Here is a 57,671-nt window from a genome sequence, read left to right as displayed (position 1 = left end):
CGCACAGGCTGTCGCGTACCAGAGCCCGGCGGGGCCGTCTCGCAGCGAACCGGTCTCGGCCGCCTCGAAGACTGCGGCGACCGTCCGGTCGATACCGGCCCGAGCGCCGTGGTATCGGCCGTCCATCGCCGCGCGTGCGGCCGCCGGGTCCCGGCAGGTCGCGAAGAACGCCTCGGCGTGGGACCGGAAGCTCAAGAAGCCCAGCGGCACGCCGTTGAGGGCGAGATTCTCGGCGCCTGGAGCGGCCGACGGACCCTGCGCCTTGAGCTGCGCCGCCATCACGGGCAGGGCGGCCTCCAGCATCGACCGGCGCTGGCCCCGGCCCTCCTGCGCCAGTTGCACCAGCGCCGGGCCGACCCGGTGCAGGAAGGTGCGGGTGAGCGCGGGCAGGGCGGGGCCGCCGAAGACCGGCCCGGCGAGCGGGACCAGTCGGGCGGGCCGCACCACGGCGGTGTCGAGGGACGCCACCGGGGAGTCGGGCGGGCCGGTGGGCCCGCCCGGGAGCCGGGAATCGACCGTGACGGCCCCGGCGACCGCCGGCTCGGGCGACGCCGGCAGCACCGTCCGGTAGGCGTCCGCCAGCTCCGAACCGCTCGCCGCCAGCGCCTGCACGTAGATCGCCGGCACCCCCTGAGCGGTGACGTCGCGGACCAGCAGCGCGCCACCGATCCCGGAACCGGTGCTCGCGCACCTGTCCAGCAACGGCCCCGCCACGTCGGCGACGAAGGCGCACCACCGGTCGGCGGGTACGACGATCTCCAGCTCCCACCAGCGGCGAGTGGTATCAGTCATTCAAGCTCCGGCTGGGACATCGCCATCTCGAACGCCAGCTCGATGAGGGTCACCCCGACGTTGCGTACCGGCAGTCGGATGCCCCGCTCGTCGGAGACGAGCCCTCGTCCCCGCAGAAACTCGGCCAGCGGCGCGATGGTCGGACGGGTGAGCACCTCGTCGAGCTCGGTGCCGGTGGCGATGCGCCACTCGTCGCGCAGGACTCCGTCGAACATCGCGAGACCGGCCTGGAGGAACGAGACCAGCACCCGGTCCTGGCTGGCGGGTACGGCGATGTCGAAGCTGGTCGGCGCCTGGACGTAGCTGTGCAGCAGACCCTTGCGGTGGGACTGGAACTGCTGGTTCACCAGCGAGATCGCCCCGGAGCCGAAGCCGACGGTGTCGGCGCGCAGCTGGAAGTACATGGCGGCGAACGGCGAGACCTTGCCGAAGTAGCCGGAGGCGTACTCGTTCATTCCGGCCGCGTTGATCAGTCGGCGCGCTTCGGTGAACAGGTGTTTCTGGTTGCGCACGTAGCCGCGCTTCTCGTCGGGATCCATCTTGCGGCGCATGAACGTGCCGGGCGTGGGCCGGAACGAGTAGAGCGACAGGTGGTTGATCGGCAGCTCCAACGCCCTGTCCACCGTGTGCCGTAGCTCGTCCAGGCTCTGGTCCGGGAAGCCGGACATGATGTCGATCGACACGTCCTCGAACCCCACGGCACGGGCCGCGTGGGTGAGCCGGCTGGCCTGGGTGGCGTTGTGCCGACGACCGAGCCGCTTGAGCCGCTCGTCGTCGAAGGACTGGACGCCGCTGGAGACCCGGTTGAAGCCGAGGTCACGGAAGAAGGCGAGCTTCTCCTCGTCCACGGTGTCCGGGCTGCATTCGATGGTGGCCTCGGCGACGGTGCTCAGGTCGAACGAGTTCCGCAGGGCGGCCATGACCTGGGTGGCCTCGTCGTTGTCGAGGCTGCTCGCCGTGCCGCCGCCCCAATAGACGACGTACGGCAGGGTGTCGAGACCGGCCAGCTCGGCGCCGCGGTGCTCGATCTCCTGGCACAACGCCCGGATGTAGTTCATTCGGACGGAATCGCCGGGCTTACGCAGGAGGTCCCTGTTGGGGATCGCCTGGACCCAGTCGCAGAAGGTGCAGCGGGAGTGACAGAACGGCACATGCACGTACAGCATGAGGACGCGTTGTTCCGCGCTGCTGCTCGGCAGGTGGAGCTCGGTGTCGGCGATGGGTGCGGTAGTCATGAGCCGTTCCTTTCGGGCGCCGCGTTGCTGCACATCCGGAACGTGCCCCGCGGCGGCGGGGGCCCTTGGCCGCGGGGCACGTTCCGGCGTGATGGGCTATCTCGATGTCGGGTTACCGGCGGTCGCCGAGCGGACCCGCGGGATCGAGCGCCAGCGTCGTCAGGAGGAGCAGCTGCAGCTGCACTCGCACGTGGTGCAGGACGCCGACATGACCTTCGCGACGACGTCGCTGTCCTCGAGCCGGCTCTCGTCCAGGAACTCCGAGATCTCCAGGTCGTCGATGTCGAGCGTAAGCAGCTCGTTCTCCATAATCGCCACCCTCTTTCTGATTCGGTACCTCGTGGCCCCCGACACCGAAGAAGTTATGGAGCATCCAGTGGTGTTGTCAAGGCTATCCGAGCAATCCTCGATGGAATAAATGTTCGCTATAAAACCCCTACAGGAAGGCTATTCTCGGAACATAGAAACGAAATCGTCACACTGTAGAAACAACACGGGCGAGACACATTCTCGCAGCTCGGCGGGGGCGACCGCAGACTCGCCGACGGCTTCTAGCATCACAATTGTGAACCGTCAAGGGCACCTTTCGGCATTGATCGAAGTGCGGTAGCGTCGCCGCAGACACGACGGGGGTGCGACCGTGATCGCACTCCTGACAGCAAGCATTAACGGCGATTTAGTCGCCCAACTGCTGGAAGGGAATGTCGTGGGGGAAGAGGCCATCACCGCTTCGACAGATTTTGTCAAGCCGGACTTCGCAACGGTTCAAAAGGAGGCCGAAACGGTCGACACGAGGGCGGTCCTGACGCTGCCCGTCGGCCAGGAGCCGACCGAAAGTCGGCCCGCAGTCGCGCTCGCGCTGTGGCAGGACAGGACCGTCTCGACGGCGGAGCTGATCGCCGCGGCCGAGGCGCGCTGCGCGGTCCGGCAGCCCCGCCTGCACACGTTCGTGCCGCTCTACACCACCAACCACTGCGACTCCGAGTGCAAGATGTGCTCGATGCGCAAGGGCAACAGCCGCATGGAACGCAAGTTCTCCGGCCGGAACGAGCTCCTTGAGCAGCTCAACATCCTCTTCACTCACGAAGGCGTCCGGGGCGTCGGCTTCCTGACGGGCGAGTACCAGGACAAGTACACGAGGTTGAGCACGGCTTTCCGCATCGGCTGGGCCATGCGTGCCGCCTTGGACATGGGCTTCGAACGGATCTACTTCAACATCGGCAGCATGGAACCGGACGAGATCGACGTCCTCGCCGAGTGGATCCGGCCCACCGAGCCGGTGACCATGTGCGTGTTCCAGGAGTCCTACGACCGGGAGACCTACCGGCGCTTCATGGGAAAGACGCCGCTGGAGGTGCCCAAGGCCAACTTCGACCGCCGCGTCGTCTCCTTCGACCGTTGGCTCGACGCCGGATTCCGGTATGTCAACCCGGGCGTCCTCGTGGGCCTGCACGACGACGTCTCCGCAGAACTCGTCGACCTGGTCGCCCACGGCACTCACCTGCGCGACCGCGGGGCGATCGTGGATCTGTCGCTGCCCCGGATGCGTCCGGCCAACGCCTCCCGTGACACCACCCGCATCAACGACGACGACTACCTGCGGATGATGGCGGCGATCGCGTTCGCCTGCCCCGAGCAGCGGCTCGTACTCACCACCCGGGAACCGCAGGAGTTCCAGGACCGGGCGGTCGGCCTCGCCGGCGTGTTCAGCCCCGGCAGCCCCGACGTGGCCCCCTACCGGTCGGACAGGCAGGCGCAGAACGACGCGAACACCTCCCAGTTCCTCGTTGCCGACCTGCGCCGGCCCCGTCACATCCTGAGCCGGCTGGAAGCCAGCGGACTACAGGTCGACCACTTCGTCGACCCCGCCGGCGTGGCGACCGTCGCGATCGGTTGAGCAGGCAGGACGACCAGCAGCCCGTGTACCTGTTGCACGGGCTGCTGGGTACCGCGTACGGACACTTCAGCGGCCAGATCCGTACCTGGAGCGGCCGGTACCAGGTCATCCCCATCGACCTGCCCGGGCACGGCCGCTGCCGCCTCGACGCGGGGCCCGACTACCTCGACACCGCGCTGCGCTACGTGGTCGCGCTCGTCGAACGCTTCGGGCCCGGACGGCTCGTCGCCGCCTCCTACCTGGGCGGTCCGCTCGCCACCCGCACCGCCGCCGCCCGGCCCGACCTGGTGCGATCGCTGGTCCTCACCGGCTTCGCGCCGGGACTGGACCGCGACGTCTTCCTCACCCTGCTGGCCGGCTTCGGCACGCTCGTCGACGCGGACGCCGCCCTGATGGCGGAGTACGACCGGCTGCACGGCGCGCGATGGCGCGCCACCCTGGCCGCCTTCACTCAGCACGTCGAGCGTGCGTTCGAGACGACGGCGCTGGTGCGACCGCAGGACCTGGCCGCGCTCGACGTCGACACGCTGCTGGTCAACGGCACGCTCAAGTCGGTCGAGCGGGTCGCCGCAACCGACGCGCGCCGGTACGGCCCCCGCGTGTGGGGGCACGTCCTCGACGGCGCGGGACACATCGCCAGCCACGACGCCCCGGAACAGTTCAACGAGGCCGTCGAGGCCTTCTGGCGAAAGGAGACAGCACGGTGAGCAGTGACCTGCGGGCGCAGCTTTCCCACCTGGTCCAGGAGGAAGACCCGCACCGCACGCTCGACTCGCTGGAGGCGGTGGTCGTGCGGGCGTACCTCACCAACCAGGGCTACGGCGCGCCCGCCGAGGACGGGCCCCGGACGATCGAGGGGTGGGTGGCATGGGTCGGCCAGCATTCCAGCGCTTCCTGACCACACCGGCGACCACTACCGGAGCTCGCTGGGGCGGACAGTACGCCACCTGGGCCGAGCTGTCCGCCTCCCGCTGTGACCAGGTGCGCCCCGGCGGCGCGTACGTGGTCGACCCGACCTCCGGGCTGGCCTCCCTCGCCGCGCTGTTCGCGGTGGCCAGCGTGCCGGACACCACGCTGCTGTGGGCCACCGTCGACGCCGTCGCTGGTGGCCGCCGCGAACTCATGCCGGGTCTGCACGAGATCGACCCGCCCCTCGTCGGCATCACCGACCGGCCCCTGTGGGGGGTGGCCACCTCCGGCAGCACCGGTCTGGCGAAGCTCGCCATCGGCCACGCGGACTCCTGGGAACTGGTCGCCCTGCACTACGAACAGGCGATGCTGCGACCGGCGTTCTCCGGGCGCACCCCGACGACACTCGCCACCTGCCTGCCACTGCAGTTCTCGGCCGCGTTCTTCATGACCGTGCTGCCCAGCCTCTTCCTCCAACGGGATCTGGTGGTCTTCCCGCCACACGACTGGTCGGCGGTGTCGCAGGCGCGCGGAGACACGTTCGTACTCAGCGTCCCGGCAGTCGCCGCCGCCGCCTGCGTCGGCACCCCGACGCCGCTGGAAATGGGGCACGTCGCCCTGTTCCTCGGCGGCGGGCACGTCACCAAGACCCGGGTCGACCTAATCCGGGACCGGTTCCGAGGTGTGTCACCGGCCAACCTGTACGGCACCGCCGAGACCGGGGCCATCGCCGTGGACCCCGACCCGGGCCACAACCAGCACGTCGGAGCGCCGATCCCGGGCAAGGCCGTGTGGATCCAGAACCCGGACGCCCGGGGCATCGGCCGGGTCGCGGTCTCCGGAGTGGACTGCTGTCACCACCTGTGGCGCCCCGGCGAGCCGCCCCGCCCGACGGGTGACCACGTCGCCAGCACCGACTACGGGCGATTCGACGCGGCCGGAAACCTGTGCCTGGAGGGCCGGGTGGACGGCGGCGAGAAGCTGCGCGGCGTCCTCGTCTACCCCCGGGCGATCGAACGGCACCTGCTGCTCCTGCCCGGCGTGGCGGACGCGCGGGTCCTCATCGAGCGCACCGACTCCGGGTTGGAGCGCCTCGTCGCCCGGATCGTCGGCGAGGTCGACCCGGCCGCCGTCCGCGAGCACTGCCAGGACCTGGCGGAGAACGAACGGCCCGGGGTCGTCGACGTCGTCTCCGAGCTGGCTGCCGGTGCCGTCTACAACGCCAACGGAAAGCTGCGATGACCATGCCCGACACCAGACGGTTCACCGTCCGGCCGGACGCGTTCTACGTCCGGCGTGCCGACGGCGTACGGCTCAGCAACAACTCCGGGTCGTTCACGATCCGGGGCGCCGGCGCGTACCAACTGGTCGCCGCCGTCTTCGGCAACCTGGACGGCGAGCGCACCCTTGACGACCTGGTGTCGGGGCTGTCCGAGACGGCCCGGCGCTCGGTACTGGAGCTCATCGCCACGCTGGCCCGCAACGGCCTGGTCGCCGAGGCACGGCACCCGGCTGAGCCGGTGCCGGACTGGCTGCGGCAGCTCTACCCGGCCCAGCTCGACTTCCTCGATCTGCACGCCGACCGACCCGTCACGCGGTTCCACCGGGCCCGGTCGGCACCCCTGCTGGTCGCCGGCGGTGGTGTCGCGCTGACCGCGTTGCTCGGCGCGCTGACCGACTTCGGACTGGCCCGCCTCCACGTCCTGACCACAAAGGCGGCCGACGAGCAGGTGACCGCGGTACTCGCCGCAGCCGTCCGGCGGGACAGCCAACTGCGCTACGAGATCCACCACCTCGACGAGATCCACCCGACGGATCTGGTCGACCGGGCGGGCCAGCTGGACGCCCCGATGGTGCTGATCGCCGACGAGACACTCGGCGACGACCCGGACGCGGTGGCCCGCGTCGGCGCGGCCCAGCGCCGGCTCCGCGACTCCGGTCGCGGACTGGGGGTCCTCGGCCGGTGCGGCGACTTCACCGTGGCCCTGCCGGGCGGGCCCGACAGCTGCTGGGGTTGCCTCCACCGATGGCTGGCGGCCCACGCCGTCGCGGTCACCGGCCAGCCGCTTCCGCTGGCGGCGGCTCCGGCCGCGGTCGCGGCTCTGCACCTGGCCCAACACGCCTTCACCACCCTGGCCGGTGTGCCGCGCGCCGGCTTCGGGCGCATCGCCACCGTGGAACCGATCGCTCCGATCGTGCGCACCCACAAGCCACGCCGCCACCCGAGCTGCCCCCTGCACGGGTCGAGCTCGCCGCCGACTCCGCGCGGATCCTCACCGGCCACGCCGAGCCACGAGGACGACCTGGTCCGTCCGGACATCCCCGCGGCCGAGGACAGCGCGGCCCTGGTCGCTGTCGCGGACCGCATCGTCACCGTGACCTCGGGCTGGACCGACCACCTCTTCGGGCCGATCCACCACCTGGCTGAGGGCGACGCCGACCAGCTTCCGCTGGCGGTGAGCATCTGCCGGGTCGCCGAGCCCGACAGCACCGCCGCCGCACAGCTGACCACCAGAATCGCCTGCCGCTCGGTGTCGCCGCGTGAGGCGCGCAACCAGGTGGTCCTGGTGACGCTGGAGCACCTGGGCCGGCAGCTGGCCGTCGCTGCCGGGGTGCTCCCACCCGGCTGGTACGTCGGCGCCGGCTGGTCCCGCGCGGAGGCCGGCTACCGGGCCCGCCTCGCAGCCTCCGCCGCCGTGGCAGCCGACGCCGCGGCACCCGCCGGTGCGGAGACCGATGCCGCTACGGACGCGGTGACGAGCCCGATCGGCGCGTTCCTCGTCGACGAGCTCACCGCCGGCGGTCGAGAGTGGCGACTCGACAGTGTGCAGACGATGCCCACCGGGTTCGTCCGCGTCCTGCTGAGCACTGGCGGCGGTACCGTCGCCGGCTTCGGCGTGGACACCGCGCACGCCCGCGACAACGCCCTGCTCCGCGCCGTCGCGGACGGTCTGGCCGACGAGTCCGGGACAACCGCCGACCGGTACGTGCTCGGGCACCTGGCGCCGCCGGTTCGGACCTGGTCCGACGCCCTCGCCCGGCTCGGCGGGCAGGCCCGGCGGGACCCCGGCCGGGACCTCGGTCACCTGCTCGGCTTCCTCGACGGCGAGGCGTACGTGATCGCCATTCCGGGGGAGCTTCCGTGACCGCGGCGCTCACGTCGACGGTGGACGTGGTCGGAGTGGGCTTCCTGGCGAGGCAGCTCGCCGCGCGGCTGGTGCGGCCCGCCGGGAGCGACCCCGGAGGTGTCTGCGTCCTGGTCGCCGAGCTCACCGAGGTGGACGCCTACCACGACACCATGGTGGAGTGCGTCGGGCTCGGGCGCTCGCTGCTCTTCGTCGGCACGTGGCGGGGCCTGGTGTACATCGGCCCGGTGTGGGCGCCCGGCCGGGCGGGGTGCGTCCGCTGCCTGGTCACCCGGGTCGCGAACACACCGTTCGGTCCCGATCTCGACGGCGATGCGGCACCGGACTCCTCGCACCGCGACGTCGACGTGTGGACCCTCCGCCCGGCCGCGCTGGCCATGGTGGAGCGGTACACGCAGGCATCCCTCGCCGGGACCCTGGTGCCACCCGGGTCGGTCCTGGTCGTGGACGCGGAAGCCGGCACGGCTGAGCCGCAGGTCCTGCTGCCGGACTCCACCTGCGTCGGCTGCGGCCGGCCGGGAGCCGATACCGTGCCGACGTTCACCCCCGTGGACGTCGCCCTGCAGAAGCTGGCCCCGGCGACGCTGCGCACCGCACAGTTGGACGCCAGGACCGTCACCGCCGACTACCTGTTCCCGGGGTTGGGCCTGTTCAAGGAGCTCAAGCAGGACCTGCAGAACCCCTACGGCGCCTGCTCAGTGGAGCTCTCCACCCGGTGGGGCCGGCGGGAGCCGGCCATCGGTCGGGCGCGCAGCTACGCCGACAGCCGCACCATCGCGGTCCTCGAGGGCCTGGAGCGCTACGCCGGAATGCACCGGGGCGGTCGGCGGGCGCCGGTCCGGGCCGCGTACGCCGATATCGCCGACCACGCCCTGTACCCGCCCCGGCTGGGTACGCACCCGACCAGCTCGTACGCCATGGACGGCTTCCGTTACCGGGCCTTCGACCCGGAGACCGTCGTCGACTGGGTGTGGGCGTACTCGTTCCGCGACGGTGAGCGGGTGCTGATCCCCGAACGGGCCGCGTTCTGGGGCCCTCGGCACGACGATGAGGTGTCGTTCTGCTACGACACCTCGAACGGATGCGCCCTCGGCAACTCGGTGGAAGAGGCGATCCTGCACGGCCTGCGCGAGGTGGCCGAGCGGGACTCGTTCCTGCTCACCTGGTATCGACGCCTGGCCCTGCCGGAGGTGGAGCTGCCCGACGACGGCGAGCTCGGCACCCTGCTACGGAAGGCACGCCTGTTCACCGGATTCGACTTCCGGTGCTTCCAGTCCACCATGGAGTACCACCTGCCGACGTTCTGGCTCGTCGCGGAGGGTGCGGGCGGGCGGGGGCGGGCGGTCGACGCTCCGGCGGTCTTCGCCGGGTCCGGCGCGCACCCCGACCCGAGGCAGGCGGTCCTCGGCGGACTGCACGAGCTGATCGGCAGCATCCTGGCCACCCGGCACAGCTATCCGAGCCGTCGAGCCGACGGGCTGCGGATGCTCGCCGATCCGACCCTCATCCGGCGGATGGAGGATCACTCACTGGTCGGCGCCCTACCCGAGGCCCGGGGCCGCTACGCCTTCCTCCTCGACGGGCGGCGTCCGACCGTGCCGCTGGCCGAGATCCCGGGGACGGTCGTCGAGCACGACCTGGACATCCGCGCCGATCTGCGCCGGGCGGTCGGCGATCTGCTCGCCGCCGGCCTCGACGTACTGGTCGTGGACCAGAGCATGCCGGAGCTGACCCGCAACGGGCTGCACTGCGTCCGGGTCATCGTGCCCGGCCTGGTGCCGATGACGTTCGGGCACGTCAACCGGCGTACCGAGGGGCTGCCGCGACTCACGGACGGAACCGGGGTCCCGTACGGCAGCCAACTGCTCCCCGGCGAGGAGGTGGGCAGTGTCCCGCACCCCTTCCCCTGATCGGGTCGCCGAGCACCTACGACTGCTCCGCGAGGATCCGCAGTCGGCGAACCCGCCCGGCTGGCGGGCTGATTTCAGCGACGGCCCCTGGCCGGTGAAGGTACACCAGGGCGGTGAGCGGGCACCGGCGACCGGTGCGCTGGCCCGGGTGCTGCGGGGCACGGTGGCGGTGACCGCGGTCCGCGGGCCGACCGCGACGCTGCGGCGGGCCGTTCCGTCGGGGGGCGCAATGCATCCCACCGAGGCGTACGTCGTGCTCACCGGGAGCGATCGGCTCTGCCACGTCGACCCGTACCGGTTGGAGTTGCTGGCGCTGCCCGCTGACAGCCCGACCCGGCGCCTGCGGGAGGGCCTGTGTCTCGCCGCCGACGCGCCGCTCCCGGCCCTCGTGGTGCTGCTGACCAGCCGGTTCTGGAAGAACTTCTACAAGTACGGCGACTTCTCCTACCGCCTGGGGGCGGTCGATGCCGGAGTCGTGCTCGGGCGGCTGCTGCGCCTGGCCGGGAGCGAGTTCGGCGCCACGTGGTTGCGGACCGACTTCGCCGACGACTCGTTGAACGACTGCCTGGGCGTGGACAGCCGCGACGAGAGCGTGTACGCCGTCGTCGGCTGCGGCCCGAACGTGGCGACCCGCGGTGCCGACGTGACCGGCCGACCCGCCTCGCCACCCGTCGCGACGCCCCGCCTGGTGGAGCGGTCACGCCGGGTCAAACGATCACCGGTCTTCGACATGGTGCACGCGTCCGCCCGCTCTGCCCCGTCAGCTCGGGCGGTGGCCGCCGGGGCGCCCCCCGCCGCTCCGGTCGCGGCGTCCGGTGCCGTCCGGGCGGGGACGGTGGAGTTGCCCCCGCCCCTCGCGGTCGATCTCACCGACGAGGACGTGATCGTCCGCCGGCGGTCCGGGGGTCGACAGTTCACGGGCCGGCCGGCGAGCCCGGCACAGCTGGCCACCGTGCTGCGGCAGGCGACCACAGCGGTCACCACCCTGCGTCGCCGCGGTGGCCCGACGCTGCCGGAGATCACCTTCTGCACGGCCGTGCACCGGGTGCCGGGCGTCCCGGCGGGCTGGTACGCCCACCACGACGGCCGGCTCATCCCGGTCGGTCGCGGCCCGGACCCCGACCTCGGCCCGTACCTACAGGGCGCGCTCTTCGGCACTTCGGTCAACGCCGAACTCGCCGCCTTCACCGTGCACGCCGTCGCCTCGCCCCGGCAGGCGGGCCGGTCGGCCCGCAACTACCGCACGCAGCAACTGGCCGTGGGCGTGGCGATGGAGGCGGTGGTCCTGGCGGCGACGGCGGTCGGGCTGGGCAACCACCCGTTCCTCGGTTTCGACGCGCCGGCCGTCGACGCCGCGTACGGCCTGGACGGCCAGGGCTCCGGCGCGCAAGCGCAGATCTGTGTCGGTGTCGTGCGCGCCGGCTCCGAGTGGGAGGTGACGGTGAGGCCCCGATGACCGGAGAATTCAGTCCGTACGCGCTCTTCCGGCGCGGCACGATCGGCCTGGCCGCCCTGGACGACCTGGTCCCCCGGCGGTTCTGGGCGTTGCTGGACGAGGTCGACGCCACGACGCGGCGACGGCAGCCCCTGGCGGAGAAACTGGGTGACGCGCTGCACGCCCTGGTGCCGCAGGCGTCACCCGAGGACCGTCGCGACCTGTTGGCGCTCCGCCGCGTCGTGCACAACGACCGGGTGGCCCGACCGCCGTACCGGCGGGACCTGCTGCCCGAGCCGGTGCGGCACCTGCTGGACGAGTGGTGCCGGGAACGCGATGCGGCCGACGCCCTGGCCGCGGAGGTCCGGGAGGCGCTGTCCGCGGAGTTGACCGCCGGGCGTCGAACGCTGGCGGCCGTGGCCCAGGGTGAGGAGTTCCAGCGTGGGGTGCAGCTCTCCGGCGAGGACGTCTACCGCGAGGTGATGGCGTACGCGGCGGACCCGTTCGACCAGGGCCGCAAACCGAGCCGGGCCCGGCGGGCCGAGAGCACGATCACGAGCTTCGCCTACCGGGTGGCGCTCAAACCCTCCCCGTTCGGCGCCTTCACCGAGATCGGTGCCGGGCCGTGGGAGTGGCGGGGGACGCCGGGAACCCGTCGCACCCAGGTCCGGCTCAGCGTCGGCCTGCTCATGTGGATGGTGCACCAGCTCCACCGCATCGACGGCGCCGACGACCTGCTGCGGATACGACTAAACAACTCGCTGGCGGTGCGGGACGGTCGCGCGGTCTTCGTCCGCCGCCCCATCGAGGGCGCCGACGACGGGTTCGATCCGGACCGGGTCATCGTCGCGCGCCACACCGACCTGGTCCGCATCCTGACGTCCGCGCTGGGCGAGGGCGACCTGACGGTACGACAGCTCCGCGAGCGGCTCGTGGCGGCGGGGCTGGCGCCCACCGCGGTCGGGGAGACCATCGACAAGCTGGTCAAGGTCGGCCTGTGCCATCGGGGTATCGGCCTACCGGACCAGACCACCGACCTGGCCAGGCGGACCGCGGCGCTGCTGCGGAAGGTCGACACTCCGGCGGCGGCGAGCTGCGCGGAGATCTTCGAACGGCTCAGCGTCATCGAACGTTCCTACGGGGTCGCCAGCGCCCGGCGGCGCACCGGTCTGCTCGCCGAGTTGCGGAAGCTGGTACACCGGTTCGCCGAGGTGTGCGGCGGGCCGCCCCCGGCGCGGGAGGCGATGCGCGCGGCCATGTACGAGGACCTCGGCACCAACGCCCGGCCGGGCTCGTGGCGGCCGGAGCTGCTGACCGCGAACCGCGAGTCCTTCGACCTGTTGCAGCGGCTGGTACCGGTACTCGACGACGCCACCATCGAGAAGCTGGGGCTGTACCGCTTCTTCACCCGACGGTTCGGCGCGACCGCCGAGGTGCCGCTCGTGGAGCTGTACCGGCAGTTCTCCGAGCTGCCGCCGGCGGAGGCGAGCGCGGTGATGTGTGGCGTGGACGATCCGGCCAGCGAGGGTGTCCGGGCGATGCGTGGCGAGTTCTTCGACCTGCTACGGGCGCGCCTGGGCGCCGCCCCGGAGGCGGAGCAGCTCACGCTGGACCCCGACGACCTACGTGCCGTCACCGACCGGCTCCCCGCGTCGGTGCAGCCGTGGCGGTCGGCGGCGTACCGGGTGCAGTTCGACCAGGCGGGCAGCAGAGCGGTGGTCAACGGCATGACCACCGGGCACGGGGTGTTCTTCTCCCGGTTCTGCGATCTGCTGGAGCCGGAGGACGGTGACGGCTGGGACCTCGCCACGGCACTGCGTCGGCACGTCGCCCGCACCGCTCCCCGGCAGACCGACCTCACGCTGGTGCTGGGGCTGAATTTCAACCTGCATCCCCGGCTGAGCCCGCTGGAGCTGGTGTACCCGGGCTCGGTGGCCGCGCCCGGTGGCCGGGCGGCGATGGCGCTCGCCGACCTCACGGTGCGGGCCGATCCGGAGCGGCACCGGCTCGTGCTGGTCTCCGGCCGCGACGGCGAGCCCATCGACCTGGTGCCGCTGAACTTCCTCTATCCCGCGGCGGCGCCCATGTTGTACCGGTTCCTGTGCGTGTTCGCGCCCACCCGCACCTATCGGGGTGGCCTGTGGGACCAGCTGGACCGCGCCGACGGCCCGCGGACCGGCCCCCGTCCCCGGCTGGTCCTCGGCGACCTGGTGCTGGATCGGCGGTCCTGGCGCTTCGGCGTCGACCAGCTCCCCGTGTTGGCCGAGCTGGAGCGCTACGAGGTCAGCGGGTTGGCCGCCTTCGACAGCTGGTGCCGCTCCGTCGGCCTGCCACGGGAGCTGTTCTTCCGGATGATGGCGCCACCGGTGGTGCCCACCGGCACGCGGGACCTGCTGGCCGAGACCCGCCAGTGGGCGCTGGAGGCGCGCAGCGCCCGGCTACACAAACCGCACTACCTGGACGTACGCAACCCCTTCCTGTGTCACGTCTTCGCCAAGCAGGCGCGGGCGATGACGGGTGGATCGGTGCTGCTCCACGAGTGCCTGCCAATACCCGAGCGCCAGAACGAGCCCGCTGCGGCCGAGGAGTTCTTCGTGGAGTTCAACCGGGCGGTGACCGATGTCGGATGACGTCTGGCGCAGTCTGCACGTGCACCGTTTCGGCCGTCAGGACGCGTTCCTCGTCGATGGGCTGGCACCTGTGCTGGCCCGGCTACGCGCCGAGGGCGCGGTGCGGCGCTCGTTCTTCCTGCGCTACTGGGAGGGTGGACACCACATCCGGGTGCGGGTGCGCACCGACCCGGCCGCCGCGGACGCCGTCGTGGCGCAGCTGGCGGAGGCGGCGACCCGGTACCTGCGCGAGAACCCGGACGACGTCGAGTTCGACCAGGACGAGTTCATGCGGGAAGCGCAGCCCACGATGGCCGCTCTGGAGGCCGTGCCCCTCGGGCGGATGTACCCACCGGACACCGTCCGGGTGGCGGCCTACACCCCCGAGTACGACAAGTACGGCGGCCCGGGCGGGGTGGCCATCGCCGAGGAGTTCTTCGACCGCAGCTCCAGGCTCGTGCTGGCCGCCCTGCCACGGCTGGCCGCGCAGCCGGAACGCCGGCTCGGCCTGGGCTTCACGATGATGCTGCGCGGGCTCTGCGCGGCCGGGCTCTCCCCGGCCGAGGTGGCGGTCTTCTTCCGCGACTACTGCCTGCTGTGGTCGCCGTGGGTGTTCGACGAGTTCCTGGAGACCTGGCCGACGCTGCTTGCGGATTGCGACGGCCCGGTGACCGGGCAGGCCCGACGGACGCTCGCCACGCTCCCACTGGCCGACGGCTACAGCACCGCGGTACGGGCGGCGGTCGCCGCAGAGCACGCCGATCCGACGGTGCTGCCCGCGGTGGCGTTGGCCGGGGCGGACGCGGACGACGCGCGTCGCCGGCGGGTGCTGCTGGTCGGCTATCTGCACACCCACAACAACCGGCTCGGTCTGACCCCCGAGCGGGAGGCGTTCCTGGGCTTCCTCGGCCACCACGTGCTCAGCGGGTGCGCCGACGTGGCCCCGGACCCCGACCTGATCGACCGCGTCCGCGCCTACCGGGCGCACCGTCTCGGCACCCTGACCACGACCGCACCGTAACCGGAGGACACAGATGGATGTAACCGCTCGAACCTATCCTTTCACCCGCAACCGGCCGTTCGAGGAGCCGCCGGAGTGGGCCTGGCTGCGCGAGCACGCCCCCGTCTCCACGGTCAAGCTGGCCAGCGGCGACCCGGCCTGGGTGGTCACCCGCTACGAGGACGTCCGCGCCGCCATGACGGAACAGAGCTTCAGCCGCACCATCAACCGGGCCGGCGCCGCACGGGTCTCCACCGGATACCAGGCGGACCGGTCGAGCCCCGTCTTCAACTTCGGTGGTTCCATCTCCGAACCGCCCGGCCACACCCGCTGGCGCCGCATCGTCGCCAAGGCGTTCACCCAGCGCCAGGCAGACGTGATGCGGCCACGGATCGCCGCACACACCGAAGACATCCTCGACGAGATCACGGCGAGGGGCGATCGCTTCGACCTGATGACCGACTTCGCCTACCAGCTGCCGATCCGAGTGATCTGCGACCTGCTCGGTATCGAGATCGAGAACCGCCCCGAATTCACCGAGCTGGCCGCCAAGCTCACCCGCCGGGACATGCAGTCGTCGTTCGCCGAGTTCGGCGAGGCGCTCGGCGGCATCGGCCGGTACGCCGCCATGCTGATCGCCCGCAAGCGGCGTGCCCTCGGCGACGACCTGCTCAGCAAGCTGATCGCGTTGAAGGACGAAGACGAGTCGCAGCTCTCCAACGAGGAACTCGTCTCGACCGTGATCCTCCTGCTCATGGCCGGCTACGAGAGCACCGCCGTCCAGCTGGGCAACGCATTCTTCGCGCTGTTCCTCAACCCGTCGCAACTGACCGTGCTGCGTGAACGCCCCGAGCTGATCGGCAACGCGGTGGAGGAGCTGATGCGCTGGGGGCAGATGGGCACCGGTTTCGCCGTCGCGAAGTCCGCCACCGCCGACATTGAGCTGGGCGGCGTCATGATTCCCGCCGGCGCGACGGTGTTCATCTCGCTCGGCTCGGGCAACCGGGACACGTCCGTCTTCGGGGTGGACGCCGACGTACTTGACCTGACCCGCCCGTCGGCCACCAGCCAGATCGCGTTCAGCTACGGGCCACACTACTGCCTGGGCGCGGCGCTGGCGCGGGCCGAGATGCAGGAGGCGATCTCCCGTATCCTGGCCCGCTTCCCCGACCTGCGCCCCGACGGCGAGCTGTCCGATGTGGTCCTGGCGAGCAACCTGTTCACGTACTACCCACGCGAGCTGCCGGTCACGACCGCCGGTAGGGCGCGATGACCACATCGCCGCTCGCCACCGCGAACCTTCCCGCCGGGCTGCGGTGGGACGCCGACCGCAGCCGGTTGAAGGTCCGCGACCCGCGCCTGGCGGAGATCGTCCTGCGCGACCCGCACATCATCACCGGGGTCGACCACGGCAAGTCGGACCGGGCGGGTGCCCTGCCGCCACCCGGTCAGGCGCCCACGATCACCCAGTTCTTCGAGCTCTGGTACACCGTCGGCGAGCACTACCAGGTCTTCAACACCGAGCTGCGCCGGGCGTTCACGGCCCGGACGGTCGGCGGCTTCGAAGCGGCCTTCCTCGATCAGGCCGAGCGGTGTGTGACGGCGATGCCGCCCCGGGGCGACCTGGCCCGCGACTACCTCTCGCCGTACTTCATGAACAGCACCTTCCTCGTCATCGGAGTGCCCGAGGCGGAGTGGCCCCGGCTGACCAAGGTCGCCCGGTTGGTGATCCACCTGTTCAAGCAGCAGCTGCTGGGGGTCACCGAGTACGGCCCGCGGGAGGCTGCCGCCTTCGCGACGTCGATGCGCTACCTGAAGCAACTGACCGACCAGCTGCTCGCCGGTCCGGGCGAGGAGCCGTTCCTGCTGGCCGCCCGTCAACTGACGCGGATCGACCCCAGCACCTGGCCGATCGCCGCCCTGGTCGGGCAACTGCTCATGGCCGGCATCGAACCGATGATCGTCGGGTCGAGCATCGCCTGCCGGGACATCTGGTCCGCGCCGCACCTGCGCGACGCGATCCTGCGCGAGACCGTCGACGTGACCGACCTGGCCGAGGAGGTGCTGCGCCAGAACCCGCCGTTCGGCAACATCTTCCGCTTCGTCAACGAACCGTGCGACTGCCTGGGGCTGCCGCTGCCCGCCGGCACGATCGTGGCGATCGACGTGGCCGCGGTGAACCTGCAGCGGACCGCCGCCGCCGACCCGGCCCATGGCTGCCCCGTCCGCCCGAGCGAGGTGCTCACCTTCGGCAAAGGCACGCACTACTGCCTGGGTGCGCACAGCGCGCGGATCCAGATCGCGGCGGGGGTACGCCAGCTGGTCCACGGCCGACCCGAGCTTCGGATCGACGTCGCCGGCACACGGATCGACACCCACAACAACCTCAAAGAGGTACGCAGTATCCCGTACCGGATCGGGGACGAGGATGTCGACTGAGCCGGGCGCGGTCACCGCCCTTCCCGGCGAACCGCTGGTGGCCGCCGGACGGGGGCCGACCGGCGAGCCGCTCCCGCCGGGTCTGCACTGGCGCCCCGACACCCGCCAGTGGGTGGTGCGCAGCCATGACCTCGCCGACACCGTCCTGCGCGACCCGCACATCGGCACGACGCTGGAACCCGATCGGGCCGGGATCCCGCTGCCCGGGGTGGCCGACGTCCCGTCCGTGGCCCAGTTCTTCGAGCTGTGGTACCACCGCGGCGCCAACCACCCGACGTTCAGTCGGGCGCTGCGTCGAGCGTACGCACCGTCCTCGGTAGGCGAGTTCGTCGACGCGTTCGCCGACCTGGCCACCGCCCGAGCGGCGGCCCTGCAGCCGGCGGGGGACCTGGTCGCGGAGTTCATCGAGCCGTTCTGCCTGGACGGCACGTTCCGGCTGATGGGCTTCCCGCCATCCCGATGGCCTGCGCTGGCCAAGATCTACAAGATCGTCATGTACGTCATCCGCGCCCGCTTCCGCGGCGTGCTCGACCTGCCGGAGCGGTCCACAGCGGCGTTCGCCGCCGCGATGCGCTACCTGCGGCAAGCCGTGGAGGAGTTGACCGCCGGGCCGGCGGCCACCCCGCTGGCGGCCTGCCTGCGGGCGTACGCCGAGGCGGAGGGCCCGGACCCGTGGGCGGACGTGGCGACGGTCGCCCAACTGCTGGCGGCCGGAGTCCCCCAGGTCTCCACCGGGATCGGCGTGGCCTGTCACGCGCTCTACGGCGACCGGGCGCTGCTGGCCTCGGCCAGGGCAGGCGGGGTCGAGCTGACGGATGTCGCCGAGGAGGCCATGCGGTTGTCGCCGCCGTTCCTCGGCGTCTATGGCTGGGTGACGACGGACTGCGACTGCCTGGGCGTACGGCTGCGACCACGCGACGCGGTCGTCGTCGACATAGCCGCGGTCAATCTCGACCCCGACCGGGTGCCGGAGCCGACCAGCTTCTGCCCCGGTCGCAGCCGTAGCGTCAACATCACCTTCGGCAAGGGCGCGCACTACTGCCTCGGCGCCGCCAGCGCACGCATACAGGTCGTGGCTGGCCTGGCCGGGCTGGTCGGCCGCTGGGACGTGCACCCGGACGTCTCCGGCTTCCGGGTGACCGACGACGGCTTCGCCCGGACGGTGCACGCCCTGCCCTACCGGGTGGACGTCGCCGGCCCGGCCGCCCGCTGAGTGGGCAGCGGGCGGCTAGGACGGTAGCGGGCGGCTAGGACGGTAGCGACGCCGACCACGGCATCGCCGCCACGTCAGCGGGGATCCTCGGCTGCGGCACTGCCCGCCGCGCCACCGCGTGCGTCGCCTGCCACGTCTCGGTCAGATCCGTCGTCGCCTCGTCGGAGCTGAGCATGGAGCGGTGCAGGCGACGTAGGGCCGGTGCCGGCTCGAGACCGCGCTTCTCGGTGAGTCCCGTCCGGAGCCGTTGGTACGCCTCCAGTGCCTCGCACCGTCGTCCCGACCGATAGAGCGCAAGCATGAGATGAGCCACCAGGCCCTCGTGGGTGGGGTGCTGCGCGGTCACCGCGGAGAGCTCACCGAGCAGTTCGTGGTGGCGACCGAGGCGCAGGTCGGCCTCGATCCGACAGTCGAGGGCGTTGAGCCGGACCTCGCCGAGGCGCTGGGCGTATATCCGCAGTCGTCGGCCCGCCTGGACGTCCACCAGGGCCGGGCCCCGCCACCAGCTCAGCGCCTCGGCGAACGCGCGGGCCGCCGCGGCGTAGTCTTGCCGCTCCCGGGCACGGTGTCCCACGTTGGCGAGTCGCTCGAAGTGGCTGGCGTCGACGGAGTCAGCCGGCACCCGCAGCTGGTAGCCGGCGGACGTGGTCACGAGGACCTTCTTGGCGTCGTCCGCCACACCCGTCTGCCGCGCGGCGGCGTCGATCAGCTTGCGAAGGCTGAGGATGTAGGTCTGGGTCGTGGTGCGGGCGTTGCGGGGCGGTGACTCCTGCCATAACTCGGAGATGAGCACATTTATGGGGACCACATCATTGGTGTGGGCGGCCAATACGGCGAGCACTGTGCGGGGTTTGGCCGCTGTCGGAGCGATGGGTCGGTTGTGATGAGTGGCGGCGAGCGGGCCAAGGATGGCGATACGCAACGTTCGTCCCCTCCATTAATTGCACGGCCGATCAGCACGTTCTGCACAGCACTGAGACTGGCAGCCCGTAGCCCGACCAACCCAGAGCATAACGGATCTTGACGCTCCACATTGCCTCGTAGATTGACGGCAGCCGTCACCGTCCGCAATGTCCGCGCGGTCCGGGCGCATGTCGGCGGCCCGTTGGTGGCCGACCCGGAAGAAGCGCCCAGACCCCGGACCGGGACTCTTCCCTGGCCGCACCCGTCCGGCGAGGACCGGCACCGAGCCGCCCATGACTCACCAGCCAACCAGGTCGACCAACCGCCCCCGCCCCCTGGCCGGCCATCGCGAAGCCCTGTCCCCGTCCACAGGACGGGGGCCGCCGCATCGAGGTGTCCGGTAACTGACTCTCTCGTGCTCCTCCTAGTCGGCGCAACCGCGGTCGAGCGTGCTCGGGCGACAGCGGAGGGTATCTGCGCGGGCACCCGTCGCGGCACGCCCGTCGGCCGTCGGGCGCCGGGCGCCGACCCGGGGCCCCCGCCCCTTCGACAGCGCTGAGCCGTTGTTCCCCCGTGCTAAAGTCTGCGCGTGCTCGACATAATCACCACGAGGTCCGATCCCGCCGTTCAGCGAATCATCGACGTCACGAAGCACTCGAGGTCCATTGTTCGGACGGCGCTGATTGAGGATGCGGAGCCCCTCGTGCAGTGCATTCGCGCGGACGTGGAGTTTGTCGAGGTCTACGGGATCGACACCAATCCCGTGCCGGATGCGCTTCTCACCGCTTGTCGGCAGCGAAACATTCCGATCCGGCTGATCGAATCGTCGATCGTGAAGCAGATTTTCAAGACCGACAAGATTCCCAAGACGTTCGGCATCGCCCGGGTGCCGAGGCCGTGGGGCTTGAAGGATCTGGCCAGCTCGACCGGCGATGTCATCGTCCTCGATGGCGTGAAGATCGTCGGCAACATCGGGGCCATCGTGCGGACGTCGTTCGCGCTTGGCTCCGCGGGCATCGTGCTCGTGGACAGTGATCTTGTCAGCATCGCGGATCGCCGTCTGGTCAGGGCGAGCCGGGGATACGTCTTCTCGCTGCCCGTCATTCTCACGTCGCGGGCGGAGGCAGTCGACTACTTCCGGCGCACGGAAATGCGACTGATGGCCTTCGACGCTGACGGGAAGTTCGCCGTCAGCGATCTCCGCAACGTCGACGAGCGGTTGGCACTCCTGTTCGGCAGCGAGAAGACCGGCACGTCGAGCGACTTCGAGGGAATCTCGGCCGGCTCGGTCTCGATTCCCATCAATCCCGCCGCCGAGTCGCTCAACGTCTCCGTCTCCGCCGGTATCGCGCTGTACGAGAGGGTCGCCCGCAACCTCTCCCGATGAGCCGAGCGGTAGCCGACCGCGCTACCGCGCCGACACCGGCGGCCCGGCCGCTACGCGAGGCCCTTGAGTAGCTGACGGGCCATCACGATCCGTTGCACCTGGTTCGTGCCCTCGTAGATCTGGGTGATCTTGGCATCCCGCATCATCCGCTCGACCGGGTAGTCCCGGGTGTAGCCGTAGCCGCCGAGCAACTGCACCGCGTCGGTGGTGATCTCCATGGCCGCGTCCGAGGCGAAGCACTTGGCCGCCGCGCCGAAGTAGGTCAGGTCGGCGTCGCCCCGCTCGGACTTACCGGCGGCCGTGTACGTGAGCTGCCGGGCCGCCTCCAGCTTCATGCCCATGTCGGCGAGCATGAACTGGATGCCCTGGAACTCGGCGACCGGCTTGCCGAACTGCTTGCGCTCGAGCACGTACCCCTTGGCGTAGTCGAGCGCTCCCTGGGCGATGCCGACGGCCTGCGCGGCGATGGTGACCCGGGTGTGGTCCAGGGTCCTCATCGCGGTGCCGAAGCCGGTGCCCTCGGCGCCGATCATCCGGTCGGCCGGGATGCGGACGTTGTCGAGGTAGACCTCGCGGGTCGGCGAGCCCTTGATGCCGAGCTTCTTCTCCGGGGCACCGAAGCTGACCCCCGGGTCGGACTTCTCGACGACGAACGCCGAGATGCCCCTCGACCGGGCTGTGGGATCCGTCACGGCGAAAACCGTGTAGTACTCCGAGACGCCCGCGTTGGTGATCCACCGCTTCACGCCGTTGAGCACCCAGTGGTCGCCGTCGCGGACCGCCCGGGTGGTCATCGAGGCCGCGTCGCTGCCGGCCTCCGGCTCGGAGAGGCAGTACGAGAACATCGCGTCGCCGGCGGCGACCGGGGTGAGGTACCTGCGCTTGAGCTCCTCGGAGCCGGCCAGGATCAGCGGCAGGGTGCCCAGCTTGTTCACCGCCGGGATCAGCGAGGACGAGGCACAGGCCCGGGCCACCTCCTCGATCACGATGGCCGTGGCCAGGGCGTCCGCGCCGGCCCCGCCGTACTCGACGGGAATGTGCGGGGCGTGGAAATCGGCCGAGCGGAGCGCGTCGTAGGACGCCTTCGGGAACTCGCCCGTCTCGTCCGCCTCGGCGGCGTGCGGCGCCACCTTCGCGGCACAGACCTCACGCACCGCCTCGCGGATCGCCCCGTGCTCCTCGGGCAACCGGTAGACGTCGAACGACTGCTCTGCGGCCATGTCGGCCCCTCCCCTTCACCGCTATCATGCGCAGTCTGTAGCGTTTCGGAACCGCCGACCGCGCAGACTGAAGGATAGCCACCAGCGCTCGGGTGATCCTTACCGCCGCGTAGGCTCGGGCCTGACGGAGGCGTCGATACGGCACGACGCGCACAAAACAACACAAATCCCTTCGGTGCCCGGCCAGGCGCCGCAGCCGAACGCGACGCGAGAAAGCGCCGCCAGCGCGAGCGGAGAAGACAGGCGTGACGATCCCGTACCCGAACCAACCGATGCCGGCCATCGCCGCGGTGACGCCGCCGTCGGGCGCGGCCCGTCCCCGGGTCACCTTCCTCGGCACCGGGTACCTCGGTGCGACGTACGCCATCTGCTACGCCGAGCTCGGCTACGAGGTGCTCGGCTTCGACGTCGACGCGGAGAAGATCGCCAAGCTGAACGCCGGCGAGGTGCCGATCCACGAGCCCGGCCTCGACGAACTGCTGCGGCGCAACCTGGCCGCCGGCCGGCTGCGGTTCAGCACCGACATCGCCGAGACCGCCGAGTTCGGCGACGTGCACTTCATCTGCGTCGGCACCCCGCAGCGGGCCGACGGGATGGGCGCGGACCTGTCGTACGTCGAGGCGTCGGTGACCAGCCTGGCCCAGCACCTCACCCGCAAGGCGCTGATCGTCGGCAAGTCCACCGTCCCGGTGGGCACCGCCGAGTGGGTGGAGCAGCTCGTCGGCAAGCACACCCCGGCCGACCTCGGGGTCGAGGTGGCGTGGAGCCCGGAGTTCCTCCAGGAGGGCTTCGCCGTCGACGACGTACTACGCCCCAACCGGATCGTGGTGGGCGTCAAGAGCGAGTGGGCCAACGGCATGCTCTACGCCGCCCACAAGGGCGTCTTCGACCTGGCCGCCACGGAGGACCGGGAGGTCCCGCTGGTGGCCACCGACTTCGCCACCGCCGAGTTGGTCAAGGTCGCCGCGAACGCCTTCCTGGCCACCAAGATCTCGTTCATCAACGCGATGGCCGAGGTCTGCGAGGCCTCCGGCGGCGACGTCACCCAACTCGCCCGCGCCATCGGGTACGACCCCCGGATCGGCAACCGGTTCCTCCAGGCCGGCCTCGGCTTCGGCGGGGCCTGCCTGCCCAAGGACATCCGCGCCTTCCAGGCCCGCGCCCAGGAGCTGGGCGCCGGCGAGGCACTGCGCTTCCTGCACGAGGTCGACCTGATCAACCTGCGTCGCCGCACCCGGGTCGTCGGGCTCGCCGCCGAGCTGCTCGGCCGCCGCTCCGGGCCGGCCGGCCCGGACCTGTCCGGCACCCGGGTCGCCGTGCTCGGCGCGACCTTCAAGCCCAACACCGACGACGTACGCGACGCCCCGGCGCTCGCCGTCGCCGGGCTGCTCGGCAAGGCCGGGGCGGACGTGCACGTCTACGACCCGCAGGGCACCGAGAACGCCCGCCGGGTGGCCCCCGAGCTGACGTACGAGACCAGCATGGCCGACGCGGTGACCGGGGCGGACCTGGTCTGCGTGCTCACCGAGTGGGCCGACTTCCGCAACGCCGACCCGGTGGCCCTCGGCGAGCTGGTCGCCGGCCGTCGGGTGGTCGACGGCCGCAACTGCCTCGACTCGACACTGTGGACGCAGGCCGGCTGGGAGTACCGGGGCATGGGCCGCCCCTGATCCACCTCGACACCGGCGACGGCCGGCCGCGGCGCCCCGCCGTGGCCGGCCGTCCGCTGTTCGTCACCGTCGACCCGCCGACAGGTGTCGAAATCCGCGCCGGCTCAGGGCATGCTGCGACAGTGGGAGTCCACAGTGCGGGCCAGCGGGTGGAGGGGTGTCGTGCAGACCTTTCAGTGCTCCTCGTGCGGCCGGGAGATCAAGCCGGCCGCCAAGTGCCCGCACTGCGGCGCGCACCAGCCCCAGTGGGCCGGGCACCTGGCGGACGTCGAGCGCTCGATCGCGGAGATGAAGGCCCGCGAGGCCGCCATCGCCGCCGAGCAGCGGCAGATCGCCGCGAAGATGCAGGCCGCGCTCTTCCAGCGGGACATCCTCGCGCACGCCGGTGAGGAGCGGACCAAGCAGACCGCCCGCCCCCGGCGGGTGCTGCGCCGCCGGCCGGGTCGTCGCCCGCCCACCGCCACCGCCGGCGCGCCGCCCCGGGTGCCCCGGCAGGGCGCCGCACCGCCCCGGCCGGAGGACCCGCCCCCGCCGTCGGCGGCCCGCTGGCTGGACGCCGACAACCCCGAGCATCCGCCGGAGGCGTCCTCGCGGGAGGTGCAGAACATCCCCCTCGGGCTGGGCGCGCTGCTACTCGCCGTGGCCGCGGTGGTCTTCGCCGCGGTGGCCACCAGCTCGATGGACGCCCTGTCCCGGCTGGGCATCCTGCTCGTCGCGACGGTGCTGCTGCTGCTCGCCCCGCCGGTGCTGGCCCGACGCGGGCTCACCTCGACCGCCGAGACGATCGCCGCCGTCGGTCTGCTGCTGGTGCCGCTGGCCGGGTACGCGCTGTGGGCGGTGGACCGGATCGGCGGCGGGGGCGCGTCCGGGGCGGTCTTCGCCGGGGTGATCTTCGCCGTCACCGCCGCCGTCGGGTTCGGCTACGCGCTCTGGACGGGACTACGTGCCCCCCGCTTCGCCGCCGTGCTGGCCGCGCAGCCGGTGCTGCCGCTGCTGGCCTACGAGTGGGTCACCGGGCCGGCCGGCTGGGCGCTGGCGCTGACCGTGGTCGCCGTCGTGGACCTGGTTCTGGCCCGCTCCCCGGTCACCGTCGAGCGGCCGGTGCGCGAGGACCTGCCGACGCCCCCGGCCGCCTCCGCCGCCCCACCGCCCCGCCGCCCCACCGAGGACGGCCGTCCGGAGGGCGCCCCGGAGGAGTCCGGCGAGGTGCTCGACGGCACCGGTGGCGCGCCCGTCGCCGCCACGCCGGCCCGCCCGGTCCCGGCGCTGGGCGCGCTGACCTGGCTGTTGCACGCCGTGGCGGTGGCGGTGGCCCTCGCGTACGCGGTGACCGCGCTGCTGCGCGCCGCAACGGTGCCGGCGGCGGCCGGGGCGGGCGCGGTGCTGCTGCTGGCCGCGCTGGTGGGGCTGGGCGGGGCGCTGGTGCTGCGCCGCCCGCCGCTGCCCGACGTGGCCGCCGGCATCCTCACCCTCGCGGTCATCGGCGCGCTGGGCCGGGTCGCCTCGGTGGCCTTCCCCGGCCGGGCCCTGCTGCTGATCGCCGCCGTCATCACCCTCACCGGGCTGGCCGTGCGGGCCGTACCCGAAGCCGCCCGGCGTGGGCCGCAGCTCGCCTCGGCCGCGGCGCTCACGGTCAGCGGCCTGGTGGTGGCCGGCGGCGCGCTGCGCGCCGGGCTGGCCCCGGCGCGGGCCGCCCTCCCGGCCTGGGCGGCGGACCTCGCCCGCTACCCGGCCGAGCTGGCCGCCTCGGTCGGGCCGGCGGCCTGGCAGCTCGCCGCCAGCGCCTTCCTGCTCACCGTCGCCGCGGTGCTGGCCCTGCCGCCGGAGATCCGCCGCGAGTTCGCGGTGGTCGGGGCGGCACTGACGGCGCTCGCCGTGCCGGCGTCGTTCGGTCTGGGCTGGGTGGCCGCGCCATGGCCGATGGTGCTGGTCGCGATCGGCATCGGCGCGGCCGGGCTCACCGCCAGCACGACGCGGGCCGCCACGGTGCACGCGGTCGCGGCGGCCGTGGTGGGCCTGCTCGGCGCGGGCGCCGGGCTGGCCCGGCCGGCGCTGACCGCCGCCGTGCTGCTCGCCCTCTTCCTGGCCGGCGCGCTGGTCGCGGTGGCGCCCCGGATTCGGATCACCCCCGCCACGGCAGGCGTCGTCTCCGCCTGGGCCGCCGGCGGCGCGGCGTTCGCCCTGCCGGGGGCGGTCGCCGCGTTCGTCGCCGCGACCATGCCGACCGACCCGACGCCGACCCCGGCGAGCCTGCGCGAGGCCACCGTGCCGGTGCTGGCGGCGAGCTTCCTGGCGGTCTGCGTCACCCTCGGGTACGCCGCCATGGTGCAGGTGTCCGAGCGGCACATCCCGGTGCCGCTGGCCATGGGCACCGGCCTCGGGGCGCTGGCGGTGACCGCCGCCGCGTTCGGCGCGCCCGGGGCCACCGTCGCGGACGCCTGGGTGGGCGGGCTGCTGTTCGTGGCCGGGGTGCTGGTCTTTCTGGCCCCGTCGATCGACGCGGGCCGCCGCTCCGACCTGGCCATGGACGGCTCCGACCTGGCCGCCGCCGCGGTCACCGCGGCGCTGATCGCCACCCTGGTACGGATCGGGGCGGTGCTCACCCCCGGCGGGCAGCTCGTGGTCGCCGCCGCGCTGGTGGCGGTGGTCGCCGTCGCGGCCCGGGCGATGCCCGAGCAGTGGCGGCGCGGGCCGATCCTCGGGCTCGCCGTCGGCGGCACCCTGATCGGGCTGCTCGCCGGCTGGAGCGCGCTGCGCGGCGGGTGGGGAGTGCTGGCCACCCCGGGCCCGATCTGGGCCGGCGACCTGTCCGGCTGGCCGGCCGCGCCGGTCGGCGGGTCCACCTGGCAGGCGCCCGTCGCGCTGGCGCTGCTCGGCGTCGCGGCCGGGGTGCTGCTGCCGGCCCCCTGGAAGTACGACGTCTCGGGCGTCGCCGCCGTCCTGGCCACCATCGGGGCGTCGGCCGCCTTCGACCTGCCCTGGTGGTCGCCGGTGCTGGTCGGCCTGGCCGTCGCAACGGCCTTCGGCACGGCCGCGGCGGCCTCGATCGACCCGCGCGCCGGGCTGTCCCGGGCCACCGTGGCCGGGGCCGTCGCCCTGCACGCGGCCGGCGCCGGTCTGGTCCGGCCGTGGACGACCGCGCTGGCGCTGGGCGGCATCGCGCTGATCGGCATCGTCGTGGCCACCCTGGCTCGGGTGTTCGCCGCCCCGCTGGTCGAGGACGTCGACACCGAGGGGATGCCGCCGCACCTGGTGCAGGTCGGTGGGGCCGCCGCCGGGGCCGCGCTGCTCGCGTTGCCCGGCGCGGTGGCCGCCCTGGCCGCTGAGTTCGGCCGGTCGCCCGAGGTGGTGCTGACCGCCGCGCTGGCCGCGTCCAGCCTGGGTCTGGCCGCGATCGCCGCGGTCCGCCGGCAGGTGCCGCAGTATCTCCCATACGCCAGTGCGGCCGTGGTGGGCGGCGCGACGGTCAGCGCGGTCGCCGCGATCGTGACCGGCCTGCCCGCCGGCGTGTACGCGGCGGCGGGCGCGCTGCTCGGGGTGCTCGCCGAGCTGGTCCGCGCCGCCACCGTCCCGCCGGCCGGCTCGGCCCAGCCGGTCCGGCGCTGGTCGGTGCTGCTCGACGGCGCCCTGCGCCGGGCGCCCGACGACGATCCGGCGGTGGCGCGCTGGCGGGTCAGCCCGGCTGCCGGGGCGCTGGCCGCCGCCGCGCTGCCGACCGCGCTGGCAGTGGCCTCACTCGCCCCCACGCTGGTGGTGGCGCTGGTCGAGCCGTACCGGTCGCTGGGCCGGGTGTGGCAGGGGCCGCCGCCGGAGCTGATCATCCCGCCCGCCAACGCGGTCGACCCGGCGCACGTCCTGACCGCGCTGCTGCTCACCGTGACCGCGGCGCTGGCCGCCGTCGGGTTCAGCGGTGGGCGACGGTCCCGGGCCGTGCCGGTGGTGCTGCCCGGCGCGGCGATGACCCTGCTGATCACCCCGATCGCCCTGGGGCACGGCTGGCCGGTGAGCACGCTTGCGGCGCTGTCGGTGTTCACCATCTCGATGCTGGGGCTGGCGCTCACCCCGCCTCCGCCGCTGGCGGAGCGGGCCCGGTCGCTGCGCACCGCCCGGGTGCTGGTCTTCGTCATCGGGCTGGCCGGCGGCGGGGCGGGGCTGCTCGGCAGCCTGGCCACCCGGGAGCTGACCCTGTTCACCCTGGGCGGGGCGATGGGCGTCGGCGCCGTCGCCGCCCTGTACGGCACCACCCAGCGGGCCCGCATCCTGGGCTGGTTGTTCGCCTCGCTGATGGCGCAGTTGTTCGTCCTCGTCGCCGGCCTGGTGGCCGGGCTGGCTGCGGTCTGGTCCGCGTTCGGGGTGCTGGCGGTCGGGGCGGCCCTACAGGTGTTCGCCGCGACCCTGCCCCGGCTGCGCCGCCCCGAGGCACAGCGCGAGGCGGCCACGGTGGAGTGGAGCGGGTACGCCGCCGCGCTGATCGCCCTGGCGCTGGCCTTCGACTCGCCCCGGCACATCGCCGCGCTGCTTGCCGCCTGGGGCGCCGTGCTCGGGGTGGCCGCCGCCCGGCCGGGCCGTCGGCCGGTGGAGCGGCAGATCCTGTTCTGGGCGGTGGTGTTCTGCGAGATCGTCGCCTGGTGGATCCTGATGCGGGTCGCCGACGTGGCGCTGCCGGAGGCGTACACGCTGCCGTTCGCGGCGCTGGCCCTGCTGGTGGGGGTGTTGGAGCTGCGGCACCGGCCGGACCTGTCCAGCTGGGTGGCGTACGGGCCGGCGCTGGTCGCCGCGTTCGTGCCGACTTTGGCGATCGTGCTGGCCACCGACTCCAGCATGCTGCGCCAGGTGCTGCTGCTGCTCGGCGCGGTGGCGGTGCTGATCTTCGGCACCACCAGCCAGCAGCAGGCCCCGGTGATCGTCGGGGCGGCCGTCACCGCCATCGCGGCGATACACGCGCTGTTCAGCCTCGGCCCGTGGCTGGTGCTGATCCCGGCCGGGCTGGTCCTGCTGGTCCTCGGCGCGAGCAACGAGCGCCGACGCCGCGCCCAGGAACGCCTCCAGACGGCGCTGCGCGGCATGCGGTAAAACGGAGGGGCCCTGGGGTGTGGCTGCCGTGTCGCGCCGAGTGGGCCGGCCACGAACGTGAGCGCCGGCGGCCGGCAGGGGTCAGCCCGTGGCTGGTGGGGGCGGCCCGGGCTGGTGGGGGCGGCCCGGGCTGGTGGGGGCGGCCCGGGCTGGTGGGGGCGGCCCGGGCTGGTGGGGGCGGCCCGTGGCCGGTGGGGTCAGCCGAGGGAGGCGTGCAGGGCGGCCTCCTTTTCGGCGACCAACTCCTCCAGGCTCTCCTGGTAGGCGACCATGCGCGCCCGCAGTTCCTCGTCGGTGGCGGCCAGGATGCGGACGGCGAGCAGCCCGGCGTTGCGGGCGTTGCCGATCGACACGGCGGCCACCGGCACGCCGGCCGGCATCTGGACGATGGACAGCAGCGAGTCCATCCCGTCGAGGTACCTCAGCGGCACCGGCACGCCGATCACCGGCAGCGGGGTGACCGAGGCGACCATGCCGGGCAGGTGGGCGGCCCCACCGGCCCCCGCGATGATCACCTTGAGCCCCCGGTCGGCGGCGGTGCGGCCGTACTCGATCATCTTGCCGGGGGTGCGGTGGGCGGAGACCACGCCGACCTCGTAGCCGACCCCGAACTCGGCCAGGGTCTCGGCGGCGGCCTTCATGGTCGGCCAGTCCGAGTCGCTGCCCATGATCAACCCGACGGTGCTCATGCTGGTCTGCCTCTCGTCGACGACTGCGGGGGTCGCAGGCTCACTGGTGGCCCTCGCGGAGCCAGCGGGCGGCCCGGGCGGCCCGCGCCCGCACGTCGTCCAGGTCGGCACCGAGTACCGTGACGTGGCCGATCTTGCGGCCGGGGCGCACCTGCTTGCCGTACAGGTGGACCTTCGCGCCCGGCTCGGCGGCGAAGAGGTGGTGCAGCCGCTCGTCGACCGACATCCCGCCCGGCTCGCCGCCGAGCACGTTCGCCATCGCCACCGCCGGGGCGGTCAGCCCGGTGTCCCCCATCGGGTAGTCCAGCACGGCCCGCAGGTGCTGCTCGAACTGCGAGGTCCGGGCCCCCTCGATCGTCCAGTGGCCCGAGTTGTGCGGGCGCATGGCCAGCTCGTTGACCACCAGCCCGGCCGGCGTCTCGAACAGCTCCACGGCGAGCAGGCCGACCACGCCGAGCGCGGTGGCCAGGTCGATGGCGAGCTGCTGGGCGGCGACGGCCCGCTCCTCGTCCAGGCCCGGCGCCGGGGCCAGCACCTCGACGCAGATCCCGTCGACCTGCACCGTCTCCACCACCGGGTACGCGGCGACCTGCCCGAACGGCGAGCGGGCCACCTGCACGGCCAGCTCCCGGCGCAGCGCCACCCGCTCCTCGACGATCAGGCTGGTCCCCCCGGCGAGCAGGGTGGCGGCCAGCTCGGCGGCCTGCGCCGCGTCGTCGACCAGCCAGACGCCCCGGCCGTCGTACCCGCCCCGGGCGGCCTTCAGCACCACCGGCCAGCCCTGGGCCTCGCCGAAGGCGACCAGGTCGGCGGGCTCGGCGACCGGTCGCCACACCGGGTTCGGTGCGCCCAGCGCGGCGAGCCGCTCCCGCATGATCCGCTTGTCCTGCGCGTGCAGCAGCGCGTCGGCCGGCGGGAAGAGGCTCACACCCTCGGCCGCGAGGGCGCGGATGTGCTCCGTCGGCACGTGCTCGTGGTCGAAGGTGACCACGTCGCAGCCCTCGGCGAAGGCGCGCAGGGCGGCGAGGTCGGTGTGGTCGCCGTATTGGACGTCGGCGGCGACCAGGGCCGCGCCGTCGTCCGGGGCCTGCGCGAGCACGCGCAGCGACTGACCGAGGGCGATCGAGGCCTGGTGGGTCATGCGGGCCAGCTGGCCGCCCCCCACCATGCCGACAACAGGCAGACCGGTTCGGGTATCCATCTCGCCCGCCAGCCTAGCGGCGCGCCCCGACCGCCCCGGGCCGAGGTCCGGGGCGGTCGCGGGCGTCCCTCACAACTGGGCGCGGAGGTCCTCGACGGTGGTGACCGGGCGCTGGCAGACGAAACCCCGACAGACGTACGCGGCGGGTCGGCCGTCGACCAGCGGCCGGTCTGCCAGCAGCGGCACCCCGGGCTGGTCCGGGCGGCCCGCGACGACCACCGCGCCGGGCGGGGCATGCCGGTACGCGGCGGCGACGAGGGGATCGCCGGCCGGGTCGTCGGTCACCACGGCGATCTCGTACGGGCCGGAGAGCAGCGCCTCCCCGACGGTGGCCGCGTACCCGGTGAACCGGGCGTGCCGGGCGACGATCGGGGCGACCGTGGCGAGGGCGGCCTCGGCGGCCTCCCGGTACCGGTTCTCCCCGGTCAGCGCCGCGTACGCCACCAGGGCGGCGACGATCGCCGACCGGCCGGACGGGGTGGCGTTGTCGGTCGGGTCGGCCGGCCGGGTGACGAGCTGCTCGGCGTCGTCGGCGGTGTCGTAGAACCCGCCGCCCGGGGCGACGAACCGGGCCAGCGCGGTGTCCAGGAGCCCGCCGGCCAGTTCCAGCCAACGCCCCTCGCCGGTGACCTGGTGCATCGCGCAGAACGCCTCGGCCACGCAGCCGTAGTCCTCCAGCACCCCGGCCGGCGCGCCGACCACCCCGTCCCGGGAGACCCGGCGCAGCCGGCCGTCGACCAGGTGCACGGTGGCCAGGTGCTCGGCGGCGTCCCGCATCGCGCCGTCGGCAACGATGGTGACGCCCTCCAGCAGGTTGGCGGCGGCCTCGTCCCCGCCGGCCGCCCCCTGCGCCTCGACGAGGCGGACGAACTCGGCGATCGCGGTGATCGCCAGGCCGTTCCAGGCGGCCACCACCTTGTCGTCGCGGGCGGGCTGGGGGCGGTTGTCCCGGGCGGCCAGCAGCCGCCGGACGACGTCCTGCCACCGGCCGCGCACCGCCGGGTCGGCGTCGTCGACGTCCCGGGCCAGCCGCAGCACGCTCATCCCGCCCTCGAAGGTGCCGGACTCGGTGACCCCGAAGAGGTCGGCGGCCCAGCGGCCGTCCTCGGTGCCGAGCACCTCGACGAGCTGGGCCGGGGTCCAGGCGTAGGTGAGCCCCTCGACGCCCTCGGTGTCGGCGTCGAGCGCGGAGGCGAAGCCCTCGCCGGGGCGGTGCAGCTCGTCGGCGAGGAACCGGGCGACGTCCCGGGCCACCCGGGCGGCCAGCGGGTCGCCGGTGAGCCGCCAGAGCTGGGTGTAGACCCGCAGCAGCAGGGCGTTGTCGTAGAGCATCTTCTCGAAGTGCGGCACGGTCCAGTGCCCGTCGACCGAGTACCGGGCGAAGCCGCCGGCGAGCTGATCGTTGATGCCGCCCCGGGCCATCGCCTCGGCGGTGTGCCGGGCGATCTCCAGGCTCTCGGCGGAGCCGGTGCGCTGGTGGTGGCGCAGCAGGAAGAGCAGATTCATGTGCGGCGGGAACTTCGGTGCGCCGCCGAAACCGCCGTTGCTCCGGTCGTACTCCCTCGCGAGCTGGGCGGCGGCGTCGTCGAGCAGTTCGGCGGTGAGCGGGGCGGTCGGCCCGCCGACGGCCTGCGCCCCGCCGATCGCCTCGACCACGGCGGAGCCCTGCCGGAGCACGGCCTCGCGCTGCTCCCGCCAGGCGGTGCCGACGGACTCCAGCAGCCGGACGAAGTTCGGCTTCGGGAAGTACGTGCCGCAGAAGAACGGGGTGCCGTCCGGGGTGGCGAAGACCGTCATCGGCCAGCCGCCCTGCCCGGTCATCGCCTGGGTCGCGGTCATGTAGACGGCGTCCACGTCCGGCCGCTCCTCGCGGTCCACCTTGATCGCCACGAAGCCGTCGTTGAGCAGCTTCCCGACGCCGGCGTCCTCGAACGACTCGTGGGCCATCACGTGGCACCAGTGGCAGGCCGCGTAGCCGACCGAGATCAGCACCGGCACGTCGCGCCGCTTCGCCTCGGCGAACGCCTCGTCGCACCACGGCCACCAGTCCACCGGGTTGTCGGCGTGCTGGAGGAGGTACGGGCTGGTGGCACTGGCGAGTCGGTTCACGGGACGACCATATCCAGCGCGCGGTGCGGCGGCACCCCGGTCCTCCGAGGACGGCCGACGCGACTAATCGTCTTGTTGACACGAACTGGCTCCCCGCCTACCGTCGACTTATCGTCAAACTAACGTAAACAGGATCACCACCCCGGCCCGCCACGGGCCACGGCTGTCCACGGACGGGATCCCATGACCACTCACGCACCCACCGGCCCGGCCGCGGGCCCGCCGGCCCCGCCCCGAATCCCACCGCCGCCGGCCGCGTCCAACACCACCCGACACCTCTGTGCCGGGGCGTACCTCGACGAGGATTTCCAGCGCGCCTGCCTCGCCGAGGTCTACGGCCAGCGCGCGCACCTGATCGCCCCGTCGTACGGCTTCGACCTGGTCACCGTGCTCGGGCAGTGCCTACAGGCCCGCCAGATCACCATCTTCCGGGACGCGATGACCCTCGTGTTGCTGGTGCCGCTCGCCTGCGTGGCCCCGGTGGGGACGGGCCTCGCCATCATCGGGTTGCTCCTGACCTACCTGGTCACCTCCACCCAGCAGATCATCGAAAACACCGCGCGGGAGCTGCGCCAGGGCCGGTCGGCAAGCCCCGGGCTCATCTTCAGCCGGGCGATGGCCGTCCTGTTCCGCCTCCTCGGGGCGGTGATCGTGCTCAACCTGCTCGGCAGGTTCATGGCCGAACTCGACGACTCGAGCCGCGCCGGCAGCTATTCCGGGGGCTATCCCGAGAGCCCTCTCGTCGGGCACTTCCCGGGGTTCGTCATGGCGCTGCTCGTCATGTTCGGGCCACCGGTCGTGGCGAGCCTCGCGCGGCAGAGCCGGCTCAACCAGTTCGCCCCCGGCCGGACGCCGTCCGCACCGGCCCGTTCCAAACGGTTCGACGAGATCCGGTGGCTGGAGAGCGGCAACACCATCGCCTTCTCCGGCTCCTGGCCGTTCATCGGCTCCGGCAGCGTGCTGACGAACTGGGGTTTCGCCCAACGGCTGGTCCGGGCCGGCAACCCGCTGACCGGCCTGGCCCCCGAGACGGAACGGGAGTTCCCCACCGCGCCCTTCAGTGCCGTCGAACTGGTCGCCCACCTGCGGGGCGAACTCAGCACGCTGGCGACGGCGCAGGAGGCCGAGCAACAGCTCGCCGGGCTGACCGTCGCCGACCGGATCCTCCTGTCCGGGACCGAGGTCTCGCACCTCGCTCCGTACACCGACCCCGCTCACCTGCTGGCGATCATCCGCCAACCCACCGCGTCGGCCCGGCACTACCTCGTCTGCCAGGTGGTCTCCTGGGACGGCGAGCTGGTCACCACGGTCTACGTACACGTGGCGGTCCAGGGCAGGTCCCTCTACATGGGGTTCACCTCGACCGCGTTGCCGCCCTGCGACGAGCGGTTCCGAGTGATCAACCAGGTCGGTGAGACCGGCGCGGCGGCGTACCTGCGGGCCGGCGTCCGGGGACTGCTCGACGCACCGACAACCATCGTCCGCGCCCCCCTCAACCTCGCCCGGAACTGGGGTGGCTCCCTGAAGGACTCCTCCTGGTTCAAGTTCAACGGGTCGTTCCGGCGGGGGTACGACTACGGGGCGCGGGTCAGCGTCCGGGAACTCGCGATGGCCGCCGACACCCGCCACCACCTCCAGACCCAAGAGATCGACAAGTACCAGCGGATCATCGAGCGCCGGCTGCTCGCTGCCGCACTCGACTTCCTGGAGAGCCGTGGAGTGGACACCAGCGAGCACCGCCAGCGGGCCACGGTCCTGCTCAACGCGGCGGCGATCGTCTCCGGCGGGCACCTCGTCGTGCACGGCGATGTGAACAGCTCCCAGACGAACACCGCCGATCCGTGGAGGGGCGCGGGACGATGAGCGCGTACCAGGCCCACAACACGGGTCTACAGGTCAGCGGCGGCACCGTCTCGGTCGGTGGTGACGTCCACGCCGTACAGCACAACCACCCGGCCGCCGCGCGGGCGGCCCTCGCGGCGCGCGGCGGTCAGGCCGACCGGCCCGCCGACGTCGGGATCCTCACCGTGCTGCGGGAGGAGATGGCGGCGGTGGTCGACGTGCTGAGGAGGGCGCACGACCACCGGGTCGAGCAGATGTACGGGGGTGCCACGGTGCACCGGGCCACCTTCCCCGCCGAGGGTGGCCCGGTCCGGGTGGTCGCCGCCCAGGCCCTCGAACCCGGCACGCATTCCGCAGCACTCGCCTACCAGCAGCTCCGCCGACGCTTCGCGCCGCCGCTCGTCCTGCTGGTCGGCATCGCCGGTGGGGTCCGCGCGGACGTGGCGGTCGGCGACGTGGTCCTCGCCGACGAGGTGATCTGGTACGACAGCCGTCGGGAGACCGGGGACGGCCCCCGCCGCCGGGGGCGGATCCAGGCGACCGCGCCGGTGCTGCGGCACCGGGTGAGCGACTTCCTGGTCCGGCACGGCACGGTCGTCCGCCCCGAGTCGGGCGGGGAGTTCCGCGTCCACCGGGGACCGATCGGCTCGGGCAACGCGGTGGTGACCGACGCCGGCTCGGGCGTCCGGGCCTGGCTGGCCGAGGTGCACGAGAAGACCCTGGCCGTGGAGACCGAGGCGGGCGGGGTGGCCCAGGCGTACTACGAGGAGATCGCCGGCGACCGGGCGCTGCGCGGCTGGATGACCGTCCGGGGCATCTCGGACCACGCCGACCGGCACAAGGGGCACGCCGACCACGAGCTGGCGGCCCGGCACGCCGCACTGGTCACGGCACGGCTCCTGCCGTACCTGCGCCTGGTCGGGGACGAGCGGTGACCGGCGCACCGCGACGGACCGGGACGGCCCCGGACGCGCCCAGGAGGGCGGCCCTGCTGGGCAGGCTGACCGGCCGGGAACTGGAGGCGTACCTCGTCTCCGGTGCGGCGCTGGTCGTCGGCGCGCTCGGCCTGCTCGACGTGACCAGCCCGGAAGTGGTCGCCGCCGCCACCCTGGCCGTTCTCGGCGTGATCACCTTCGACCTGCTGACCGGGCGTCGGCGGCTGCGGAGCGTCGAGTCCACCCTGCGCACGCTGGCCGGCAACCTGCGCACGGACGGCGTCGAGTCGGTGGACCGGCTGATCACCACCGCCGTGCCGGGCGCGGCGGTGGGGCTGGCCGGCGCACGGGACATCCGGCTGGTCGGGGTGACCCTGAACCGGACGGTCCGCAGCCACCTGGACGAGCTCCGGCAGCAGTTGGCCGCGGGCGCGACGGTGCGGATCGCGCTCATCGATCCGGCCGGCCCGGCGCCCGACGAGGCGGCCCGCCGCAACGGTCTGGACGCCGAGGGCGGTCGCGAGGTCTTCGAGCACCGCATCCAGCCCACCATCGACCTGTTGGACTACCTGGCGGCGCAGACTGCCGGCGGCGGGCGACTGGAGGTCCGGCTGCTGCGCTTCGTCCCCGCCTTCGGCATGATGCTGGTCGACCCCGGGCAGCCGACCGGGCGGATCTCGGTCGACATCTACTCGCACCGACCGGACGGACGCGAGGCGACGGTCACGCTCCGCCCCGACCGCGATCCGGTGTGGTATCGGCACTTCGCCCGGGAGTTCGACCGGATCTGGGCCGGCGGCCAGGCCCGGGAATGACCCGCTCCTCACCTGGTCGACGCCTACCCGTCGCCCGCCGGCACGGCCGATACCCTTCCGGTGTGTCCGACCGGCCGACCGACTTCCGCATCGCCATCGACCTGGCCATCCTCACGATCCGTGACGGTCGGCTGGCGGTCCTGCTCATCGAACGCGGCAAGCCACCGTTCGAGGGTCGGGCCGCACTGCCCGGCGGCTTCGTCCGGGACGGCGAGGACCTGGACGGCACGGCGGTGCGGGAACTCTCCGAGGAGACCGGGCTCGACGGCCGGGCGCTGCACCTGGAGCAGGTCCGCACGTACGCCGCGCCGGGGCGGGATCCGCGCGGCGCGGTCGCCTCGGTCGCGTACCTGGCCATCGCCCCGGATCTGCCGGTGCCGGTGGCCGGCACCGACGCGGCCCGGGCCCGGTGGGAGCCAGTCGACCACGAGCGGCTGGGCGACGGCTGGCTCGCCTTCGACCACGACACCATCCTGCGGGACGCGCTCGAACGGGCCCGGGCCAAGCTGGAGTACTCGCCCCTGGCCACGGCGTTCTGCGGCGAGACGTTCACCATCGGCGAGTTGCGCGCGGTCTACGAGGCCGTCTGGCAGGTGGACCTCGACCCGCGCAACTTCCACCGCAAGGTCACCGGGGTGAGCGGGTTCGTGGTGCCCACCGGGGAGCGACGCAACCCGCCCACCGGCCGTCCGGCGGCGCTGTACCGGCGCGGCGACGCGACCATGCTCCACCCGGCGATGCTGCGCCCCGGCACCGGTCGGCAGTAGACCCCTGCGGGCCTACCGCCATTGACGTTCTTGTATTTATATGAGTGCATGCCCGGCGACCGTCGCCGGCCCCTCCGAGGAGGCACGCATGCGCGGATCCCGTCCCCTGTCAGCGTTCGCGTCGGTCGCGCTGGTCGCGGCCGTGCTCACCGCCGGCCCGGCGGAGGCGGCCGTCGACCCGGGCGCCCGGGTCTCGGCGACCACCACCGTGGGCACCCACAACGTGTACGAGCAGGGCACGTACGCGTACCTGGCCCAGACGCTCGACGCCCGGCCGGGGATGATCGAGCTGGACGTGTGGCCCGACATCATCACGAGGCAGTGGCGGGTCAGCCACTCCAACCCGCTCGGCAACGCCAACAACTGCGTCGCCGCGACCAGCGCCGCCCAGCTCTACACCGGCACCCGCAACAGGAACCTCGAACACTGCCTCGACGACATCCGGCTCTGGCTGGCCGCCCACCCCGACGCCGGCCCGCTGCACCTCAAGCTGGAGCTGAAGACCGGCTTCAGCGGCCGCACCGGGCAGGGGCCGGCGCAGCTCGACGCACTGCTCGCCGCCCGGCTCGGCGCGGCGGTGTTCCGGCCCGCCGACCTGAGGGGCGGGTACGCCACCCTGGACGCCGCCGCCCGCGCCGACAACTGGCCGACCCGGCAGCAACTCGCCGGCCGGGTGATCGTGCACCTGATCCCCGGCACCGTCGAGGAGGGCAACCCCACCGACACCCTCTGGACCGACGTCGAGTACGCCCGCCACCTCGCCGCGCTCGCCGCCGCCGGAACGCTGGGCTCGGCGCAGGCGTTCCCGGCCGTGCACCGGGCCCAGGCCGGCGACCCCCGCACCCGGTACGCCGACGCAAGCCTGCGCCCCTGGTTCGTGGTCTTCGACGGCGACGCCTCCGCGTACGTCACCGGCGGCATCGACACCGCCTGGTACGACGCCAACCACTACCTGCTGGTGATGACCGACGCGCAGAACGTGCCCCCGGCGGTGGGCAACGCCGACCCGGACGCGGCGGCGGCCCGGGTGGCGGAGCTGGCCCGTAGGCACGCGAGCGTCGCCTCGGCGGACTGGGCAGCTCTGCCGGGCGTGGTCGACGACGTGCTGCCGCGCGGCTGACGCGGGCCCCGCACAGAGCGGTTCCAGGCGACCGCGCGTGCTGCATCCCCACCATGGCCTCGTCGCGGCCAGTTCAGCTCGACGGCTGGCCGTAACATGAACCTTCATGGTCCGTTCCGCACCGATAGAGTTTCCGGCTCGCCGGCTCACAGACGGCACTGTCACCTTGCGGCTTCGGCAGGTTTCTGACCTTGACGCGATCGCCGCAGCAAGCCACGACTCCGAAACCCGTCGGTGGCTGGACGACGAGCCGATGGGCGGGGAGGCGCGACGTACAAGCTTGGCCCGAGCCGATGAAGCATGGCGAAGCGGCAGGGGTGCCCCGTTGGTAATCGCGGACGCTGTGACCGACGAGCCCGTTGGGATCATCAACCTTCAGTTCCAGAGCGATGACGTCGCCACTGTCGCGTACAGCGTGTTCCCTGAGAACCGTGGACAGGGCGTCGCCCCGAGGGCCGTACGGCTGCTGGCGCGCTGGGCGTTGTCCGACCTTCGGGTCAAGCGGCTGGGCCTTGAGGCAGACGACGAAAATAGCGCATCGATCAGGGTGGCGGAGAAGTGTCACTTCCGGTACGTCGGTACCCGCATCGAGACGCTGGAGGACGGCGAGCAGAAAACCAAGATCATCTTCGCCCTTGAGGACTCAATTCCACCGTTGAATGACTAGTGCCTCGTCCTTGGGCGTTGGTGCAGGGCTGCATGACGAGGCACCACGTAGCTGCAGGTCGAAGGCCACTTCCCCGCTTCGGGAGTCCCGTTCGCCCGCCGGCCGGGAAGTACCGGCCCAGGGCTCCGTCCGAGGCGCGACACCGCGAGGCGGCAGTGCCTCGCCCTGTCCGATGACAGGGCACCGTCCGGGGCGCACGTCCACCTCGGCCCGGGGACCCTCCCGCTGAGCCTTGGCTCGGCCCCGTTGATGCTGGCCCGCGACCCGCAGGGCTAAGTCCAGCGGCTCACCCCGAGGAGATCAGCGACTCGGACCCCACATCGCCCGAACGGGTCAGGAGGCGCCGTCGGCGCGCAGCGGGAATACGTTGCCCTGGGCGGTGTTCAGCAGCGTCCCGAGCACCGCGCCGATCTTGTCGGCCGGCATCGGCTTGAAGAAGTGGTATCCCTGCGCGGCCGTGCAGCCCAGCTCGGCCAGCGCCAGCCGCTGCTCAGCGGTCTCCACTCCCTCGGCGACCACCCGCAGGCCCAGCTCGTGGGCGAGCCCGACGGTCGCCCGGACGATCGCCGCCGCCTCCGGCGAGTCCGCCATCCGGATCACGAACGACCGGTCGACCTTCAGCTCGTCCACGGCGATCCGGGTCACGAACGCCAGCGACGAGAACCCGGTGCCGAAGTCGTCCACCGCGAGCTGCACGCCCATCGACCGGAGCGTGGCGAGCACCTCGTCGATGATCTCCAGCTCGCTCATCACCACGGTCTCGGTGATCTCCAGCACCAGCCGGCGCGGCGGGACCTGGTGTCGGCGCAGCGCCTCGCCGATCTCGGCCGGCAGCCGGGGGTCCAGCAGGCTGCGGGCCGACAGGTTCACCGAGATCGGCACGTCCAGGCCCGCACGGGCCCAGTCGGCGGCCACCCCGAGCGCCTTGTCCAGCACGTACCGGGTGAAGGTGCCGAGCTGCTCGCTGTTCTCCACCGGGCGGATGAAGTCGGTCGGGCCGAGCCACCCCCGGCGGGGGTGCCGCCAGCGGATCAGCGCCTCCACCCCGGTCGGCGCGCCGGTGGCCAGGTCCACCGCCGGCTGGAGGGCCAGCACGAGCTGGTCGTCGGTGGCCAGCGCCTCCCGCAGCTCCGCGAGCAGCGCGAGCTGGTCGGTGCTCGCGGCGTCCCGGGAACTGTCGTACGCGGCGACGCTGCCGCCGCCCTCCTTGGCCTGGTACATCGCGATGTCGGCCCGGCGCAGCAGCTCGGTCATGTCGGCGGTGCCCGCGTCGGCGACCACCACCCCGACGGAGACCTCGACGGACATCCGCACCCCGGCCACCTCGGTGGGGGCGGCCAGCCGCTCGGCGATCTCCCGGGCCTGGCGCAGCGCGTACGCCATCGGTGCGGTCCGGCCGCCGAGCACCGGGACGTTGGTCAGCAGCATGGCGAACTCGTCGCCGCCGAGCCGGCCCAGCAGGTCGCCCGAGCGGGTCAGCGCGCCGAGCCGGTTGGCGCTCAGCCGCAGCAGTTGGTCACCGGCGGCGTGCCCGAGAGTGTCGTTGACCTCTTTGAACTGGTCGATGTCGAGCAGCAGCAACGCCACCGGGTGGTCGTGGGCGCGCTGCCGCAGCGCCTGGTCGCCCTTGCCGAGCATGGCGGCCCGGTTGAGCAGCCCGGTGAGCGGGTCGTGCACCGCCTCGTACGACGATCGGGCGGTGACCAGCCGCAGCTCCCGGTGGGTCGCGGCGTCGTGCAGGGCGGCGGCGAGGGCGTCGGAGAACGCGGCGACGGCGTCCTGCTCGCGGGCGCTGGGCGGCGCGGTACGGGGGAAGCGGACCCGCAGCTCGCCGACCCGGGTGGCGCCGACGGTCAGCGGCCGGACCAGCTCGTGCGCGTCGGGGCCGGATCGGGCGGGCGGGCCGATCTCCCGGTCGACCACCTGGCCGCCGGTTTCGCCCCGGTAGCGCCGCCACCGGCCGTCACCGCGGGCCACGTCCACGTCGACCAGCTCGGCACCGAAGAGGGTCAGCGCGCCGGTCACGGCAGCGGTGGCGACGCCCCGCTCGTCGAGCTGGTTGAGCGCGGCGGTGGCCTCGGCGAAGGCCCGCCAGCTGCGCCGCTCCTGGTCGGCGCCGAGCCGGTGCCGGTAGGTCTGCTGGAGCAGCCAGAGCACGGGCGGGAGCAGCAGCAGCCACCGGGCGTCGATCTCCAACAGCGCCACCACGCCCAGGCCGACGGCCACGTTCCCGACGAACATCAGCAGCTTGCCGCGCAGCGCGGCGAGCAACGGCGGGCCCAGCGGCACGCCGTGCCGCAGCGCCACGGTGACCCCGCCCAGCCAGGCGCTGACGAGCAGGTACGCCATCGAGCCGGCCACCAGGGCCGGCGCCAGCTCCGGCGTGGGGGCCGCCAGCAGGGGCGTGCCGAGGGCGGTCGAGACGGTGACGGCGAGGGCGGTCGCGGCGGTCAGCGAGGTCGCGATGCGGACGGTCTCCAGCGGCGGCCGGCGGTCGGCGGCCAGGGACAGCCCCGTCCAGGCCGCTCCCGCGCCGAGCAGCGTGGCGGCCGGGAGCCAGCCCGCGGGCACCAGGTAGAGGCAGACGATGAGCGCGGCCTCGCCCCAGGTGATGCTGACCATCCCGGAACCGGCGCGGAACCGCAGGCGGGCGAGCTGGGCCACGGCGAACGCCGCGACGCCGATGCCGAACCGGGCGGGCCCCGGGAGCGGGTCGTCGGCCGGCAGGCCCGTCGGAAGGGTGAGGCCGACCACCGCTGCCGCCAGGGCGGTCAGGGCAACGGCGGCCGTCAGCAGCAGGACCCGGCCCGGGGTGCCACGCAGGCCGAGCCGGTCGAGTTGACCGCCGGCCCTGCCGGAGGTCACCGATCTCTCCCGTCCGCAGGTCGTCGCACGGCACGGCGGGCAGCCGTCGCTGACCCGGTCATCGGTGCCCCCTCCCGCGCGCGGCTCGGGGACTTTTGGTCCCCCGGCGGAAGGCTAAGCCAAAGCCGGTGGCCGCAACAGGGGGCGACAGCCGGGTTCGGCGTGAATCACGCGCGGATCATACGTTTCAGCCCTGCTGGGGCCGCTTGGGAGCGTTCGGGCGTGACTCCTGCCCCACAGTCCCGTCTGTCGGATCGACGACTCCCGCTTCGACCCGGCCCGCGTCGACACCGTCCGGCCCCGGGAACCGGTCGGGCAGCCGGCGCAACCGGGCGTTCATGTTGCGGATCAGCAGCACGGTGGCGGCGGCCAGCACCAGGATGAGGAAGAGGCCCATCGGACCGGCGAGGCCACCCGTGCGGGTGTCACCGAAGTTGTTCTCCGCGAGCACCTGGGCAGCGGTCAGCATGGCGTTCCTCCGTTGGGCGGCTGGTGACCAGGGTAACCCGCCGCCGGATCAGCGGGCATGGGCCGTCTCGCGCACCCCGGCGAAGAGGTCGGACTCGGGCAGCGGGCTGTCGACCATCGAGCGGGCGAGCTCGAAGTCCTCCGTCGGCCAGGCGCGCTGCTGGAGCTCCATCGGCACCTGGAACCAGAAGCCGTCCGGGTCGATCTGGGTGGCGTGGGCGCGCAACGCGTCGTCGCGGACCGTGAAGTACTCCGCGCACTCGACCCGGGTGGTGATCCGAGGGCCCTTGTCGGGGCGGTCATCCCACCGCTTGAGCCACTCCTCGTACGGCGAGGGGATCCCTGCGGCGAGGATGCCCTCGTGCAGCGCCAGGATCTTGCCCTTGGAGAACCCCACGTCGTAGTAGAGCTTGAGCGGCTGCCAGGGCTCACCGAGCTCCGGGTGACGCGCCGGGTCGCCGGCGGCCTCGAAGGCGGCGACGGTCACCTTGTGGGTCATGACGTGGTCGGGGTGCGGGTAGCCACCCTCCTCGTCGTACGTGGTGACCACGTGCGGCCGGAACTGGCGCATCAGCCGCACCAGCGGGCCGGCGGCCACCTCGACGTCCTGGAGGGCGAAACACCCCTCGGGCAGCGGCGGCAGCGGGTCGCCCTCGGGCAGCCCCGAGTCGACGAAGCCGAGCCACGCCTGCTCGACGCCGAGAACCGCGCGGGCCGCGTCCATCTCGGCGCGGCGGATCTCGCCGATGTTGGCCCAGACGTCCGGCCGGTCCATTTTCGGATTGAGCACGCTGCCGCGCTCGCCGCCGGTGCACGTCACGACCAGGACGTCCACCCCCTCGGCCACGTACTTCGCCATGGTCGCGGCACCCTTGCTCGACTCGTCGTCGGGGTGCGCATGGACGGCCATGAGACGCAGCTGCTCTGCCACTTGCGGCGCTCCTCGTTCGTGCCCACCGGCGCTGACCTGTCGACGACGCGGGCCGACCTGTCATCCTTGACTCATCATCGCTTGACTCATCATGGTGACTCAGCGCTCGTCCGCTGAGTCAGCGCCGGGCTGGGAAGATGGACTCTGCCATTCTTGCCGATGCCGCCGACAACAACGCCAGGAGATGCCCGCCGGTGACCGAGACGCACGCCACAATCGCCTCCGGCGCGCCGGTGTTCCCACCGGGCCGCTACGGCCGCCGCCGCGAGCCCGCCCGCCGCCGCCCGACGCTGGTCGCCCTGCTCGCCGTCGCCCTGGCGGCGGTGCTCGGCGTGGCCACGTTCAGCATGTACGGCAAGTACGGCGACCCCGACTACGACGCCCAGGTGATCACCTACACCGACATCACCGACTCCCAGGTGGTGGTCGACTTCCGGGTGACCGTCCCGGCGGGTGGCTCGGCGACCTGCGCGCTGCGGGCCCGCTCGCACGACGGCGTCGAACTGGCCCGCGAGGAAGTGAGGGTGACCGCCCCCGCAGGCGAGTCGCAGGTGACCACCCGGCACCGGCTGACCACCAGCGCCCGGCCCTTCATCGGCGAGGTGGTGCGCTGCCGACCGGCCGACTGAACTGCCGGAACGCCTCGCGCCACGCATACTGCGGGTCCCGTCGTCGGCACCCGCGGTGATCGTCGGCATCCCGACGGGCGGCGCACTGGTAACTTGGTAGCTCACCTGTCAGCCAGTCCGCACAACCGAGGAGACCGCCTGTGTCCAACACTGACAACGAGGCGCCCGCCACCTGGCTGTCCCAGGACGCGCACGACCGCCTCCAGGGCGAGCTCGACGAGTTGATCGCCAACCGGACGGTCATCGCCGCCGAGATCAACGCCCGGCGCGAGGAGGGCGACCTGCGGGAGAACGGCGGCTACCACGCCGCCCGCGAGGAGCAGGGCAAGGCGGAGGGACGGATCCTCTACCTGAAGGAACTGCTGCGCACCGCCAAGGTGGGCGAGGCGCCGACCGCCGACTCGGTGTCCCCCGGCATGGTCGTCACGATCTACTTCGACGACGACACCGACGACACCGAGACGTTCCTGCTCGGATCGCGGGAGATCGCGGCGACGACCGAGCTGACCGTCTACAGCCCGGAGTCGGCGCTGGGCAAGTCGATCCTCCGCACGCGGCCCGGGCAGACCGTCACCTACACCGCCCCCAGCGGCGCGGACATCAAGGTGACCATCGTCAAGTTCGAGCCGTTCGCGGGCTGAGCCACCCCGACGATGACCCCGGGGCCGGCAGCCGGCCCCGGGGCCACGGTTCAGGACTCGCGGTCACGGATCAGGACTCGGGGTCACGGATCAGGACTCGGGGCCACGGATCAGGACTCGGCGGCGAAGACCACCTGGTAGCCGCTGGCCCGCAGGGCGCTGATCAGCGTGTCGGAGTGCTCGACGCCCCGGGTCTCCACCGACAGCGCCACCTCCACCTCGCCGATCCCCAGGTGCGGGTTGGCCCGCTGGTGCTCCACGTCGACGACGTTCGCCCGGTGCTCGGCGATCTCGCTGAGCAGCGAGGCGAGCTGCCCCGGCCGGTCCGAGCAGCGGACGGTGACGCGCAGGTACCGGCCGGCCGCCGCCAGTCCGTGCTCGATCACCCGCAGCAGCAGCAGCGGGTCGATGTTGCCGCCGGAGAGCACCGCCACCACCGGCGTCTCGACCTGCACCACGCCGGCCAGCAGGGCGGCCACGCCCACCGCGCCGGCCGGTTCCACCACCTGCTTGCCCCGCTCCAGCAGCATCAGCAGCGCCCGGGAGATGTCCTCCTCGGAGACGGTGACGATCTCGTCGACGAGCTCACGGACGTGGCTGAAGGTGATCTCCCCCGGGCGGCCCACCGCGATGCCGTCGGCGATCGTGCTGAACGCGGGCAGGCGGACCGGCTCGCCGGCGACCAGCGAGGGCGGGTACGCCGCCGCCCCGGTCGCCTGCACACCGATCAGCCGCACGTCCGGCCGCAGCGCCTTGGCAGCGACCGCCATCCCGGAGATCAGGCCGCCCCCGCCGACCCCGGCGATGATCGTCTTCACGTCCGGGCACTGTTCGAGGATCTCCAGCGCCACGGTGCCCTGCCCGGCGATCACGTCCCGGTGGTCGAACGGGTGGATGAGGACCGCCCCGGTCCGCTCGGCGAAGGTCTGAGCCGCGACCAGCGACTCGTCGACCGTGTGGCCGGCCAACTCGACCTGGGCGCCGTACCCCTTGGTGGCCGCGACCTTCGGCAGCGGCGCGTTCACCGGCATGAAGACGGTGGCGTGCGTGCCGACCAGCCCGGCGGCCAGCGCCACCCCCTGCGCGTGGTTGCCGGCGCTGGCGGCCACCACGCCCCGGTCGCGCTCCGCCGCGGACAGCCGGGAGATCCGCACGTACGCCCCCCGCACCTTGTACGACCCGGCGCGCTGCACGTTCTCACACTTGAGCCAGACCGGCCCGCCGAGCGCCGCGCTCAGCGGGCGGGAGGGCTCCAGCGGGGTGGTGCGGGTGATGCCCGCGAGCAACTCCCGCGCGGCACGCACGTCGGCGAGACCGACCAGTTCCGTCATGCCCCGATCGTGCCACCCGCCGCCCCGGCGCCCAGCGGCGACACCGCACTCCCCACGCCCGCTACCTGCGGCGACGACCCTGTAACGGACCGAATGCCCCTCCACCCACCCCCTGCGCCGGACGGCTCGCAAATTCACGGAATGAGTGGCTATTCAACGGGGAATAGCCACTCATTCCGTGAATTTGCCTAGCCGCCGGCGGGTGGCGGGTGGCGGGCGGAGCGCGGCGGGTGGCGGGCGGCGGTCATGGGGTGGACGGGGAGACCGTTCCGACCCGGGGGTAGCCGGGGGCGTGTCGGGTCCAGGGCGCCTGGAGCTCGAACTGGCCGGCGACGCCGAGCAGCAGCAGCTCCGAGCCGGGCGGGCCGACGAGCTGCACCGCCACCGGCAGCCCGTCGGGGCGGCGGCCCACCGGCACCACGATCGCGGGCAGCCCGGCGATGTTCCACGGGGCGGCGTACGGGGCGTACCAGATGCTGGCCTTCATGTTCGCGCTCCAGGACCGGCCGGACCAGCCGGTGGCCTCCGGCGGCGGGCCGGCCAGCGCCGGGGTGAGCAGCAGGTCGACCGAGTGGTCGGCGAAGAAGCCGACCGAGCGCTCGCGCCAGGCGATCCGGTCGGCCTCCCGGACGTACCCCCGGCGGTGCGCCCACTCCCCCAGCGCGACGTGCCGGCGGTTGCGCCGTTGGAGGTCGCGCCGGTCGAGGCCGGCGGCCCGCACGTCGGCGGCGGCCGCCGCGAACCAGGTGGCGATGCCCTGGAGACCGAGTCGGGTCGGGTAGACCGGGTCGGCGGGCACGGTGTCGTGGCCGGCGGCGGCGAGCAGCCGGCCGGCGGCGGCCACCGCGTCCCGGTTGGGCGCGTCCGGCGAGATGCCGCGCACCGGGGACCGCAGCGAGACGCCGACCCGCAGCCGATGCGGCGGGACCAGCTTCGCCTGCGGCCGGCCGGCGAGCACCTGGAAGCCGACGGCCGCGTCGGCGACCGTGGAGGTCAGCATGCCGTGCTCGGTCAGGCCGAACCAGTCGTCGGCGCCGAGCTGGCAGGGCACCACGCCCCGGCCGGGCTTCAGCCCGACCAAACCGCAGCAGGCCGCCGGGATGCGGATCGAGCCGAGGCCGTCGTTGCCGTGCGCCATGGGCACCAGCCCGGCGGCGACCGCGGCGGCGGCCCCGCCGGAGGAGCCACCCGGGGTGCGCCCGGAGTCCCACGGGTTGCGGGTCACCGCGCTGCCGTCGTCGGTGAGCGCCCAGAGGCCGAGCTCCGGCATCCGGGTCACCCCGAGAATCACCGCGCCCGCGCCGCGCAGCCGCCGGACCACCTCGTGGTCGGCCTCCGCCACCGCGCTGCGCACGGCGGCCGAGCCGTTCCAGGTGGGCAGGCCCGCGACCGGGGTGTTCTCCTTGACCGCGACCGGCACCCCGGCCAGCGGCAGGTTCGCCAGTTCCTCCTGCTCGTCGACCTTCTCCGCCTCGGTGATCGCCTCCCCGCCGCGCACCGTGCGGAACGCGGCGAGGTCGGCGTCGACCCGGGCGATGTGGTCGAGGTGGTCGGCCACGACCTGGGTGGCGGAGACGTCACCCCGCCGTACGCCGCGGGCGATCTGCTTCGCGGTCGCACCCACCCAGGTCGGCATGATGTCCTGCACGGCCACCCTCCCCAGCCAGCGGTCAGCCCAGCGCCTGCTCCAAGTCGGCGAGCAGGTCGTCGACCGTCTCGATGCCGACAGACAGTCGCACGAGATCGCCGGGAACTTCAAGCGGCGAGCCGGCAGCACTTGCGTGTGTCATCCGACCCGGGTGCTCGATCAGGGATTCCACCCCGCCGAGAGACTCGGCGAGCACGAACAACTTTGCCTGGTTGCAGATCTCCACGGCGTGCTCCTCGCCGCCGGCGGCGAGGAAGGAGATCATGCCGCCGAACCGGCGCATCTGCTTGGCGGCCACCTCGTGCCCGGGGTGCGACGGCAGGCCCGGGTAGATGACCTGACCAACCTTGGCGTGCCCGTCCAGGTATGCGGCGATCCGCTCGGCGTTGTCGCAGTGCCGGTCCATCCGTACGCCCAGGGTCTTGATGCCGCGCAGGGTCAGCCAGGCGTCGAACGGGCCGTTGACCGCGCCCATCGCGTTCTGGTGGAAGCGCAGTTCCTCGCCCAGGCCACGGTCGGCCGCCACCAGCGCACCGCCGACGACGTCCGAGTGCCCGCCCACGTACTTGGTGGTGGAGTGCACCACCACGTCCGCGCCGAGCGCGATCGGCTGCTGCAGGTACGGCGACGCGAAGGTGTTGTCCACCACCAGCAGCGCCCCGGCGTCGTGGGCGACGGCGGCCAGCGCGGCGATGTCGGCGATGCCGAGCAGCGGGTTGGTCGGCGTCTCGATCCAGACGATCTTCGTGGTGCCGGGCCGGATCGCGGCCCGCACGGCATCGACGTCGGAGACCTTAGCCGGGGTGTACGCCAGCCCCCACCGCTCGGACACCTTCGCGAACAGCCGGTACGTGCCGCCGTACGCGTCGTCCGGGATCACCACGTGGTCGCCCGGCTGGCAGGCGGCGCGCAGCAGGGTGTCCTCGGCGGCCAGGCCACTGGCGAAGGCGAGCCCGACGGGGCCGCCCTCCAGCGCGGCGAGGCACTCCTGGAGCGCATCCCTGGTGGGGTTGCCGGAGCGGCTGTACTCGTAGCCCTGCCGGGGCGCGCCGACGGCGTCCTGGGCGTAGGTGCTGGTCTGGTAGATCGGTGGGATCACCGCGCCGGTGCGGGCCTCGGGGTCCTGTCCGGCATGGATGGCGAGCGTGTCGAAGCCGTGACTCATGCCCGAGACGTTAGTCGGTGGGGCGGCAGGAACCCCGGTCAACACCTCCAGCAGAGAGAGACCTCCGCACGACCGGCGCGGCGTCGGCCTTTGCCAGTGGGGTTAGCCTGGCCGGATGGGCGGGTGCGTGTTCTGCGGGATCGTGGCGGGCGACGTGCCGGCGTTCCGGGTGGTCGACGCCCCGGACGGGGTCGCCTTCCTCGACACCCGGCCGGTGTTCCGGGGGCACGTGCTGGTGGTGCCGCGCACCCACCTGGTCGCCCTGGCCGACCTGCCGGCGGACGCGCTGGCCGGCTACTTCGGGCTGGTCCAGCGGCTCGCCGTGGGGGTGGAGTCCGGTCTGGGGGCCGGCGGCACGTTCGTGGCCATGAACAACCGGGTGTCCCAGTCCGTACCGCACCTGCACACCCACGTCGTGCCGAGGACGAAGGGCGACGGCCTGCGCGGCTTCTTCTGGCCCCGCACCCGTTACGCCGACGACGCCGAAGCCGAGTCCTACGCCGCCCGCATCACGGCAGCCCTCTGACCCAATCCCTCGGCCCGCCCTACGAGAGTAGCGACGCCAACGGCTGCAGCCCTCCTCGCCTCCGCTCCGATGCGGGATCTCGCCTGGGTGCGGGTGAAGTGGGTAAGGAAGGCGGGCCCGGCGGTGTTGCACGCGGGGAGAGGTACGAGAGGAGTTCCATCGTGTTCCTGCGCCATACGAAGCCCGAGCTGCCCACCCCCGACCAGGCCCTGCCGGGGCGCCTCATCGCGATGCCGATCGCGGATCGGCACGAGGTGCTGGGCACCCCACTCAAGGGCCCCTTCCCGGCGGGCTCGCGGGTGGCCGTGTTCGCCATGGGCTGTTTCTGGGGTGCCGAGCGGCTGTTCTGGACGCTGCCGGGCGTGCTCACCACGTCCGCCGGCTACGCGGGCGGCACCACGCCGAACCCGACGTACGAGGAGGTGTGCTCGGGCCGGACCGGGCACGCCGAGGTGGTTCAGGTGGTCTACGACCCCACGGTGATCAGCTACGAGGACCTGCTCAAGGTCTTCTGGGAGAACCACGACCCGACCCAGGGCATGCGCCAGGGCAACGACGTGGGCACCCAGTACCGGTCGGCGATCTACGTCACCGGCGACGACCAGCTCGCCACCGCCCAGGCGTCCCGGGACGCGTTCGCGCCGATCGTGGCGCGTGCCGGCAAGGGCGAGATCACCACGGAGATCGACCGGCTCGGCGACTATTTCTTCGCCGAGGACCATCACCAGCAGTACCTCGCCCCGACGAAGAACCCGAACGGGTACTGCAACCACGGGCCGAACGGGCTGAGCTGCCCGGTCGGCGTGGCCCGCACCGCCTGACCGGCGGCTTGACGCCGGCCGGCGGTTCCGGCCGGCGTCAGCCCGCCCGGAGGACGACGGTCCAGGTGGTCGTCGTGGTGCTGGCCGCCGCGCCCGTCGCGCTCAGGCCGCCGTACGCGCCGGTCGGGACCGAGGCCCCGGAGTCGGCGAGCAGCCCGGTGACCCGGCCGCCGCCGGTCTGCGAGCTGTTGCCGCGCACCTGGACGCCGGGCGGGGCGGTCAGCGCCGTGGACGTGGAGTCGCCGTGCAGCCAGTACGACACGGCCCAGCCCCGCTCGGCGGTGACCGGGGCGGTAGGGGTGATCCGGACGGCGGAGCTGGCCGGGTCGGTGGCCCGGGCGTGTCCGGCGACCGGGCCGGTCGGGTCGGTCCCCCGGTACGCGGCGAGCACCAGGTTGCCCTTCGACTGCGAGCCGAGGGTGACCCGTACGGTCGACCCCGCGTCACCGTCGCCGGCGACCTTCCACCAGGCCGTGGTGGTGGCGTAGCCGCCGTCGAGGCGGTCCAGCCGGGTCCAGCCGGTCACCCCGGTCGGCTCGCCGGTGGTGGCGTGGGTGTTCTGGCTCAGGAACAGCAGCAGCGCGTCGCCCGCCTGGACACCGGGGGGCACCGCGACGGAGTGGTTCGTGACGTTCGCGTTGGCGGTGGCCTGCCCGACGTACGAGATCAGCTCCGGCAGCGGCGCGACCGTGACGTCCAGCGTGGCGGTGCCGGTGGCGCCCCGGTCGTCGGTGACGGTGAGCGTGACCGGGTAGGTGCCCGCCTCGGCGTACGTGTGGGTGGTGCTCGGAACGCTGTCCGTGTCGGCGGTCGAACCGTCGCCGAAGGCCCAGGCGTGGTCCTGGACCGCCCCGTCGCCGTCGGTGGAGCCGGCCGCCGAGAACGTGCACGCCAGCCCGGCGCAGGACGGCGCGAGGTGGGCCGTGGGCGGGGTGTTGGCCGCGCCGCCGGGGCCCTTGAGGAGCCTGATCCAGTCGATGTCGCCGGCGAAGTAGTCGCAGGTGACGTCCACCCCGTCGCAGGCGCTCTTGCCACCGACGGAGAGCTGCCAGTTGTTGGCGATCGTCCCGGTGGGGCCGGTGAGCCGGCTGGTGCGCACGCCGTCGACGTACATCTCGACGTACGTCGAGGTGCGGTTGCAGGTCACCGTGTGCCACTGCCCGTCGGCGATGGACGTGCCCGTGTAGCCGGTGCGCGTCGCGCCGTCGCCGCCGCGGAACATGCACCGGGGCTTGCCGGCGGGCGCCTCGAACTTCCAGTAGCCGCCGGCCGTGTTGCCCTGCCCCTTCTGCAGGATGTTGCCGAAGGAGCGCGTGGTGCGGTACCGGATGGTGAACGAGAAGTCCCCGGCCTCGGGGTTGAACTCGTTGCTCGCCGGCACCAGGTCGACGTGTCCCGGCACGTACTCGTGGTCGGCGGGGTTGTGGTACGCGAACCGGTGGGCGGTCGCGCCCGCGTAGCGCACCCCGGCGGCCACCTCGGTCCCGACGGTCCCGTGCCGGCCGTTGCCGCTGCTGTCGGCGAGGACCGTGGCGCCCGCCGGCTCGTCCATGCTCCAGAAGGCCACCGTCCGGGTGGCGACCGCCTGCGCCGGGGACGCCCCGACCAGCACCCCGGCGGCGGCCAGCGTGGTGGCCACGGCGAGCCGGCCGACCGTCCGGACAACCCGTCGTCGCGTCGTCGCGCGCATCAGCATCGCCTCCTCGTGGCTCACCGGCGAGCGTGGCACGGGAACGAACTCGACTCCATGCCCCGTCGGGGTGGAAACCCGGCACCCGGTGCTGGTGGGGCGGGACCGATCGGCGGATACGGGCGACGGGCGGCGGGTGGCGTTCCACCGGTGCGGCGTTTGTCACAACCGGTCGGCCGGGCGAACCGGGCAGGCGGCCGGGCCGGGCGCGAATGCCCGGGCGGGAGCCGCCCCGGGTGCGGCGGCGCGCATCTTAGCAAGCACGTAACGACGACGGCATCATCTCAACAGGCGAACCGCGCTCACCTCTGGCAGCATTGTCTGCCATGTGCGGACTGGCTGGGGAATTTCGCCGCGACGGCTCGCGGGCCGATGTCGCGGCGGTGGAGCGCATGGCGGCCACGATGAGCGACCGGGGCCCCGACGACAGCGGGGTGTGGTCCCAGGGGCCGACCGCCCTCGGCCACCGCCGCCTGAAGATCATCGACCTGTCGGCCGCCAGCGGGCAGCCGCTGGTCGACCCGGCGTCCGGGCTGACCGGGGTCTTCAACGGCTGCATCTACAACTACCGTGAACTGCGCGAGGAACTCCAGGCCAAGGGCCACCGGTTCTTCTCCTCCGGCGACAGTGAGGTGGTCGTCAAGGCGTACGCCGAGTGGGGGCTCGACTTCGTCGACCACCTGGTCGGCATGTTCGCCGTGGCGATCAGCGAGCGGGACAGCGGCCGGCTGGTGCTGGCCCGGGACCGGCTCGGCATCAAACCGCTCTACCTGGCCGAGGCCCCGGGCGTGGTGCGCTTCGCCAGCACCCTGCCGGCCCTGCTGGCCGGCGGCGGCGTGGACACCACGATCGACCCGGTGGCGCTCGCCCACTACCTGAGCTTCCACAGCATCGTGCCGCCGCCGCGCACGATCCTGCGCGGGGTGGTCAAGCTGCCCCCGGCCACCGTCCGGGTGTACGAGGCGGACGGCACCAGCCGCGAGCGGGTCTACTGGGATCCGTCGTTCACCCGGCACGAGGAGCGGGCCGGGTGGTCCGCCCGCGACTGGGAGGACGCCCTGCTGGAGTCGCTGACCACGGCGGTGCGCCGCCGGATGGTCGCCGACGTCCCGGTCGGCGTGCTGCTCTCCGGCGGGCTGGACTCCAGCCTGGTGGTGGCCCTGCTGGCCGGCGAGGGCCAGCGCGGCCTGTCCACGTTCTCCATCGGCTTCGACGCCGTCGGCGGGCGGGAGGGCGACGAGTTCGTCTTCTCCGACCTGGTGGCGAAGACGTTCGGCACCGACCACCACCAGATCCGGGTGGCCGCCCGCGACCTGCTGCCGCCCCTGGAGGCGGCCGTGGCGGCCATGAGCGAGCCGATGGTCAGCCACGACTGCGTGGCGTTCTACCTGCTCAGCCAGGAGGTGTCGAAGCACGTCAAGGTGGTCCAGTCCGGCCAGGGCGCGGACGAGATCCTCGGCGGCTACCACTGGTACCCGCCGCTGGCCGGGGTCGACCGGGAGCGGGCCGTCGAGACGTACGCGAAGGCGTTCTTCGACCGGGACGCGGCCGGGCTGGCCCGGGTCCTCGACCCGGCGTGGCTGGCCGACGGCGACCCGGCGCGGGAGTTCGTGGCCGCCCACCTGGCCCGGCCGGGCGCGCAGACGGCGGTCGACGCCGGCCTGCGGATCGACACCCAGGTCATGCTGACCGACGACCCGGTGAAGCGGGTCGACAACATGACCATGGCGCACGGGCTGGAGGCCCGGGTGCCGTTCCTCGACCACGAGTTCGTGGAGCTGGCCGCGAGCTGCCCGCCGGAGCTGAAGCTGGCCCAGGGCGGCAAGGGCGTGCTGAAGGAGATCGGCCGCCGAGTCCTGCCGTACGAGGTCATCGACCGGCCGAAGGGCTACTTCCCCGTGCCGGGCCTCACCCACCTGGAGGGCAAGCTCCTCGACCGGGTACGCGACGCGCTGCACGCGCCGCAGGCCCGCCGCCGCAACCTGTTCCGCACCGAGTACGTCGACGCGCTGTTGTCCGACCCGAACGCCGAACTGACCCCGTTGAACGGAAACAAGCTGTGGCAACTGGGACTCCTGGAAATGTGGCTCCAGAGCCACGGAATCGACTGACGGTGAGCGACACACTGGCGACCGGGGCGACACCCACCGACCGGGAACGGGTGCTCGGCCGGCGACGCGAGCGGGTCGGGCCGGGCGGGGACCCCGTGGCTCCCGCCCCGGCCGAGGCGGAACAGCCCACCGGGGGCGACGGCGTGGTGCTCGACTGCGGCTGGGGCCGGCTGGTCTTCGGCCAGACCTTCGCCGACCAGGCCGCCGTGGCCGCGGTGCTGCGCTCGGAGGCCGCCGGCGCCCGGGACATCTGCATCTACCTGCGCGACCCGCACGTGCTGGTGTCCCGGCTGCCCGACGAGCTGTTCATCGACCCGTCGCTGACGTACCGGCTGCGGCTGCCCGCCGGCCCGGCCGGCAACCCGGCCACCGGCGAGGCAGACGTCCTGCCCGGGCTGCGGATCCGGACCCTGCGCGACGCCGACGACGCGGACGCGGTGAACCGGATCTACGCCCGCAACGGCATGGTCACCGCCCCGGTCGACGTGCTGGTCGACAACGCCCGCACCGACCGGTTCCTGCACCTGGTGGCCGAGGACGCCACCGGGGACGTGGTCGGCACGATCACCGGCGTGGACCACGTCGCGGTCTTCGCCGACCCGGACAACGGCGCCAGCCTGTGGTGCCTCACCGTGGACTTCAACACCGCCCCGCCCGGCACCGGCCAGGCTCTGCTCACCGAGCTGGCCACCCGGCTCAGCGAGCGCGGCCGGGCGTTCGTCGACCTGTCGGTGCTGGCCGAGAACACCGGGGCGATCCGGTTGTACGAGCGGCTCGGCTTCTACCGCACCGCCACGCTCTGCGTGAAGCGGAAGAACCCGATCAACGCGCCGCTCTTCCTGCCCTCGACGCCGGAGGGGTACGACCGACTCAACCCGTACGCGAGGATCGTCGCCGACGAGGCGATGCGCCGGGGCATCCGGGTGGAGGTCACCGACCCCGAGTGGGGCGAGCTGCGGCTGAGCAGCGGCGGCCGGACGATCGTCACCCGCGAGTCGCTGTCGGAGCTGACCTCGGCGGTGGCGATGAGTCGGTGCGACGACAAGCGGGTCACCCGGCGGATCCTCACCGAGGCGGGCCTGTCCGTGCCGCATGGCCGGACCGCGAACGGGGACGACGCCGACGCCGCGTTCCTGGCCGAGGTGGGCCGGGTGGTGGTGAAGCCGGCGCGCGGCGAGCAGGGCAACGGCATCACCGTCGGGGTGCGCACCCCGGAGGCCCTGGCCACCGCCGTCTCGCTGGCCCGGGGCTTCTGCCCGGACGTGCTCATCGAGGAGATGCGCGACGGCGAGGACCTGCGGGTGATCGTCATCGACCACGAGGTGGTCGCCGCGGCCGTCCGCCGGCCCGCGCAGGTGACCGGCGACGGGGTGCACGACATCGCCGAGCTGATCGAGCGGCAGAGCCGCCGTCGGGCCGCCGCCACCGGGGGTGAGTCCCGCATCCCGGTGGACGACATGACCCGGGACGTGGTCGCCGAGGCCGGGTACGAGCTGCGCGACGTGCTGTCCGAGGGCACGGTGCTGACCGTCCGCCGGACCGCGAACCTGCACACCGGTGGCACGATCCACGATGTCACCGGCGAGCTGCACCCGGAGATCGCCGAGGCGTGCGTGGCGGCCAGCCGGGCGCTGGACATCCCGGTCACGGGGGTTGACCTGCTGGTTCCCGCCCCTGACCGGCCGGAGCACGTGTTCATCGAGGCGAACGAGCGGCCCGGCCTGGCCAACCACGAGCCGCAACCGACCGCCGAGCGCTTCGTCGACCTGCTCTTCCCCGGCACGCGGGCACCGCAACGCCTCTGGTCACCGGCGGGTGCGGCAAGCTCTCAGGCATGACCGCACGCAAGCCCGTCCCACTGATGATCGACCTGGACTACCTCCGCCAGGTGCTGCTGGAGCTGCTGGAGATCCCGAGCCCGTCCGGGCGCACCGACCACGTACAGCAGTACGTCGGCGAGCGCCTCTCCGCGTTCGGGATCTCCTCCACACTGACCCGACGCGGCGCGCTGAGCGCCTGCCTGCCGGGCCCCCGGCAGACCGGCGCGGACCGGGCGATCGTGGTGCACACCGACACCATCGGCGGCATGGTGAAGCGGCTCAAGGAGAACGGCCGGCTGGAGCTGATGCAGATCGGCACGCACAGCGCCCGGTTCGCCGAGGGCGCACACGTGCGGATCTTCACCGACGACCTGGACCGGGTGGTCACCGGCCAGGTGCTGCCACTCAAGGCCAGCGGGCACCGCTACAACGAGGCCGTCGACCTCCAGGGGGTCGGCTGGGAGCAGGTCGAGGTCCGGGTCGACGAGCCGGTGACCGACGAGGCCGGGCTGCGCGCCCTCGGCATCGACGCCGGGGACTTCGTGGCGTTCCTGCCCAACCCGACGGTCACCCCCAGCGGGTACGTCAAGTCCCGGCACCTGGACGACAAGGCCGGGGTGGCGGCGGTGCTCACCGCGTTCAAGGCGATGATCGACGCGGGTGTGACCCCGGCGGTGACCGCGCACCTGCTGGTCACGGTCACCGAGGAGATCGGGCACGGGGCCAGCCACGGCCTGGACCCGGACGTCGCGGAGATCGTCTCCGTGGACGCCGCGGTGGTCGCCCCCGGGCAGCAGTCCCGGGAGAACGCGGCAACCCTGGCGATGGGCGACGGCGTCGGCCCGTTCGACTACCACCTCACCCGCAACCTGGCGGCGATCGCCCGCGAGCACGGGGTGGACCTGGTCCGGGACGTCTTCGAGTACTACCGCTCGGACGTGGCGGCGGCGGTCGAGGCGGGCGCGCACGCCCGGGTGGCGCTGCTCGGCTTCGGGGTGGACGCCACCCACGGCCACGAACGCACCCACCTCGACGGGCTGAGCCACCTGACCCAACTGCTCTGCCTCTACCTCCAGAGCGACCTGGTCTTCCCCGAGTGGGACGCCGAGCCGGAGGGTGACCTGGCCGACTTCCCGTCGCTGGCGGTGCAGCCGGCCAGCGAGGAGGGCCCACGGGAGGGCCCGATCGGGATCAGCGACTGAGCCGGGCCGGGGCCGCCGCGGCCCGGCCCGCGCTTGTTCCCGCCGGCCTGTGAATCAAATCCGTTGCCGCCGCCCCGGGGAAGTGGGTAGCGTGGCCGTACACGTGAAGGGAGGTGGTCCAAAGTTGTATAGCAATCGGACTCGTGAGGTGGCTGTCCGCTAGCCGCTGTCCTCGACAGTGAGAACCCTGTCCGCCGCGAGGCGGGCATGCACCATCGTCGAGACCGTGTGGCAGCGGTGCGGCGAAACCACGACAGCCACCCGACCCCCGGGGTGCCGGCCCAGTCCAGCCGGCCCGTGCGCGAGCACGGACGCCCCGGGGGTCGCTCCATGTCCGGCCCAGCCGGACCGGGCAGCCCAGCCGGGGAGGCATCCTTGTCCATGCGTGAGCTGGTGGTGCTCGGGACGGCCAGTCAGGCACCGACCCGGGCACGCAACCACAACGGGTACGTGCTGCGCTGGGACGACGAGGTGATCCTTTTCGACCCGGGCGAGGGCAGCCAGCGGCAGCTCCTGCACACCGGCGTCACCGCCACCGACCTGACCCGGATCTGCGTCACCCACTTCCACGGCGACCACTGCCTCGGCCTGCCCGGCACCATCCAGCGGCTCTCCCTGGACCGGGTGCCCCGCCCGGTGGCGGTGCACTTCCCGGCCGGCGGCGCCGAGTACTTCGCCCGGCTGCGGCACGCGTCGAGCTTCCACGAGACCGCCGAGCTGGTCGTCGAGCCGGTCACCGCCGACGGGCAGCGGTTCGCCCTGCGCGCCGGCACGCTGGAGGCCCGTCGGCTGCGGCACCCGATCGAGACGTACGGCTACCGGCTGGTCGAGCCGGACGGC

General features: G+C 72.9%; 44 protein-coding genes (2 of these 44 only partly in view). 29 read left to right on the top strand and 15 right to left on the bottom strand.

Going from position 1 to position 57,671, the window contains the following annotated elements; genetic code table 11:
* The 3 genes from ACH4T9_RS02685 to ACH4T9_RS02675 form a co-directional block, all read right to left on the bottom strand.
* On the bottom strand, positions 1-792 hold the 5' portion of the coding sequence (locus ACH4T9_RS02685; protein WP_396669460.1) for a hypothetical protein. Its footprint begins 318 nt before the window's first position; the window shows 792 of its 1,110 coding nt (coding positions 1-792); its start codon is at positions 790-792; its stop codon lies off the left edge, out of view.
* Positions 789-2,027, bottom strand: a complete 1,239-nt coding sequence (locus tag ACH4T9_RS02680; protein WP_396669459.1) for a coproporphyrinogen-III oxidase family protein — start codon at positions 2,025-2,027, stop codon at positions 789-791. Before ACH4T9_RS02680 ends, ACH4T9_RS02685 begins: the two co-directional genes overlap by 4 nt.
* A 159-nt stretch (positions 2,028-2,186) precedes the next feature.
* Positions 2,187-2,336 (bottom strand): thiocillin/thiostrepton family thiazolyl peptide, encoded by a 150-nt coding sequence (locus ACH4T9_RS02675; protein WP_117665676.1) that lies wholly within the window; start codon positions 2,334-2,336, stop codon positions 2,187-2,189.
* 397 nt (positions 2,337-2,733) lie between these two features.
* On the opposite strand from ACH4T9_RS02675, the gene nocL reads away from it, so the two are divergent.
* From nocL to ACH4T9_RS02615, 12 genes are read left to right on the top strand one after another with little or no spacing between them, the layout of a single operon-like run.
* Complete coding sequence (nocL, locus tag ACH4T9_RS02670) at positions 2,734-3,924, top strand: 3-methyl-2-indolic acid synthase (protein WP_396669458.1); 1,191 nt, start codon at positions 2,734-2,736, stop codon at positions 3,922-3,924.
* Positions 3,921-4,631 (top strand): alpha/beta fold hydrolase, encoded by a 711-nt coding sequence (locus tag ACH4T9_RS02665; RefSeq protein WP_396669457.1) that lies wholly within the window; start codon positions 3,921-3,923, stop codon positions 4,629-4,631. The genes nocL and ACH4T9_RS02665 overlap by 4 nt, the downstream gene beginning before the upstream one ends.
* Positions 4,628-4,822, top strand: coding sequence for a hypothetical protein (locus tag ACH4T9_RS02660; RefSeq protein ID WP_396669456.1), 195 nt, complete (start codon positions 4,628-4,630; stop codon positions 4,820-4,822). Before ACH4T9_RS02665 ends, ACH4T9_RS02660 begins: the two co-directional genes overlap by 4 nt.
* Positions 4,792-6,075 (top strand): AMP-binding protein, encoded by a 1,284-nt coding sequence (locus tag ACH4T9_RS02655; RefSeq protein WP_396669455.1) that lies wholly within the window; start codon positions 4,792-4,794, stop codon positions 6,073-6,075. The genes ACH4T9_RS02660 and ACH4T9_RS02655 overlap by 31 nt, the downstream gene beginning before the upstream one ends.
* Positions 6,076-6,077: 2 nt before the next feature.
* The gene (locus ACH4T9_RS02650; protein ID WP_396669454.1) at positions 6,078-7,979 is read left to right on the top strand and encodes a PqqD family protein; all 1,902 of its coding nucleotides are present in this window, start codon (positions 6,078-6,080) and stop codon (positions 7,977-7,979) included.
* Positions 7,976-9,889, top strand: coding sequence for a TOMM precursor leader peptide-binding protein (locus ACH4T9_RS02645; RefSeq protein WP_396669453.1), 1,914 nt, complete (start codon positions 7,976-7,978; stop codon positions 9,887-9,889). The genes ACH4T9_RS02650 and ACH4T9_RS02645 overlap by 4 nt, the downstream gene beginning before the upstream one ends.
* Entirely contained in the window at positions 9,867-11,345 is a 1,479-nt protein-coding gene (locus tag ACH4T9_RS02640) for a nitroreductase family protein (protein WP_396669452.1), read from the top strand. The genes ACH4T9_RS02645 and ACH4T9_RS02640 overlap by 23 nt, the downstream gene beginning before the upstream one ends.
* Complete coding sequence (locus ACH4T9_RS02635; protein ID WP_396669451.1) at positions 11,342-13,954, top strand: lantibiotic dehydratase; 2,613 nt, start codon at positions 11,342-11,344, stop codon at positions 13,952-13,954. The genes ACH4T9_RS02640 and ACH4T9_RS02635 overlap by 4 nt, the downstream gene beginning before the upstream one ends.
* On the top strand, positions 13,944-14,954 hold the full coding sequence (locus ACH4T9_RS02630) for a lantibiotic dehydratase C-terminal domain-containing protein (protein WP_396669449.1): 1,011 nt from the start codon (positions 13,944-13,946) through the stop codon (positions 14,952-14,954). The genes ACH4T9_RS02635 and ACH4T9_RS02630 overlap by 11 nt, the downstream gene beginning before the upstream one ends.
* A gap of 13 nt (positions 14,955-14,967) precedes the next feature.
* Entirely contained in the window at positions 14,968-16,206 is a 1,239-nt protein-coding gene (locus tag ACH4T9_RS02625) for a cytochrome P450 (RefSeq protein WP_396669448.1), read from the top strand.
* Positions 16,203-17,372 (top strand): cytochrome P450, encoded by a 1,170-nt coding sequence (locus tag ACH4T9_RS02620; protein WP_396669447.1) that lies wholly within the window; start codon positions 16,203-16,205, stop codon positions 17,370-17,372. Before ACH4T9_RS02625 ends, ACH4T9_RS02620 begins: the two co-directional genes overlap by 4 nt.
* Positions 17,362-18,585 carry a cytochrome P450 gene (locus ACH4T9_RS02615; protein ID WP_396669446.1) on the top strand — a complete coding sequence of 408 codons (1,224 nt, stop codon included), beginning with the start codon at positions 17,362-17,364 and terminating at the stop codon, positions 18,583-18,585. The genes ACH4T9_RS02620 and ACH4T9_RS02615 overlap by 11 nt, the downstream gene beginning before the upstream one ends.
* A 34-nt stretch (positions 18,586-18,619) precedes the next feature.
* On the opposite strand, the gene ACH4T9_RS02610 is transcribed toward ACH4T9_RS02615, so the two are convergent.
* Entirely contained in the window at positions 18,620-19,426 is an 807-nt protein-coding gene (locus ACH4T9_RS02610) for a BTAD domain-containing putative transcriptional regulator (protein WP_396669445.1), read from the bottom strand.
* A 651-nt stretch (positions 19,427-20,077) separates the two neighbouring features.
* Between ACH4T9_RS02610 and nshR the strand changes: the two genes are divergently transcribed.
* The gene (gene nshR, locus ACH4T9_RS02605; RefSeq protein ID WP_396669444.1) at positions 20,078-20,875 is read left to right on the top strand and encodes an NshR/TsnR family 23S rRNA methyltransferase; all 798 of its coding nucleotides are present in this window, start codon (positions 20,078-20,080) and stop codon (positions 20,873-20,875) included.
* A gap of 50 nt (positions 20,876-20,925) precedes the next feature.
* Here nshR and ACH4T9_RS02600 read toward each other — a convergent pair whose 3' ends face one another.
* Positions 20,926-22,095: an acyl-CoA dehydrogenase family protein gene (locus ACH4T9_RS02600; protein ID WP_396669443.1), complete on the bottom strand. Its 1,170-nt coding sequence runs from the start codon at positions 22,093-22,095 to the stop codon at positions 20,926-20,928.
* A gap of 245 nt (positions 22,096-22,340) precedes the next feature.
* Between ACH4T9_RS02600 and ACH4T9_RS02595 the strand changes: the two genes are divergently transcribed.
* Together ACH4T9_RS02595 and ACH4T9_RS02590 are read left to right on the top strand one after the other, a co-directional pair.
* A complete protein-coding gene (locus ACH4T9_RS02595; RefSeq protein WP_396669442.1) occupies positions 22,341-23,765 on the top strand; it encodes a UDP-glucose dehydrogenase family protein in 1,425 nt (474 codons plus the stop codon).
* 162 nt (positions 23,766-23,927) lie between these two features.
* A complete protein-coding gene (locus tag ACH4T9_RS02590) occupies positions 23,928-28,838 on the top strand; it encodes an SCO7613 C-terminal domain-containing membrane protein (RefSeq protein WP_396669441.1) in 4,911 nt (1,636 codons plus the stop codon).
* Positions 28,839-29,035: 197 nt separating this feature from the next.
* On the opposite strand, the gene purE is transcribed toward ACH4T9_RS02590, so the two are convergent.
* From purE to ACH4T9_RS02575, 3 genes are all read right to left on the bottom strand, one after another.
* Positions 29,036-29,527 (bottom strand): 5-(carboxyamino)imidazole ribonucleotide mutase, encoded by a 492-nt coding sequence (gene purE / locus ACH4T9_RS02585; RefSeq protein WP_396669440.1) that lies wholly within the window; start codon positions 29,525-29,527, stop codon positions 29,036-29,038.
* 40 nt (positions 29,528-29,567) lie between these two features.
* Positions 29,568-30,728: a 5-(carboxyamino)imidazole ribonucleotide synthase gene (locus ACH4T9_RS02580; RefSeq protein ID WP_396669439.1), complete on the bottom strand. Its 1,161-nt coding sequence runs from the start codon at positions 30,726-30,728 to the stop codon at positions 29,568-29,570.
* 69 nt (positions 30,729-30,797) lie between these two features.
* Entirely contained in the window at positions 30,798-32,837 is a 2,040-nt protein-coding gene (locus ACH4T9_RS02575) for a thioredoxin domain-containing protein (protein WP_396669438.1), read from the bottom strand.
* Positions 32,838-33,020: 183 nt separating this feature from the next.
* Between ACH4T9_RS02575 and ACH4T9_RS02570 the strand changes: the two genes are divergently transcribed.
* From ACH4T9_RS02570 to ACH4T9_RS02545, 6 genes are all read left to right on the top strand, one after another.
* Positions 33,021-34,700 carry a hypothetical protein gene (locus ACH4T9_RS02570; RefSeq protein WP_396669437.1) on the top strand — a complete coding sequence of 560 codons (1,680 nt, stop codon included), beginning with the start codon at positions 33,021-33,023 and terminating at the stop codon, positions 34,698-34,700.
* On the top strand, positions 34,697-35,614 hold the full coding sequence (locus ACH4T9_RS02565; protein WP_396669436.1) for a hypothetical protein: 918 nt from the start codon (positions 34,697-34,699) through the stop codon (positions 35,612-35,614). The genes ACH4T9_RS02570 and ACH4T9_RS02565 overlap by 4 nt, the downstream gene beginning before the upstream one ends.
* Positions 35,611-36,429: a hypothetical protein gene (locus ACH4T9_RS02560; protein WP_396669435.1), complete on the top strand. Its 819-nt coding sequence runs from the start codon at positions 35,611-35,613 to the stop codon at positions 36,427-36,429. Before ACH4T9_RS02565 ends, ACH4T9_RS02560 begins: the two co-directional genes overlap by 4 nt.
* 62 nt (positions 36,430-36,491) lie before the next feature.
* Positions 36,492-37,196, top strand: a complete 705-nt coding sequence (locus ACH4T9_RS02555; RefSeq protein ID WP_396669434.1) for an NUDIX hydrolase — start codon at positions 36,492-36,494, stop codon at positions 37,194-37,196.
* Positions 37,197-37,284: 88 nt separating this feature from the next.
* Complete coding sequence (locus ACH4T9_RS02550; RefSeq protein ID WP_396669433.1) at positions 37,285-38,316, top strand: phosphatidylinositol-specific phospholipase C domain-containing protein; 1,032 nt, start codon at positions 37,285-37,287, stop codon at positions 38,314-38,316.
* 106 nt (positions 38,317-38,422) lie between these two features.
* Positions 38,423-38,983, top strand: a complete 561-nt coding sequence (locus ACH4T9_RS02545) for a GNAT family N-acetyltransferase (RefSeq protein ID WP_396669432.1) — start codon at positions 38,423-38,425, stop codon at positions 38,981-38,983.
* A gap of 333 nt (positions 38,984-39,316) precedes the next feature.
* On the opposite strand, the gene ACH4T9_RS02540 is transcribed toward ACH4T9_RS02545, so the two are convergent.
* The 3 genes from ACH4T9_RS02540 to mca form a co-directional block, all read right to left on the bottom strand.
* A complete protein-coding gene (locus ACH4T9_RS02540) occupies positions 39,317-41,806 on the bottom strand; it encodes a putative bifunctional diguanylate cyclase/phosphodiesterase (RefSeq protein ID WP_396669886.1) in 2,490 nt (829 codons plus the stop codon).
* A 229-nt stretch (positions 41,807-42,035) separates the two neighbouring features.
* On the bottom strand, positions 42,036-42,317 hold the full coding sequence (locus tag ACH4T9_RS02535; RefSeq protein ID WP_396669431.1) for a hypothetical protein: 282 nt from the start codon (positions 42,315-42,317) through the stop codon (positions 42,036-42,038).
* 48 nt (positions 42,318-42,365) lie between these two features.
* Complete coding sequence (mca, locus tag ACH4T9_RS02530; RefSeq protein WP_396669430.1) at positions 42,366-43,247, bottom strand: mycothiol conjugate amidase Mca; 882 nt, start codon at positions 43,245-43,247, stop codon at positions 42,366-42,368.
* A gap of 194 nt (positions 43,248-43,441) precedes the next feature.
* On the opposite strand from mca, the gene ACH4T9_RS02525 reads away from it, so the two are divergent.
* Positions 43,442-43,876, top strand: a complete 435-nt coding sequence (locus ACH4T9_RS02525; protein ID WP_396669429.1) for a DUF4307 domain-containing protein — start codon at positions 43,442-43,444, stop codon at positions 43,874-43,876.
* A 140-nt stretch (positions 43,877-44,016) separates the two neighbouring features.
* Entirely contained in the window at positions 44,017-44,517 is a 501-nt protein-coding gene (gene greA / locus ACH4T9_RS02520; RefSeq protein WP_396669428.1) for a transcription elongation factor GreA, read from the top strand.
* Positions 44,518-44,627: 110 nt separating this feature from the next.
* Here greA and ilvA read toward each other — a convergent pair whose 3' ends face one another.
* The 3 genes from ilvA to ACH4T9_RS02505 form a co-directional block, all read right to left on the bottom strand.
* Positions 44,628-45,848, bottom strand: a complete 1,221-nt coding sequence (gene ilvA / locus ACH4T9_RS02515; protein WP_396669427.1) for a threonine ammonia-lyase — start codon at positions 45,846-45,848, stop codon at positions 44,628-44,630.
* A gap of 244 nt (positions 45,849-46,092) precedes the next feature.
* On the bottom strand, positions 46,093-47,502 hold the full coding sequence (locus tag ACH4T9_RS02510; RefSeq protein ID WP_396669426.1) for an amidase: 1,410 nt from the start codon (positions 47,500-47,502) through the stop codon (positions 46,093-46,095).
* A gap of 16 nt (positions 47,503-47,518) precedes the next feature.
* Positions 47,519-48,661 carry a cystathionine gamma-synthase gene (locus ACH4T9_RS02505; protein WP_396669425.1) on the bottom strand — a complete coding sequence of 381 codons (1,143 nt, stop codon included), beginning with the start codon at positions 48,659-48,661 and terminating at the stop codon, positions 47,519-47,521.
* 115 nt (positions 48,662-48,776) lie between these two features.
* Here ACH4T9_RS02505 and ACH4T9_RS02500 point away from each other — a divergent pair, with 115 nt between their 5' ends.
* Both ACH4T9_RS02500 and msrA read left to right on the top strand, forming a co-directional pair.
* Positions 48,777-49,187 carry an HIT family protein gene (locus ACH4T9_RS02500; RefSeq protein ID WP_396669424.1) on the top strand — a complete coding sequence of 137 codons (411 nt, stop codon included), beginning with the start codon at positions 48,777-48,779 and terminating at the stop codon, positions 49,185-49,187.
* Positions 49,188-49,348: 161 nt separating this feature from the next.
* Positions 49,349-50,008, top strand: a complete 660-nt coding sequence (gene msrA, locus ACH4T9_RS02495) for a peptide-methionine (S)-S-oxide reductase MsrA (protein WP_396669423.1) — start codon at positions 49,349-49,351, stop codon at positions 50,006-50,008.
* A 37-nt stretch (positions 50,009-50,045) separates the two neighbouring features.
* On the opposite strand, the gene ACH4T9_RS02490 is transcribed toward msrA, so the two are convergent.
* On the bottom strand, positions 50,046-51,722 hold the full coding sequence (locus ACH4T9_RS02490) for a PKD domain-containing protein (RefSeq protein WP_396669422.1): 1,677 nt from the start codon (positions 51,720-51,722) through the stop codon (positions 50,046-50,048).
* A 302-nt stretch (positions 51,723-52,024) separates the two neighbouring features.
* On the opposite strand from ACH4T9_RS02490, the gene ACH4T9_RS02485 reads away from it, so the two are divergent.
* The 4 genes from ACH4T9_RS02485 to ACH4T9_RS02470 form a co-directional block, all read left to right on the top strand.
* A complete protein-coding gene (locus tag ACH4T9_RS02485) occupies positions 52,025-53,809 on the top strand; it encodes an N-acetylglutaminylglutamine amidotransferase (protein WP_396669421.1) in 1,785 nt (594 codons plus the stop codon).
* A 2-nt stretch (positions 53,810-53,811) separates the two neighbouring features.
* On the top strand, positions 53,812-55,647 hold the full coding sequence (gene ngg, locus ACH4T9_RS02480; protein WP_396669420.1) for an N-acetylglutaminylglutamine synthetase: 1,836 nt from the start codon (positions 53,812-53,814) through the stop codon (positions 55,645-55,647).
* Entirely contained in the window at positions 55,644-56,831 is a 1,188-nt protein-coding gene (locus ACH4T9_RS02475) for an osmoprotectant NAGGN system M42 family peptidase (protein WP_396669419.1), read from the top strand. Before ngg ends, ACH4T9_RS02475 begins: the two co-directional genes overlap by 4 nt.
* A 375-nt stretch (positions 56,832-57,206) precedes the next feature.
* Positions 57,207-57,671, top strand: partial view of a ribonuclease Z gene (locus ACH4T9_RS02470; RefSeq protein ID WP_396669418.1) — the 5' portion only. 465 nt of this gene lie beyond the right edge of the window; only the first 465 of its 930 coding nucleotides appear in the window; its start codon is at positions 57,207-57,209; its stop codon lies off the right edge, out of view.

This window comes from Micromonospora sp. NPDC020750, from assembly GCF_044334565.1.
In the GTDB taxonomy this organism is placed as follows: domain Bacteria; phylum Actinomycetota; class Actinomycetes; order Mycobacteriales; family Micromonosporaceae; genus Micromonospora.
The sequence above is the reverse complement of the archived record's forward strand: the minus strand, read 5'-3'. Positions and strand labels throughout refer to the sequence as shown.

Coding starts and splice junctions, on each gene's coding strand:
- ACH4T9_RS02580 (WP_396669439.1), bottom strand. CDS start 30,728: ATGGATACCCGAACCGGTCTGCCTGTTGTCGGCATGGTGGGGGGCGGC.
- ACH4T9_RS02550 (WP_396669433.1), top strand. CDS start 37,285: ATGCGCGGATCCCGTCCCCTGTCAGCGTTCGCGTCGGTCGCGCTGGTC.
- ACH4T9_RS02500 (WP_396669424.1), top strand. CDS start 48,777: ATGGGCGGGTGCGTGTTCTGCGGGATCGTGGCGGGCGACGTGCCGGCG.
- ACH4T9_RS02650 (WP_396669454.1), top strand. CDS start 6,078: ATGCCCGACACCAGACGGTTCACCGTCCGGCCGGACGCGTTCTACGTC.
- ACH4T9_RS02625 (WP_396669448.1), top strand. CDS start 14,968: ATGGATGTAACCGCTCGAACCTATCCTTTCACCCGCAACCGGCCGTTC.
- ACH4T9_RS02675 (WP_117665676.1), bottom strand. CDS start 2,336: ATGGAGAACGAGCTGCTTACGCTCGACATCGACGACCTGGAGATCTCG.
- purE (WP_396669440.1), bottom strand. CDS start 29,527: ATGAGCACCGTCGGGTTGATCATGGGCAGCGACTCGGACTGGCCGACC.
- ACH4T9_RS02630 (WP_396669449.1), top strand. CDS start 13,944: ATGTCGGATGACGTCTGGCGCAGTCTGCACGTGCACCGTTTCGGCCGT.
- ACH4T9_RS02570 (WP_396669437.1), top strand. CDS start 33,021: ATGACCACTCACGCACCCACCGGCCCGGCCGCGGGCCCGCCGGCCCCG.
- ACH4T9_RS02565 (WP_396669436.1), top strand. CDS start 34,697: ATGAGCGCGTACCAGGCCCACAACACGGGTCTACAGGTCAGCGGCGGC.
- ACH4T9_RS02505 (WP_396669425.1), bottom strand. CDS start 48,661: ATGAGTCACGGCTTCGACACGCTCGCCATCCATGCCGGACAGGACCCC.
- ACH4T9_RS02545 (WP_396669432.1), top strand. CDS start 38,423: ATGGTCCGTTCCGCACCGATAGAGTTTCCGGCTCGCCGGCTCACAGAC.
- ACH4T9_RS02615 (WP_396669446.1), top strand. CDS start 17,362: ATGTCGACTGAGCCGGGCGCGGTCACCGCCCTTCCCGGCGAACCGCTG.
- ACH4T9_RS02475 (WP_396669419.1), top strand. CDS start 55,644: ATGACCGCACGCAAGCCCGTCCCACTGATGATCGACCTGGACTACCTC.
- ACH4T9_RS02600 (WP_396669443.1), bottom strand. CDS start 22,095: ATGGCCGCAGAGCAGTCGTTCGACGTCTACCGGTTGCCCGAGGAGCAC.
- ilvA (WP_396669427.1), bottom strand. CDS start 45,848: ATGACGGAACTGGTCGGTCTCGCCGACGTGCGTGCCGCGCGGGAGTTG.
- ACH4T9_RS02655 (WP_396669455.1), top strand. CDS start 4,792: ATGGGTCGGCCAGCATTCCAGCGCTTCCTGACCACACCGGCGACCACT.
- ACH4T9_RS02620 (WP_396669447.1), top strand. CDS start 16,203: ATGACCACATCGCCGCTCGCCACCGCGAACCTTCCCGCCGGGCTGCGG.
- ACH4T9_RS02535 (WP_396669431.1), bottom strand. CDS start 42,317: ATGCTGACCGCTGCCCAGGTGCTCGCGGAGAACAACTTCGGTGACACC.
- ACH4T9_RS02680 (WP_396669459.1), bottom strand. CDS start 2,027: ATGACTACCGCACCCATCGCCGACACCGAGCTCCACCTGCCGAGCAGC.
- ACH4T9_RS02635 (WP_396669451.1), top strand. CDS start 11,342: ATGACCGGAGAATTCAGTCCGTACGCGCTCTTCCGGCGCGGCACGATC.
- ACH4T9_RS02485 (WP_396669421.1), top strand. CDS start 52,025: ATGTGCGGACTGGCTGGGGAATTTCGCCGCGACGGCTCGCGGGCCGAT.